Source organism: Desulfosporosinus sp. FKB (assembly GCF_002196705.1).
Lineage (GTDB): Bacteria > Bacillota > Desulfitobacteriia > Desulfitobacteriales > Desulfitobacteriaceae > Desulfosporosinus.
This window is the reverse complement of sequence record NZ_NADJ01000038.1, coordinates 346029-403699: the sequence shown is the minus strand read 5'-3', so window position 1 is coordinate 403699 and position 57671 is coordinate 346029. Positions and strand designations below refer to the sequence as shown.

59 protein-coding genes and 1 pseudogene (2 of these 60 cut by a window edge) are annotated in these 57671 nt (G+C 37.1%); 38 read left to right on the top strand and 22 right to left on the bottom strand.

Translation table 11 applies throughout. From position 1 onward, the window contains the following. Positions 1-315 carry the 3' end of a 5'/3'-nucleotidase SurE gene (gene surE, locus B5Y67_RS18480; RefSeq protein ID WP_088227876.1) on the top strand. Its footprint begins 441 nt before the window's first position, so the window shows 315 of its 756 coding nt (coding positions 442-756); its start codon lies off the left edge, out of view; it ends in the stop codon at positions 313-315. A gap of 43 nt (positions 316-358) precedes the next feature. On the opposite strand, the gene B5Y67_RS18475 is transcribed toward surE, so the two are convergent. Next, positions 359-580 (bottom strand): alpha/beta-type small acid-soluble spore protein, encoded by a 222-nt coding sequence (locus B5Y67_RS18475; protein WP_047808207.1) that lies wholly within the window; start codon positions 578-580, stop codon positions 359-361. A 117-nt stretch (positions 581-697) separates the two neighbouring features. On the opposite strand from B5Y67_RS18475, the gene B5Y67_RS18470 reads away from it, so the two are divergent. Then, entirely contained in the window at positions 698-955 is a 258-nt protein-coding gene (locus B5Y67_RS18470; RefSeq protein ID WP_088227875.1) for a hypothetical protein, read from the top strand. A gap of 10 nt (positions 956-965) precedes the next feature. On the opposite strand, the gene B5Y67_RS18465 is transcribed toward B5Y67_RS18470, so the two are convergent. Continuing rightward, entirely contained in the window at positions 966-2501 is a 1536-nt protein-coding gene (locus B5Y67_RS18465) for a polysaccharide biosynthesis protein (RefSeq protein ID WP_088227874.1), read from the bottom strand. Between the two features lie 188 nt (positions 2502-2689). Between B5Y67_RS18465 and iadA the strand changes: the two genes are divergently transcribed. Together iadA and fusA are read left to right on the top strand one after the other, a co-directional pair. After that, positions 2690-3853, top strand: a complete 1164-nt coding sequence (iadA, locus tag B5Y67_RS18460; protein WP_088227873.1) for a beta-aspartyl-peptidase — start codon at positions 2690-2692, stop codon at positions 3851-3853. Positions 3854-3994: 141 nt separating this feature from the next. Continuing rightward, the gene (gene fusA / locus B5Y67_RS18455) at positions 3995-6016 is read left to right on the top strand and encodes an elongation factor G (RefSeq protein WP_088227872.1); all 2022 of its coding nucleotides are present in this window, start codon (positions 3995-3997) and stop codon (positions 6014-6016) included. A gap of 82 nt (positions 6017-6098) precedes the next feature. On the opposite strand, the gene B5Y67_RS25445 is transcribed toward fusA, so the two are convergent. Further along, a complete protein-coding gene (locus B5Y67_RS25445) occupies positions 6099-6254 on the bottom strand; it encodes a hypothetical protein (protein WP_170932745.1) in 156 nt (51 codons plus the stop codon). 644 nt (positions 6255-6898) lie between these two features. Here B5Y67_RS25445 and B5Y67_RS18450 point away from each other — a divergent pair. Together B5Y67_RS18450 and B5Y67_RS18445 are read left to right on the top strand one after the other, a co-directional pair. Then, complete coding sequence (locus B5Y67_RS18450; RefSeq protein WP_088227871.1) at positions 6899-8092, top strand: hypothetical protein; 1194 nt, start codon at positions 6899-6901, stop codon at positions 8090-8092. Between the two features lie 553 nt (positions 8093-8645). Continuing rightward, positions 8646-8918 (top strand): hypothetical protein, encoded by a 273-nt coding sequence (locus B5Y67_RS18445; protein ID WP_088227870.1) that lies wholly within the window; start codon positions 8646-8648, stop codon positions 8916-8918. 864 nt (positions 8919-9782) lie between these two features. Here B5Y67_RS18445 and B5Y67_RS18435 read toward each other — a convergent pair. Then, a complete protein-coding gene (locus tag B5Y67_RS18435; protein WP_088227868.1) occupies positions 9783-10946 on the bottom strand; it encodes an MFS transporter in 1164 nt (387 codons plus the stop codon). A 1850-nt stretch (positions 10947-12796) separates the two neighbouring features. On the opposite strand from B5Y67_RS18435, the gene B5Y67_RS18425 reads away from it, so the two are divergent. From B5Y67_RS18425 to B5Y67_RS18405, 5 genes are all read left to right on the top strand, one after another. Continuing rightward, complete coding sequence (locus B5Y67_RS18425; RefSeq protein WP_088227866.1) at positions 12797-12979, top strand: type II toxin-antitoxin system HicB family antitoxin; 183 nt, start codon at positions 12797-12799, stop codon at positions 12977-12979. Then, positions 12976-13587, top strand: coding sequence for a Crp/Fnr family transcriptional regulator (locus tag B5Y67_RS18420; protein WP_088227865.1), 612 nt, complete (start codon positions 12976-12978; stop codon positions 13585-13587). The genes B5Y67_RS18425 and B5Y67_RS18420 overlap by 4 nt, the downstream gene beginning before the upstream one ends. Before the next feature lie 74 nt (positions 13588-13661). After that, the gene (locus B5Y67_RS18415; RefSeq protein WP_088227864.1) at positions 13662-14435 is read left to right on the top strand and encodes an SDR family oxidoreductase; all 774 of its coding nucleotides are present in this window, start codon (positions 13662-13664) and stop codon (positions 14433-14435) included. 112 nt (positions 14436-14547) lie between these two features. Next, positions 14548-14913 (top strand): VOC family protein, encoded by a 366-nt coding sequence (locus B5Y67_RS18410; protein WP_088227863.1) that lies wholly within the window; start codon positions 14548-14550, stop codon positions 14911-14913. 704 nt (positions 14914-15617) lie between these two features. Further along, positions 15618-16142, top strand: a complete 525-nt coding sequence (locus B5Y67_RS18405) for a GNAT family N-acetyltransferase (protein WP_088227862.1) — start codon at positions 15618-15620, stop codon at positions 16140-16142. Between the two features lie 309 nt (positions 16143-16451). On the opposite strand, the gene B5Y67_RS18400 is transcribed toward B5Y67_RS18405, so the two are convergent. Then, positions 16452-16724: a hypothetical protein gene (locus B5Y67_RS18400; protein WP_088227861.1), complete on the bottom strand. Its 273-nt coding sequence runs from the start codon at positions 16722-16724 to the stop codon at positions 16452-16454. 284 nt (positions 16725-17008) lie between these two features. Here B5Y67_RS18400 and B5Y67_RS18395 point away from each other — a divergent pair, with 284 nt between their 5' ends. The 3 genes from B5Y67_RS18395 to B5Y67_RS18380 all read left to right on the top strand — a co-directional run bounded on the left by B5Y67_RS18395 (position 17009) and on the right by B5Y67_RS18380 (position 18701). Then, entirely contained in the window at positions 17009-17185 is a 177-nt protein-coding gene (locus B5Y67_RS18395; protein ID WP_088227860.1) for an aspartyl-phosphate phosphatase Spo0E family protein, read from the top strand. 628 nt (positions 17186-17813) lie between these two features. Next, complete coding sequence (locus tag B5Y67_RS18385) at positions 17814-18032, top strand: helix-turn-helix domain-containing protein (protein WP_088227859.1); 219 nt, start codon at positions 17814-17816, stop codon at positions 18030-18032. 45 nt (positions 18033-18077) lie between these two features. Beyond that, positions 18078-18701, top strand: a complete 624-nt coding sequence (locus B5Y67_RS18380; RefSeq protein ID WP_088227858.1) for a BRO family protein — start codon at positions 18078-18080, stop codon at positions 18699-18701. A gap of 314 nt (positions 18702-19015) precedes the next feature. Here the strand turns inward: B5Y67_RS18380 and B5Y67_RS18370 are convergent, their stop codons facing one another. After that, positions 19016-19273 carry a hypothetical protein gene (locus tag B5Y67_RS18370; RefSeq protein ID WP_088227857.1) on the bottom strand — a complete coding sequence of 86 codons (258 nt, stop codon included), beginning with the start codon at positions 19271-19273 and terminating at the stop codon, positions 19016-19018. A 113-nt stretch (positions 19274-19386) separates the two neighbouring features. On the opposite strand from B5Y67_RS18370, the gene B5Y67_RS18365 reads away from it, so the two are divergent. Then, entirely contained in the window at positions 19387-19968 is a 582-nt protein-coding gene (locus B5Y67_RS18365; RefSeq protein ID WP_170932744.1) for a tyrosine-type recombinase/integrase, read from the top strand. A 620-nt stretch (positions 19969-20588) separates the two neighbouring features. Here B5Y67_RS18365 and B5Y67_RS18360 read toward each other — a convergent pair. Continuing rightward, positions 20589-21158, bottom strand: coding sequence for a site-specific integrase (locus B5Y67_RS18360; protein WP_282432796.1), 570 nt, complete (start codon positions 21156-21158; stop codon positions 20589-20591). 286 nt (positions 21159-21444) lie between these two features. Here B5Y67_RS18360 and B5Y67_RS18350 point away from each other — a divergent pair, with 286 nt between their 5' ends. Beyond that, the gene (locus B5Y67_RS18350; protein WP_088227853.1) at positions 21445-21672 is read left to right on the top strand and encodes a hypothetical protein; all 228 of its coding nucleotides are present in this window, start codon (positions 21445-21447) and stop codon (positions 21670-21672) included. Positions 21673-21711: 39 nt separating this feature from the next. Here the strand turns inward: B5Y67_RS18350 and B5Y67_RS25635 are convergent, their stop codons facing one another. From B5Y67_RS25635 to B5Y67_RS18335, 3 genes are all read right to left on the bottom strand, one after another. Further along, entirely contained in the window at positions 21712-22614 is a 903-nt protein-coding gene (locus B5Y67_RS25635; protein WP_088227852.1) for a hypothetical protein, read from the bottom strand. 27 nt (positions 22615-22641) lie between these two features. Continuing rightward, entirely contained in the window at positions 22642-23286 is a 645-nt protein-coding gene (locus B5Y67_RS18340) for a minor capsid protein (RefSeq protein ID WP_088227851.1), read from the bottom strand. Positions 23287-23556: 270 nt separating this feature from the next. Next, positions 23557-24024 (bottom strand): nitrate reductase, encoded by a 468-nt coding sequence (locus B5Y67_RS18335; protein WP_088227850.1) that lies wholly within the window; start codon positions 24022-24024, stop codon positions 23557-23559. A gap of 346 nt (positions 24025-24370) precedes the next feature. On the opposite strand from B5Y67_RS18335, the gene B5Y67_RS18330 reads away from it, so the two are divergent. The 4 genes from B5Y67_RS18330 to B5Y67_RS18315 all read left to right on the top strand — a co-directional run bounded on the left by B5Y67_RS18330 (position 24371) and on the right by B5Y67_RS18315 (position 27653). After that, the gene (locus B5Y67_RS18330; RefSeq protein ID WP_088227849.1) at positions 24371-24892 is read left to right on the top strand and encodes a hypothetical protein; all 522 of its coding nucleotides are present in this window, start codon (positions 24371-24373) and stop codon (positions 24890-24892) included. A gap of 15 nt (positions 24893-24907) precedes the next feature. Beyond that, positions 24908-25612, top strand: coding sequence for a hypothetical protein (locus B5Y67_RS18325; RefSeq protein ID WP_088227848.1), 705 nt, complete (start codon positions 24908-24910; stop codon positions 25610-25612). A 12-nt stretch (positions 25613-25624) separates the two neighbouring features. Further along, positions 25625-26620 carry a hypothetical protein gene (locus tag B5Y67_RS18320; protein ID WP_088227847.1) on the top strand — a complete coding sequence of 332 codons (996 nt, stop codon included), beginning with the start codon at positions 25625-25627 and terminating at the stop codon, positions 26618-26620. A 190-nt stretch (positions 26621-26810) separates the two neighbouring features. Next, positions 26811-27653, top strand: a complete 843-nt coding sequence (locus B5Y67_RS18315) for a DUF2971 domain-containing protein (RefSeq protein ID WP_088227846.1) — start codon at positions 26811-26813, stop codon at positions 27651-27653. A gap of 286 nt (positions 27654-27939) precedes the next feature. Here the strand turns inward: B5Y67_RS18315 and B5Y67_RS18310 are convergent, their stop codons facing one another. The 4 genes and pseudogenes from B5Y67_RS18310 to B5Y67_RS18295 form a co-directional block, all read right to left on the bottom strand. Continuing rightward, the gene (locus tag B5Y67_RS18310) at positions 27940-28188 is read right to left on the bottom strand and encodes a hypothetical protein (RefSeq protein ID WP_088227845.1); all 249 of its coding nucleotides are present in this window, start codon (positions 28186-28188) and stop codon (positions 27940-27942) included. 785 nt (positions 28189-28973) lie between these two features. Beyond that, complete coding sequence (locus B5Y67_RS18305) at positions 28974-29672, bottom strand: hypothetical protein (protein WP_088227844.1); 699 nt, start codon at positions 29670-29672, stop codon at positions 28974-28976. Between the two features lie 369 nt (positions 29673-30041). After that, positions 30042-30230 (bottom strand): helix-turn-helix transcriptional regulator, encoded by a 189-nt coding sequence (locus tag B5Y67_RS26005; protein ID WP_282432795.1) that lies wholly within the window; start codon positions 30228-30230, stop codon positions 30042-30044. A gap of 50 nt (positions 30231-30280) precedes the next feature. Beyond that, a pseudogene (locus tag B5Y67_RS18295) lies at positions 30281-31099 on the bottom strand (helix-turn-helix domain-containing protein); the annotation flags it as partial. Positions 31100-31654: 555 nt separating this feature from the next. Here B5Y67_RS18295 and B5Y67_RS26265 point away from each other — a divergent pair. The 8 genes from B5Y67_RS26265 (at position 31655) to B5Y67_RS18255 (ending at position 36282) form a co-directional block, all read left to right on the top strand. After that, positions 31655-31777: a hypothetical protein gene (locus B5Y67_RS26265; RefSeq protein WP_282432794.1), complete on the top strand. Its 123-nt coding sequence runs from the start codon at positions 31655-31657 to the stop codon at positions 31775-31777. 56 nt (positions 31778-31833) lie between these two features. Continuing rightward, positions 31834-32103: a hypothetical protein gene (locus B5Y67_RS18285; protein WP_088227841.1), complete on the top strand. Its 270-nt coding sequence runs from the start codon at positions 31834-31836 to the stop codon at positions 32101-32103. Between the two features lie 31 nt (positions 32104-32134). Next, positions 32135-32350 carry a hypothetical protein gene (locus tag B5Y67_RS18280; protein ID WP_088227840.1) on the top strand — a complete coding sequence of 72 codons (216 nt, stop codon included), beginning with the start codon at positions 32135-32137 and terminating at the stop codon, positions 32348-32350. A 4-nt stretch (positions 32351-32354) separates the two neighbouring features. Next, on the top strand, positions 32355-32681 hold the full coding sequence (locus B5Y67_RS18275) for a hypothetical protein (protein WP_088227839.1): 327 nt from the start codon (positions 32355-32357) through the stop codon (positions 32679-32681). An 11-nt stretch (positions 32682-32692) separates the two neighbouring features. Further along, complete coding sequence (locus tag B5Y67_RS18270) at positions 32693-33709, top strand: FtsK/SpoIIIE domain-containing protein (RefSeq protein WP_088227838.1); 1017 nt, start codon at positions 32693-32695, stop codon at positions 33707-33709. Between the two features lie 75 nt (positions 33710-33784). Then, on the top strand, positions 33785-34468 hold the full coding sequence (locus tag B5Y67_RS18265) for a hypothetical protein (protein WP_088227837.1): 684 nt from the start codon (positions 33785-33787) through the stop codon (positions 34466-34468). Continuing rightward, the gene (locus B5Y67_RS18260) at positions 34456-34761 is read left to right on the top strand and encodes a hypothetical protein (protein ID WP_088227836.1); all 306 of its coding nucleotides are present in this window, start codon (positions 34456-34458) and stop codon (positions 34759-34761) included. The genes B5Y67_RS18265 and B5Y67_RS18260 overlap by 13 nt, the downstream gene beginning before the upstream one ends. A gap of 126 nt (positions 34762-34887) precedes the next feature. Further along, the gene (locus B5Y67_RS18255) at positions 34888-36282 is read left to right on the top strand and encodes an Abi-alpha family protein (protein ID WP_170932742.1); all 1395 of its coding nucleotides are present in this window, start codon (positions 34888-34890) and stop codon (positions 36280-36282) included. 357 nt (positions 36283-36639) lie between these two features. Here B5Y67_RS18255 and B5Y67_RS18250 read toward each other — a convergent pair whose 3' ends face one another. The 4 genes from B5Y67_RS18250 to B5Y67_RS18235 form a co-directional block, all read right to left on the bottom strand. Then, positions 36640-37323, bottom strand: a complete 684-nt coding sequence (locus B5Y67_RS18250) for a hypothetical protein (protein ID WP_088227834.1) — start codon at positions 37321-37323, stop codon at positions 36640-36642. A 354-nt stretch (positions 37324-37677) separates the two neighbouring features. After that, positions 37678-39414 (bottom strand): hypothetical protein, encoded by a 1737-nt coding sequence (locus B5Y67_RS18245; protein ID WP_088227833.1) that lies wholly within the window; start codon positions 39412-39414, stop codon positions 37678-37680. A 166-nt stretch (positions 39415-39580) separates the two neighbouring features. Then, complete coding sequence (locus B5Y67_RS18240; protein WP_088227832.1) at positions 39581-40288, bottom strand: hypothetical protein; 708 nt, start codon at positions 40286-40288, stop codon at positions 39581-39583. Positions 40289-40622: 334 nt separating this feature from the next. Then, positions 40623-41396, bottom strand: a complete 774-nt coding sequence (locus B5Y67_RS18235; protein WP_088227831.1) for a BRO family protein — start codon at positions 41394-41396, stop codon at positions 40623-40625. Positions 41397-42396: 1000 nt separating this feature from the next. Between B5Y67_RS18235 and B5Y67_RS18230 the strand changes: the two genes are divergently transcribed. From B5Y67_RS18230 to thyX, 9 genes are all read left to right on the top strand, one after another. Further along, positions 42397-42624: a hypothetical protein gene (locus tag B5Y67_RS18230; protein WP_088227830.1), complete on the top strand. Its 228-nt coding sequence runs from the start codon at positions 42397-42399 to the stop codon at positions 42622-42624. Positions 42625-42649: 25 nt separating this feature from the next. Further along, positions 42650-43291, top strand: a complete 642-nt coding sequence (locus tag B5Y67_RS18225) for a hypothetical protein (RefSeq protein WP_088227829.1) — start codon at positions 42650-42652, stop codon at positions 43289-43291. A 77-nt stretch (positions 43292-43368) separates the two neighbouring features. After that, entirely contained in the window at positions 43369-43869 is a 501-nt protein-coding gene (locus B5Y67_RS18220) for a hypothetical protein (protein WP_088227828.1), read from the top strand. A 278-nt stretch (positions 43870-44147) separates the two neighbouring features. After that, positions 44148-44795 carry an SEC-C metal-binding domain-containing protein gene (locus B5Y67_RS25435; RefSeq protein WP_282432793.1) on the top strand — a complete coding sequence of 216 codons (648 nt, stop codon included), beginning with the start codon at positions 44148-44150 and terminating at the stop codon, positions 44793-44795. Between the two features lie 183 nt (positions 44796-44978). After that, entirely contained in the window at positions 44979-45830 is an 852-nt protein-coding gene (locus B5Y67_RS18210; protein ID WP_088227827.1) for a hypothetical protein, read from the top strand. A gap of 474 nt (positions 45831-46304) precedes the next feature. After that, complete coding sequence (locus B5Y67_RS18205) at positions 46305-47321, top strand: hypothetical protein (RefSeq protein WP_088227826.1); 1017 nt, start codon at positions 46305-46307, stop codon at positions 47319-47321. 2 nt (positions 47322-47323) lie between these two features. Next, a complete protein-coding gene (locus tag B5Y67_RS18200) occupies positions 47324-48304 on the top strand; it encodes a hypothetical protein (RefSeq protein WP_088227825.1) in 981 nt (326 codons plus the stop codon). A gap of 2 nt (positions 48305-48306) precedes the next feature. Continuing rightward, on the top strand, positions 48307-49968 hold the full coding sequence (locus B5Y67_RS18195; RefSeq protein WP_088227824.1) for a phosphoribosyltransferase: 1662 nt from the start codon (positions 48307-48309) through the stop codon (positions 49966-49968). Positions 49969-49980: 12 nt separating this feature from the next. Beyond that, positions 49981-50616, top strand: coding sequence for an FAD-dependent thymidylate synthase (gene thyX, locus B5Y67_RS18190; RefSeq protein WP_088227823.1), 636 nt, complete (start codon positions 49981-49983; stop codon positions 50614-50616). A 621-nt stretch (positions 50617-51237) separates the two neighbouring features. Here thyX and B5Y67_RS18185 read toward each other — a convergent pair. Further along, entirely contained in the window at positions 51238-51915 is a 678-nt protein-coding gene (locus B5Y67_RS18185; protein ID WP_088227822.1) for a recombinase family protein, read from the bottom strand. 330 nt (positions 51916-52245) lie between these two features. Between B5Y67_RS18185 and B5Y67_RS18180 the strand changes: the two genes are divergently transcribed. Then, the gene (locus tag B5Y67_RS18180) at positions 52246-54174 is read left to right on the top strand and encodes an AAA family ATPase (RefSeq protein ID WP_170932741.1); all 1929 of its coding nucleotides are present in this window, start codon (positions 52246-52248) and stop codon (positions 54172-54174) included. Positions 54175-54549: 375 nt separating this feature from the next. On the opposite strand, the gene B5Y67_RS18175 is transcribed toward B5Y67_RS18180, so the two are convergent. From B5Y67_RS18175 to B5Y67_RS18165, 3 genes are all read right to left on the bottom strand, one after another. Beyond that, positions 54550-55542, bottom strand: a complete 993-nt coding sequence (locus tag B5Y67_RS18175; protein WP_088227820.1) for a tyrosine-type recombinase/integrase — start codon at positions 55540-55542, stop codon at positions 54550-54552. A gap of 323 nt (positions 55543-55865) precedes the next feature. Further along, the gene (locus tag B5Y67_RS18170) at positions 55866-57215 is read right to left on the bottom strand and encodes a site-specific integrase (protein ID WP_170932740.1); all 1350 of its coding nucleotides are present in this window, start codon (positions 57213-57215) and stop codon (positions 55866-55868) included. A gap of 100 nt (positions 57216-57315) precedes the next feature. Further along, on the bottom strand, positions 57316-57671 hold the 3' portion of the coding sequence (locus B5Y67_RS18165; RefSeq protein WP_088227818.1) for an ImmA/IrrE family metallo-endopeptidase. 160 nt of this gene lie beyond the right edge of the window; only the last 356 of its 516 coding nucleotides appear in the window; its start codon lies off the right edge, out of view; the stop codon is at positions 57316-57318.

Genomic DNA, 57671 nt, shown 5'->3' with positions numbered 1-57671 from the left:
AATTTGAATCTTTTTCTCAAGTTGAATCATAAGGGATTGATTAATTTAAATCTTCCCGGAAAACCTCGCCATGAGTGGCAGGGGCTGAAAGTAACAAGATTAGGTAAAGCAGTTTATGAAAATATTTTTGAACAACGAACTGATCCCAGAGGAAGGCTTTATTATTGGCAAAGTGGGACTATGACTCCAGATAATGAAAGCGATACGGATTTACGGGCAATTCAGGAGGATTTTATTTCCATCACTCCGGTTCATAGTGATTTAACGGATTATGCGAGTTTGTCGTTTTGGACTGAAGTATTGGCTAAGAAATAAAGGAGTACAGAAATTTCTGTACTCCTTTATTGCAGAATACGGTTTAGACGGGAGTATTCAGAGATTCTTTTGCTCGTCGGATCATTGTCTTTACCATACTTCCGCCGATTCTGCCGCCAACATGCCCACATTCTCGGGAGGTCATGTTTTCCCAGCCTTGGGTTTGAATCTTAGAACTAAGACCTAATTCCTCAGCGACTTCCCATTTGAATTGTTCTAAAACCGGCTGCGGTAAAATACCGGCGTTTCTATTGCGACGACTCATATATAAATCTCCTCCCTCTTATCTTTATCCGTACAATGATAGTATTTACATTTTTTCAAGCTTTATAGTGCTAAAAAATTGGATATCTTATTTCTTTTTGTTAAGGAAGGAAGTTTCATGATATTTGGATCTTTTATAGTTTACGTTATTATTTTTGCTTTGCTTCTATCGTTCCCAAGTTTCAGAAATAAAGAACGTTCAAGCTCTGTAATTAAACTATTAGTTGTCCCTATTTTTTTAGGCGCATTGTTAGTGATATTAAAAGTAATAAAAGTGTATTTTATATATAAGTTTCTGATTGTTCTTTTTATTGGTATTTTGCTTTTGTTATCGTATTGGCAATGGGGAGAACAATTTAGTCGTTGGTGGAGATGATTTTTTAAGGCTATAAAAATTTCCCGAGCCAAGGCAGTCGTCTTAAATCTGAGAAGGTTATGCCGCCATTGAGAACCAGAACTATACCGTAAAGCAAAACTCCACAGGAAAATTCCAAACTATAGCCTACTAAGTTTCCGCCTAGGATAGGGTCTAAGAGGCTAAAAGCAAGAATCATGGTGATACCTCCGCTAAAGGGTTGGAGGAGAAAACGCTGAAGGTCAATAGGCATGCCGCTGCTTCGTGAGATAGCTAGAAGGTTCAAAACAGCCATAATAATAAAACCAATTACATAAGCCCAGGCGGTTCCGCGTAGACCCCATTGAGGAAGGCCGGTAAGGTAGATCAAAATGGGGATCCGCAGCATGGCTGCAATAATTGAATGAAGAACCGGAAGTTGAACTTTTCCGAGCCCTTGCAGAATCCCTGTCGTTGTTTGTTGAATGTAGGAAAAAATACCACCTAATGCTAAGATTCGCAAAATTGGGGAGATTTCAGGACTTTTAAAAAATGCCGTAAGTGGGCGGGAAAAATAAAAGAGAGTGATCAGACAGGGAATACCAATCAAGATTGTTAAACGAATTGCTTCAACGCTTCGAGCACGGACAATATGGAACTGATGTTGAGCTGCTGCTTCAGAAATAGATGGAACTAGTGACGTTGCTAAGGCAAAGGTAAAGACGCTGGGAAAGGTAAGCAAGGTAAAGGCAGAGCCCCCTAATTGTCCGAACAAAGTAGTTGCTTCCCGAGCACTGTAACCGGCAGCGTGCAAACGTTGGGGGATAAGCATCGCATCTAAAGCGGACAGTCCGGTAGAAAATAATCTTCCGATGGTGACTGGAGAAGCGAGATGCCATAATTGCCTTAAAATATAGCCCGTAGAAGGCTGGGAGGCCGGACTTTTTTCTAAGGGTATTCGAGACCTAAGGTAATGGATGATAATTACAAAAAGGCCTACGGCTTCTCCGGCCAGCATACCGAAGGCTAATCCCGCCGCGGCCCATTCAACACCGGCTTTGAGAAGGTAAATGGCTGTTGTATAGCCTACACCAACGCGGACAATTTGTTCACAAATTTGGCTTACTGCTGTAGGAACCATGTTTTGTAAGCCTTGAAAATAACCTCGAAAGACTGAGGAGATAGAAACTATGAAGATAGCGGGTGTACAAATCTGAAAAATCGTCAGGACTCTGGGATCAGGAAAAAGTCTGTGCGCGATGTAGGGTGTCAGGAAATAGAGGCCTGATGAAACTAATGCCCCCGAAACTGTAAGAAGCCAAAAGGCAAGGCGAAAGATAGAACGAGCTTGATAAGCTCTTCCTAAGGAAACCTCTTCGGCGACCATTTTGGCAATGGCAAGGGGAATTCCGGCTGTCGTAAAAACCAGAGCCAGCATATATAGTGGAAAGACCATATTAAAGAGTCCGTAGGCTTCTCCACCTATATGGGCCATGATTAAATATTGATAAGTAAAGCCTAATACGCGGTTCAATAAATTAGCGCCTAAGAGAATCGTCGCACCGTAGACAAAGGTCCTTCTTGGCATTTTTATCCTCCACAACTATGGCAATATCGTTACTTCTAACCATATGCGCAGGGAAATAAGGAAATGCTTAAGAAATATTTTACTGAGCTGTGAAAATCAAAAGGATTTTACTGTTGTATAGAGAAAAGTTTTCCATGGAGGAATATGGTTCTTAAAATGGGGCATTCTACCTCAAGGGAGGAATCATAATGTGGCAACTGCTCAAGAACGCAAAGATATATAGTCCGAAATATATTGAAGAAACAGATGTACTCATTGTTGGTTCGAGTATTGCAGTTATCGGGAGGGATCTGCATTTACCTGACTTTGTCGAGGGAGAAGAGATTGATCTTCATGGCTTGATCTTAACTCCTGGTTTTATAGATGCTCATGTCCATATCTGCGGCGGCGGAGGGGAAGCGGGTCCGGCTTCCAGAACTCCAGAAATTCAACTGTCTCAGCTCACTCTAAGCGGAACAACCACCGTTGTCGGCTGCTTAGGGACAGATTCGGTTTCTCGCTCAATTCCAGAGCTCCTCACGAAGGCCTATGCTCTGGAAGATGAGGGAATAAGCACCTTTATCTACAGCGGTGCCTATCAAGTACCAGTAAGAACACTTTTGCCAACGCTGCAGCAAGACTTGGCCCTGATTGAAAAAGTAATCGGTGCAGGAGAAATCGCAATTTCAGATCACCGTTCTGCTCAACCTCAAATTGCCGAGCTTGAACGTTTAGCTTCAGAAGCTCGAGTCGGTGGAATGCTCGGGGGAAAAGCCGGCGTCGTTCATCTCCATCTTGGGGAGGGGAAGCGTGGACTCGATTATATATGGAAGATTCTTGAACAAACTGAGATTCCTATTACTCAATTTATGCCAACTCATATTAATCGTACTCATTCCTTGATAGAACAGGGAATTCAGTTCTTGCAGGCAGGAGGACACATTGATTTAACGGCAGGGTGTGATGATTTTCCCGCTGAACTTCAGGTGCCGGCTGTCCTTTCAATGTTAGCACAACGCGATCTTCTCAATGAACGAATTACCGTAACTTCGGATGGAAATGGAAGTATGCCCGAATATAACGAAGAGGGTGTTTTAGTTGGCATGGGTGTTGGCTCTGTCGAAGTTTTATGGCGTGATGTTCGAGAAGCCGTACATCATCATGGAGTAGCCTTAGAAAAGGCTTTGAGTACCATAACATCTAACGTGGCCGGAGTCCTGTCTCTCAAAAATAAAGGCATGATACGAGTAGGTTATGATGCTGACCTGGTAGTTCTCGATGAGTCTTTACAGGTTCGAGATGTCTGGGCCAAAGGAAACTATATGGTAAGGAATAAAAAGCCCATCGTAAAGGGTACCTACGAAAAGAAATAATTTTATAATGAGAATACTTGACCTGCTCGGCTCAATAAACTAATCAAAACTATTATCTTCAGACTTTAATCAAAGCTCCCAATTACTGTTGCAAGTAAAAGGCTAAGACCTTTTCTTAATAACATACTAGGAGGGATCGTCTTGAAGAACTATGACACGAAAAATCTTCGTAATATCTGTCTGGTCGGCCATGGTGGAGTGGGAAAGACTTCTCTGTCGGAAGCTTTTCTCTTCAACTCGGGTGTGATCAACCGAATCGGCAAAATCACTGAAGGAAACACAGTCTCGGATTTTTTGCCAGAAGAAATTAAACACAAAGTGTCGATTAGTACGAGTCTTATTCCTATTGAATGGCAAGGAGTTAAGGTCAATGTTCTCGATACTCCAGGATATTCGGATTTCTTTGGGGAAGTCATAAGTGCCCTGAGAGTTGCAGAGTGCGGGGTTATTGTTCTCAATGGTGTATCAGGTCTGGAAGTACAGGCTGAAATTACTATGGAACTTATGGAAGAAAAGAAGCTGCCGAGAGTTATATTTATTAACAAACTGGATCGTGAGAATGCCAATTTTAATAAAATTATTGATCAACTGAAAGACGTATACCCAGATGCCCGCTTTGCTCCCTTACAAATTCCAGTTGGACTTGAAGCGGATTTTCATGGAGTAATCGATATTATCGAAAATAAGATGTACAATTTTGAGACAAACGGAAGCGGCAAGTATGTGGTGCAGGAAGTCCCTGAAAACTATCAAGATGAATTAAACCTCCTACAAGAACAGCTGACAGAAGCGGTTGCCGAAGCTGATGATGAAATCCTGACGAAATATCTCGATGGAGAATCGTTAACGTGTCAGGATTTGCAAACGGCTTTACGTTTAGCATTGAAGCAAAATCTCGTGATCCCTGTACTTTGCGGCTCAGCGTTTAAAAATATCGGCGTTAAAAATCTTCTCAATTTCTTTGTCAATTTAGTTCCTTCACCCGAGGTTTTACCACAAAAAGCTGCTTTAGTTTTTAAAACCCTTGCTGATCCCTATGTTGGAAAGATGTCTTTTTTTCGAGTATATGGAGGTGCTTTTTCCTCAGAATCCATGGTCTATAATGTTAATCGAGATGTTGAAGAAAAAATTGGTCAACCCTTATATTTGAGAGGCAAAACCCAGGAACCCATTGCATCTGTTCCAGCGGGAGATATAGCAGTTGCCGCCAAATTGCAAAGTGTAAAAACAGGGGATACCTTATGCACTAAAGAACATCCGCTCCAATTAGAGGATATAGATTTTCCAATTCCAACCTTATCGATGGCCATTGAGCCAAAGAGCAAGGGCGACGAAGATAAACTAGGTAATTCTTTAGCAAGATTAGCCGAAGAAGACCCTACCATCAAACTTAGCAAAAACATAGAAACAAAAGAATTATTGTTAATTGGTTTAGGTGAAATGCACCTTGATATTCTCCAGGAAAAATTAGCTCGCAAGTTTGGAGTTGCTGTAGCTATCAAAGTTCCGCGAGTTCCATATCGTGAAACGATTCGTAAAGCTGTGAAAGTTGAAGGGAAGCATAAAAAACAAACAGGCGGGCATGGACAATATGGTCATGTCTGGATTAATCTGGAACCTTTAGATGGTAAAGATTTTGAATTTTCGGAGGAGATATTCGGAGGGTCAGTCCCTAAACAGTACATCCCAGCAGTGGAAAAAGGAATTCGGGAAGCCATGACCGAAGGGGCTATGGTTGGATATCCTGTGACCGATATAAAGGTCACTCTCTGTGATGGGTCTTATCACTCCGTTGATTCGTCGGAAATGGCCTTTAAACTGGCCGCCATAATTGCCTTTCGTAAGGGAGTCGAATTGGCAAAACCAACGTTGCTTGAGCCGGTGGTGGAAGTTGAAGTTAAAGTACCTGAAATCTTCATGGGTGATGTCATCGGAGATTTTAATACGAAACGGGGAAAAGTATTAGGGATGGAGACCTGCGGAAAATATCAAGTCATCAAGGCTCACGTGCCTCAGGCTGAAATGATGCGTTATGCAATTGATTTAAGGGCTCTTACTCAAGGAAGAGGGTCATTTACACTTAAATTTCTACAGTATGAAGAGGTTCCGGATAGAATTAGCGAAACCATCGTAAATCAGCTTAAGGTGGCCCATAACCATTAGTACCTCTAAAAGATGGAACGGGAAAGAAGGACTGATACCTCTCTGAATATCAGTCCTTCTCATGGTGCTTAAAGGAAATACCTCAATTACCCTCAGTACGTTGCTTTTGTTCCTTTTTTGTTTCTCCTAATCTCTCGATTTGAGGCTCATACATTTCTTGCTTGATATTTTGAAAATGTTGTTCCGCTTCGGGATATTTTGCGGCTAATTCTTCTCTTCTGGCTTTATCTTTACTCATTATGAACCCTCCTTGTAGTTTGCTGATTCCCTATACAGTATTTCCTGAGTTGGCATAATAAATGTTGATGTGATTACTTCCTGAAAAAATTAATGTATTCTCCAGGACTAAAGTATCTTAAACATAATGCCATTAATTTATTCGGAAAAAGATATTCAAACTCCGTGACTTCTGTTTTAGGGGTGATTCATCAAGAAATAGAATGCCTGCAAAAATTTAATATATTATTAATATAATGTTCATGGAATCATAAGAATTCTAGTTTAATCTTATAAGCAAGGGTGACTTACCTATATCAACTAATTGAAAGAGATGCTGATTATGAAATTAATTATTACCTTGCTTACATGTGGCTTCTTATTTACAATCTTGAGAAGTTTTTCGGTTACGGAGTGAACTCGTTCAGCTAAAGCTGAACATCAGGTCTTCGGTGACGAAAGTGTCCTGTGGACACTTTCGCCGAAAGCAGGGGATGCTAGAGCAATGAACGTTCGCAAAGCAATAGCCTCTGCTTATTTTTACCTAAAAAAGCAAAATAATTTAAACCTGAAAATTAATCTCTAATTTACCGATATACAATGTAGGATGAAGTATATTATAATATAATATAGTTCCTATTAAGATAGTAGAGAGGGAGGAAATGAATGAAGAGGAGAAAAATAGTAATCTGGTTTGCTTTAGCTGCGATGTTGCTTCTGGTCTTAACAGGTTGCAGCAGTAATGAACAGGAAATTTTTAACGCTGCCTTGAACATGCAAACGATTAATTCATCACATATTCAAACAACGATGAATTTTCACGTCAGTGGCCAGGGGTTTGATCCTCAGGATCAACAACAAATCGATTCTGTTGCTACGTTGTTAAATAATGCTTCGCTCAATTTTGATGTAGAATCTACATATAATGATCAGAAAACAGTCGGTAAGAGCAAAGTTATGATGGACGTAGTTACTCCGGGAATGAAAATTAATGTCCCCGTTTGGGTAGACTCGGATTTGACGGGGGATACCCCATCAATTAAGGAAATTATACAACTTCCTTTAGTTGCCAAAAGCTCTTTGCCTCAACAGTTTGCGAGTAAAGATTACTTAGTCATTAACCCTTTGGATTCGAAAGATTCTGGTTTGGATAATGATAGCCTAAAGCAACTTTTAGAATTCAGTAAAACATTTCAAGAAAAGGAAATTAACTTTTTAAAAAGTTATGCAAGTCGATTTAACCCGGAATTGAACACCGTCACTAATTCAACTGAATTAATATCAACTGATGAGGGCAATAAGTTAGTCCGATGCTATGAAATTAGACTTAATGATAAGCAATTTAAAGATTTAATCCGTTATACCGTTAATAATTTTACAAAAGATAAAGAAGCTATGGATTTTGTGAAAGATTTGGTTAATTCCACGTTGCAAATGAGTCAAGCACCGGACAAGGAAAAAAGCATCAGTGCCTTTAATCAGGCTTTTGAACAATTCAATGCAAATAAAACTGAATTCTTGACAATGTTTAATACTCAAATGGATCAATTGAAGAATGTCACTCTTTTAGGGGATAAAGGGATTGATCTAAAATATTATATTGATAATGGTTATTTAATAAAAGAGAGTGGAACCATTAATCTTAAAATTAATTTAAATCAATTGAATCAAATTATGAGTACCGTTGACAAAAAATCATCGGCTTCAAATACCCCAAAAGGTAGTTTGGAAATGACCCTTAATTATAATTCTAATATTTCCGGAATAAACTCTCCGATAGAAATTCAAATCCCGGAAGTTAATGCGACTAACTCCTTTAATACGACGGATTTGCTAAAAACGGAACCAAAAAGTAATTAGTGAGTTTCTATGCAAACATTCAATGTAATAAATTACCAAGATACTTTTTAACACAAATATGTAAATATATAGTATAATATGTCGTAAGAAAAATATTTATGCCTCATGTTCCTTAGTTTCACGATTTTTTTAGAATGAAGAAGATTTCTTAAACCGTGTCCCTCAGAATCTTTTAGCGGGATATACAATGGGGCATTGCGCTTTAACCTCCGGACGCGGAGGTTTGTTTTTTGTTTGGGTTCCTTTTGATATTCCTTATGTCATAATAAACTCAGGATAGGGTGGCATTTGGCAAACATTTGAAGGTATTTGCCCAAGCCCTTGGGCATAATGTTTACTGGCGTTTGATTTACCCTCCGTCAACTCTCGTCATTAAATGATGAGAGTCTTTTTGTAAATAAAATTCATATTGTAGTTAAATCAAGGTGAATTATCGGAAGCTAATTTCAGAGTTTAGAAGGTTTATGTGTTTTTATGTTGAATATATTGTTAATATGTATTTTTTGTGAAAATCCTTACTTGCAATATAATCAACAAGGAGGAGGTTTGAAAAATGTCTGATTCGAGGGAAAATGGAATTCTTGCCAAAATATTTGCCAATAGAATTAAAATTGAATCTTGGTTTGAAACGCTACAACATCCCAATACCTTTTGGATGATCCCCTTAGCCAGCCGAGGAATACTGCGTACGTTATTAAAGTGCCAGAATGAAATAAGCTTCAATGAACTAGCGGAACTGAGTACTGATAATAGAGAAGTTACAAGTATGTATATGCTTGAATTAGAATCTGTTCTCGAAGAACATAAACTATTTATTTTACAATAATTAACTTCTTCTAGTCTTAAATCGAGTCTGAACTACCTTTTGAATGAAGGGGAGCAATTTCTTCCCGAAAACAGATAATTTCCTTCAAATAAGTGAAATATAGTGCGAATTGCGAGGGGGTTTCTTAATTGACGGAGTTGTCGACATTTTCTTATAATTATCTATAATAATATTCGATTATGGAGGAAAGGACGTTGTCTTGTGTCTATTGCTGTTGGCAAGTCTGAAGTTGAAAATTCCAGGAAACAATATTCTGGAGAACCAGATCAAATCGAGAATAACATATCGGAGAATAGAGCTCCATTTGTTCCTTTTATAAAAGAGTGTAAAATGTGTCACTCAATCTGGGATTATTTCAGTGAGATGACGGAATGCCCCAAGTGCAGAACTAAGTTTCAGGCTGTTCGATGAGAGACGCCAAAGGTTGAAAATTGTCTTTTCAACAAGTCTTTTATTTCAGACGGCCTTATTCGGCAAAATTCTTACATGCTCTAAGTTAAAATCTTTGTGTGGATTCTAAAAAGGGTGATTCCTGAATTCAAAAGGGCGCTTATCATGAAAATGAGAAGCGCCCTTTTGCAAAGATTATTCTAGGAGATTGACAAAACTATAAGTTTGTTTGTTGTCAAAACAATGGTATCTTAATAAATATAATTTATCATTAACATATATAATTTCTATCGACAAGACACTTGAAAGATGATAGCCTTTTATTAGTTAAGGTGTATTGGCATTCACTTTAACCTCACTAGACTCCCATCCTAACCAATGGGAGTTCTTTTTATAGTATTATTAAGTATTAACTTTTGGATGTTTATTTTTCACTATCATGAGTGAAGGCAGGGGATAGGTGGGAACCCTCCGTTAAGCTTCTTTAAATAGAGGACTAAGCTTATACATCGCCAACACGAAAACTGAACAGGCTAAGGCAATTATAGCCATGACAGAAAATGAGAAGACTTTGGATGAATGATCGATCAAAATGCCCATGACTATTGGTCCAAATGTGATACCGAGTGAATATATCGATTGATAAAAACCCATGGCTGTGGATTTCTTATCTGCATCAAAGCCTCTTACAGCTATGGCCATAAGAATCGCCGTAAGGATGCCCGCGCCAAACCCGCCGATCATTTGGAGCGGGAAGAACCAGATAGGCTCAGGGGCGACGGCTATTCCGGCACAATATGCAGCAAGTAAAACAAAGCCTAACGTTATATTGTTTTTTTCGCCAAGCTTACTCGAAGCCTTTGTACTGACGAAGTAGGCGCCTATAATATTCATAATGCTAAATAAAACATAAATAGCACCAAGTTGGAGGCCTGTTGCACCGAGCTCTTTTGCAGTACTCGTTGTAAAGGAGTACACAGTTCCAAACATTAAAAACCAAACAAAACCGCCCAAAAGAGAGACTATTAAGAGTTTCTTATTCTTCATTACTTTGATAAGACTGGCGGCAGTGACATTTGTTCGGCCTGCAGTCTCAGATTTGATAAAGAATGAGAGAATGAAGCCGGTCATTCCGAATACAAAACTTAAGATAAACAGTGAGCGTATGCCCAATTGTTCAAAAACTCCACCGAGTAAAAACGCGGCTAAAATACCGACGTTCATAAGGGAAGTGATAAGGCCAATTGCTTTCGTACTTTCGGATTTGTCATAGTATGAAGAATAAAGCAAGGTAAAAGAAATCCATGTTGACGAAGCAACTCCCGATAGGGCATTAGCCACAAACAGCATAATAGGTGAACCAAAAAGTATTATCATGATAGAAGAAGTACCGGCTAAGAAAGCACCTATAATGATAAAAATTTTGTGATTCCCGATAATATCAGTAATAATTCCTAATGGAATCCTTAAAAGCAGTTGGGTGACTCCGTATGCCCCGACAATAACTCCCACAATGGTTGCCGATATCGAAAGAGATAGCAGGTAGGGTGTAAGGAATGGTATGTAGACATATTGAGCAAACCAAAATAGGACAGTAATCGCAGCTAATAGACTTCTTTTAAACGTTATGCCAGACACGTTTATTACCTCCTAAGTGAAATTAGTTATTTGTTAGTATAACACAATTAAGGTTGACTATTGGCAAAAACCATAAAAAATTCCAAGCGCCAGCACGATAAAATAAACAGCGTTGCCGGACGCTGCGCATGAAGAAAGCCCACTTCCTTGATCGGAGTGAGCTTTCTAGTATAAGTATTTCTTATACTAAACTTTAAAAGATGTGATTTGTCTTTTCAATCAGTAAGTATTATTATTACAAATGTCAATACGGCCATATACCCATTTACCATTTACCATTTACCCATACACCCATACACCCATACACCCATACACCCATACACCCATACACCCATACACCCATACACCCATACACCCATATACCCATATACCCATATACCTCTATATACCCCTCCTAAAGAGGGGCCTTTTTTTTATCTACCTCCGCCGCCAAAGCATCCTCCCCCAAAGCCGCCTAAGTCGCAAGATCCTGAATCTACATGGGAATAAGAATGAGAAAGATCAGAACTTGGATTATGGTCAAAATGCCCAGTGCCATAAAGGAGCCTCCGCGTCCGGAGGCTTCGCAAAGTCTAAAGAGTATCTATATAGTTCTACGTTTTAAATATGGATTTTTATGGTGGCTGTTGATAAACTTTCTCAAAGAAGAAAGAAAAAGCCCACTTCTTAATAAGAGGTGGGCTTTTTTGCGTTACTTTAAGGTAAAGAAACTATTCTCCTTAAGGCTTTTACTATTGTTCTGGATTGCCGTTTTATTTGTTTCATCGTTCTTATATTTAGTTTCATACAAGATCATCTCCTCTTTGGGTTAGTATAATCACGGAGATAAAATGATATACATAAATTTCAATAAAGAATAGATTTATTACGTATGAAATACTCCAGACGTCTATCAATGTTCAATATACTTCGAGTGACAAGCCCAAGATGATAGACCCTCCAAGACTTTAGAAGAAATGAATCGAGCTAATAGGCAGAGAATTCCGAATTTAAGATTTACGTTTTTGAGTTTTTGGGTTATATCAAGAAAGCGTACTTAATCATTATCAGAGGTATACGAGGTGGAGGAACCGAAGGAAGGCGAGAAAGTATGTACGATTTGTAATACAGAAGACCTTATTAACTGCGGTAATCGTAACAACAGCCATTTTGTTTATGTTGTAAAATATACAAGCCCCAGGGTGAATTTATCCGCTACTCATTCGCCTATTCCCCTTAGTAACTTGAACTTATACGCAAGTACCATTGCTGTACTCATTACAACAAAAATTATAACCATCCCTATAAAACTCTGCGTCAATGGTGTCGTGTGTTGGATCGTCTGTAAAAGCTGTGTCATCTTTTCCACCTCCTTAATTTAATTCTTATCTTCAATATCATTTTATTAATTCATTTCATTTTGTAGTACATTCTCCACCCCCCCGACTATACAAGAAATCACCTGAACATAGACAAACCCATAGCCACAGAGATAAGGATTGACGGTACTGTGCCTTTACGAACTGATGGTAACAAACCACAACGTTTACACAAAAGAATGGTACACCATAGCTGCTCCGCCAGACATTCCGATTGGCACTCAAATATTAGGGAGGTTTATATCAAGTATCAGTGTGGCGAATCATGCAAAAAGAGCTTATTGTAGATAAATGTGCTGAGATGCATAAATGAGATGAATTGAAAACATCTTAATCACGGGTTAGGGAGGAATTTGCAATGCCTTCGTTTTTGAAAATCATCGCGAGCGTATTTCTGCTAGTGCGAGGACAAGGTATTCTTTAGCCGAGGCTTGAGGGTTAAACTATTGACGTACGTATTATACGTATAATTTAATGAAAGGAGGGATGAACTTGCGAAAAGTAACTTACTTTGCGGTGCTTGAGTCATCAACCGATGGAACATTTGGTATATTTTTTCCTGATTTGCCTGGGTGTATTTCTTCGGGAGTTAATTTTCAACATGCTCAGAGTATGGTGGCAGAAGCTTTGGGGTTGCATTTATGGGGCATGGAGAGAATGGGGGGAATAATTTGATAGAATATGAAAAAAAAGCTTTGGGAGAATTATTAAAAGAAAAAATTTTCTATAGTAATATCAGTATTGATGAAAAGGATTTAATCGAACTTTCGGGGTTATTTGTTAAAAGGGAATATAGTCACAACGAAATGCTCGTCAAAGCCGGGGAGAAATGGGATAAAGTTTTCTTTATCCATAAAGGTATTATTAGACTTTTTTATACGAATTTAGAAGGGCAGGATTATAATAAGGGTTTCTTCTGGGAGAACCAATTGTTATGGCCGATTGCTCCTTCAGCCCGTAAAAATAATAGTCTCTTCAACATATCTGCTTTAGAAACTGTTACAGTCTCAGTTTGCGATTTTTCATCTTTTTATTCCTGGTTAACTCGTAATGGCTATTGGGAAAAGTTTGCTTTACCTTACGTTGAATTATTTGTTGAGGATAAGTTCCGCAGAGAATATGAATTTCTTATAAATTCGGCGACAGAGAGGTTTAGACATTTCTGCACTGAATATTCCGACCTTGTCGGAAGAATACCTGATTACCATCTGGCTTCGTATCTTGGCGTTACCAATGTTACCCTATCAAGAATAAAAAAATCTATTGATTTTAACCTATGTTAATGAGAGTTTTTTATCCATATTTTATACTACCTACTGAAGAAGAAAATTTTTGTTAAATTCAGGAGGTAGATAGTATGAATTTGTTAATCAACAAAACAGCTATTATAACAGGAGGAAGTGATGGAATTGGTTTTGCAACTGCTACAGCTTTTGCCGAGCAAGGAGCAAATCTGATTCTTATTGGAAGAGATAAAGAAAAATTGGGTCATAAGGAAAATTTATTAAAACAATATGATGTAACTGTTCACACTCTTGCAGCGGATATTAGTAACAAAGACTCTATCTCTGAGATAGTCGAACAGGTTCGTACAAAAAACATAAAAATAAACATTATTGTAAACAATGCTGGCATCGCACGGTTTATCCCTTTTTCGAATACGGATATCCAGGAATTGGATTATCACCTAAATTTGAATGTGAAAGCTCCTTATTTACTGACGCAAGCTTTCCTAGATGATCTAATTGATTCTCAGGGAAATGTGATTAATATTTCATCTTATTTTTCCAAAAGGATGCTGCCGGATAGACCATCGACAGCATATTCCATGACAAAAGGGGCTATAGAATCTCTCACCAAAGCCCTTGCATTTGAATTAGGCCCGCAGGGCGTTCGGGTTAATGCGATTGCACCCGGTACTGTTGCTACGCCTCAAGTTGAGAGTAATACGGAACGGCTCGATAATGAAGCAAAAGACCGTTTCAACGCAATGATTACCTCCATTTATCCGTTGCAAACAATCGGGGAGCCGAAAGACATAGCAGATATGGCAGTTTTTCTTGCATCAGAACAGGCAAAATGGATTACGGGAGGGATTTTTCCAGTTGACGGAGGTCTTACAACAAACTAAAAACTGTTTCCGTCATTGTTAGCCTAGAGTTTGGTTTTTTAAGAATTGTTATAGCACTGGAAATGGAATATAGTGGTTAAATTAAATGAGATAAGCTGTAAGGAGTGGAATTATGAAATTTTGCTGGTGCACAATTGCGGTTCAGAATATGGAGGAATCGTTAAAGTTTTATCAAGAAATTGTAGAGCTTTCGATTAGCAGACGATTTACTGTAAAGCCAGGAGTCGAGATTTCCTTTTTAGGTGACGGAGAAACAAAAGTTGAACTTATTTGCGGTCCAAGCTATAAAGTAAAGAATGATAATATTGAGGGTATTTCTTTAGGTTTTGAAGTTAATTCAGTTGATGAAATGATTAAATTTATAAAAGAAAAAGGACTGGAAGTAGATAGTGGACCTTTTCAACCTAATCCTCATATAAAATTTTTCTATGTTAAAGACCCCAATGGCGTCAGTATACAATTTGTAGAAAACATGTAACTTTAGCTATTGTACAAAACACTTTCATTGAGGGTGTTTTTTATGGGAAACATGGCATAGTTGTATATAACAATGACGGATAATATCGGCTTCTGCTGATACTATCCGTCAAATTCCTTACATAATCTGAATTATCGGATTTAATATTAGACAAGCTAAGTAACTTTGGTTCGCTAAAGACCTAAAATGCGAAAAGTTCAACGATTTCGGTAGTTGGACTTGAACCAATAATTTAATATACCTACCGCTGTGGTAGATGCGATTACTATTCCCTTATCTATAACGACAAAAATGATAATCATAGTGATAAGTAAAATCGATATCACAAATCTTTTATTGTCCTCCATCATATACCATCCTCTCTTTATATCTTAATAACATTACTTGCAGTTTCTTCAACTGCTTTGCCTGTTGCGTCAACCATTGGACAGCCTATTTTCTTCATAATCACACAAAAAAAGAAGCCCCCGCGTCAACGGAAGCCTGAAAAAAACGTATATGTATAGGTAAATTATATCATGAAAATTGAAGAAATAAACTATTTTTATGCCCTGGAATTTGTTCTGGTAAGATTGTATCATAAATGACTTTCGCTAAGGACCTATTATGAGACTTAATCCTTTGGTTACTATTTAAACTGATTCATGGTAATGTTAAGTTATCGTTCCTGTAATAAAGTTTTTTTACTAACAAAGGAGATAGAAATGTCTTTTGTACTAAAAACTGAAAGGTTAGTTTTACGACCATTAGATATTGAAGATCTAGACACTGTTCATGAATATGCATCAGATGTTGAAAACACTAAATATATGATACATTTGCCAAATGATACAATAGAAGAAACATCGCATTTTTTAACGCGTGTCACAAATGAGTGGCAGAAAGACAAGTTGAAATTTTATGAATTTGCCATAACTCTTAAAGAAAAACAAATTGGTGCTGTTTCTGTTTATTTGAATGAACAGCGAACTTATGCCGAATTAGGCTGGATAATTAATAAAAAATATTGGGGTAATGGTTATGCAACTGAGGCGGCTATGGCAGTAAAGGACTTTGCAGTAAATGAACTAAAAGTTTTTAATTTAGTGGCACATTGCGATTTTAGGAACGCTGCCTCATGTAAAGTTATGGATAAAATTGGATTAACCTTAGTGAAGGACGATGGGGTAAGACAATATCCAAAAACATCAGAAATTGCAAGAGAGTTAATGTATTCATTTATTATATAATGGCGAAAAACTTTGATAGGGGTTTGAGCATAACTTTATTACACTTACTTCTGATCATATTTATGGAAAGACCTGTACTTGGTATAAAAACCAAGCAGGTCTTTTCCTACGCAGTAGAGTCATTATGCGCAATAAGAAGGGATTAGCTTTCAAAATGTCGATGAATCCTATACAACACAAACATGTTGTGGTGAGTGGGATTGGGCGCTCAAAGCGCTTATTCGATGCATGATCCTGGATTATGACCAGCAATTGGATGCTGTGGAAGATGTAAAGGCCCTCGAGTCTATCACTCGAGGGCCAATTTGTTTAATAGCTCACAAAAGTAACATTTATTATGGGGATTCGAACTACAGGTTGTATGCCATCAATTGGGTTTCCTATATTTGAGAATAAACGAGCATTAGTCAAGAATACAACACCATCAATTACTCCACCAAAGTTTCCAACCCATTGACTTGAGTCAGTTCCAAGGACAACACGGGCTCCAATTGGAAGAGTGTCAAAAAGTATTCTAGTAATAGGTGGGCGTCCAAAAGGCGGCACTCCAAATGGTACACCGGGAAAACCAAGTCCAGCCATAAATAATCTCTCCTCTTAAGATATTTGGCCATTAAGGCCTATAAGAATTAATAAAGAGAGATATCGATAATGTTGTTTTCTAATCTATACTATGAAGGTTGGCCCTAAAGTGTGATTTTAAGGAGCTTTGGCGAAAGATGTAACATATCTAGAGAATACTGCATTAGAATATCTTAGTTAATTCTTATGCTATATCCACACATGAATTCCTCATCCGCGGCGAGGGGAATTTTTCTATTTTTGTACATACTATTCCCATATAAATATAAATGGGAGGTCAAAGTATGCGCGAACTTGAAGAAATTATGAAACAGATCGAAGAACTGCGGCGTAGCATGGTAAAACTTAAAGAAGGGAAAGGCCTCACGGATCAGGAAGTTGTTACGGCAAGCCAGATGCTTGATGTGGTTTTGAATGAATACTACAAAGTATTGAAATCAAGGGTTGAAGGGCAAAAGTAAAGAGAGCCTTAATCGCTCTCCTTTTTGGTAGCCTTATATTCAATGTTCCCTAATAAACCAGTAAATGATCGCCATCGGGAAGAAAATAAATCTAGAAGGAGAACTAAAACCACGAAAATTGCTTCTTACCAATACCTGCTTGGTTAGAATCCCTTCTGTCCAATTACTCTCCGAAACATACGATATTCCGGTACCAGGAACAGAAAGGGTAGTTTGAATCCACGAGGCCTATTCCAACTCGGGCACCTTTAACGCCGGCACTGACTCCAACGCCTCTTTTACTGAAGTTAAGCCGGAAAGGTCCCATTTTGACACTTTTACGAAACGAAAACCCATTTACCAACCTCCAATTGAGAAGGGGTTCTATAATTAAATAATATTCCCTGCATTTTTAGCAAGAAATCCATTGCTTTTAATTCAAACAAATAAAAAGAGATGGCATAACAACTAAGGATCTTGCGGGCATCATTGATGTTAGCGAAAGGACAATGAGAAGCTATCTCGCCGGAACCTCCAAGATCTCGTGGGAAGATGCTCGGAAAATAAAGCGTATGATATCCCCGCAATTTGATATTGAATATCTTTTTTATAAAGAAGATATTGCTGTTTAAAAAGCGAGGGAATAGAAATGCGATATTATACGCTTTCTGAAGTTGCAAAAATACGTAACATTGGAAAGTCAACAATTTACCACAATGGACCTAAAAATTATGGAGGCATTAAAATCGGTAAGTCTTGGCGATTTCCCGAAGATAAAATTGGGACCGGTCCGGAGGATAAACCCAAGCAAATTAATGTCGGGTATGTAAGGAGGTTTTCTAAAAACGCAGGGAAAAGGGTTAGCTAAATTATATTAGCTAAATATTGTAAAAAAGTTAGTTAGGGGGTCTACATGTTACCGACTCAATTTTCTTACGAGAGAAAACGACTCAGAATGTTTATTAAAAATGGCGAACCATATTATTGCGCAGCTGATTTTTGCAGCATACTTGAAATTTCAAATCCTACTGATGCCGTAAAACGACTCAAAAAGGATGAGCTAGATTTAATCGAGGTCACCGATTCACTTGGGAGACAACAAATTACTAACGGAGTCAACGAAACTGGCATCTATTCGCTCATCCTCGGCAGCCGCAAACCAGAAGCCAAAGCATTCAAACGCTGGATCACTCACGATGTGATCCCGGCCATTCGCAAAACCGGCTCCTACTCAGCCCAACTCACTCCGGCCGAAGCACTCCTGAGAAGTGTCGAACTCCTGGCCAAACAAGAGCGCGAACTCAATGCCGTAAAGGAGGCCCAGACCAAAAGCCAAGAAGTTTTAGTGAAGCATGAATTCGCGCTTACAACTCTTGATCAAAAGGTCCGTGTTGAGATCACACTACTGCCAGGGAGCAAGCACAGCTTCAGGGGGCGGTCAAAGCAAGGATTAGAAAGTTTGGGGATCGATCATTATTTTCCAAAATCTATTCAGCTCTCAAGCGTCAGTTTGGCGTACCGAGCTACCGGGATCTGAAAAGGTCCGATCTTTCGAAGGCATTTCGGTTTATTGAGAGCTGGACTCCATGATACTTTGTGAAAACGTTGGTATTGAGAGGAGGCGAGAGAGATGGAAAAATGGCATGAAACAATTCGAGATATGGATGAAAAATTCACTTCGAAGGATACCCCTTAAAACCGTATGAGGATTCTGCAGGATACAAACAAGATAAAAGAAGAGATCACTTCAAATTTTGTAAGCGGTCTCTGCCAAGAACAACTTACCGTCAACGAAGCAATCTCGATATTGAAAAGTGCTGAACTTATTATCATGCAGTCTAGATTTACGGCTTAATCTGGTTTCTCAGGTTTCGGTTTCTTGGGTTTGTAAGTAGCGTTTGGGTTAGAGTCATTCAATACTCTTATCCGCATCTTTTCCCCTAATGAGCACCTAGTATTCGCGTTAGCCCCTACTAAACATGCAAAGCTGATTTCCCCATAGGATTTGCAGATATTGATATTATGACAATCCTGTTTATAAACATGTTTTCCTTTTTCATCTTGCTCAATTGGATCGGACAGATTGCCGCCTATCAAAGGATTACTCATTGATTTCATCTCCTTCCTGTATTGATTGGTATGTCTAACAACTACCAACTTCGACGCAAAAAAGGAATATTCCTGTAAATATTTAGCGAAAGTGAGGCGAAAAACACATGAGCGTGACAGCGAAAGATCAAATTAACAATAAAGACCAGGCGAGCGAGGCGATTATTAAAATCATGCAATCGCCACGGTTTGGTTGGATAACAAAAGGTAGCCGCGCGAAGTCTAACGAAAAATTGAGATACCAGAGTATTGCCTCAGTTGGGAGACAAGAAACTAGAAAAAATTCAGCTATTGGACCTTGTAGAATTCTACATTATAGGTTATATCGGCTATTTTTGAAAAGGCTATTAAAGAGCGTATTTAAGGGTGATAACCCAGCACATCATGTAGATGCTCCGAAGGTCGAGGGGAAGAAGGCTAAGTGTTATGACCTTGATCAGGTAGCAGCCATGCTCAAAGCCCTTGAAAAAGAAGACTTAAGGCACCAGGCAGCAATTATGATTGCTTTGACTACTGGGGCATGTTTAGGTGAGATTATGGGTCTAGAATGGCAGGATATAGATTTCAAGAATAAGACAATTGAAATAAGGCAAGCAAGTCAATTTATACCCGAAAAGGGCATATTTTTAAAGCCGCCAAAGATTGAATCAAGCAAACGTAAAAACAAAGTAAAGACAGGCAAGCGGCTGATTTGATGGAAGATAAATTCTCCTTAGATCGGGTGCCCAGCAAGAAAACTATATAAGCCCTATAAACTAATCTAAAGGAAAAACGCCCTAACTCCCACGATTACAAGACGTCGATTACGAGCTCTCACCGAATAGGGAGGGTTCTTTTAGTTAATACATTTCAACTTATGCATCAATTCAAAATCATTATTTTTTAAATTAGACTTCATTTTATTAAAATAGAAAAGGTCAAGTTAACTCTTCAGTTGACTTGACCTTTTTTCATAATATATCGCGAAAATGTAAATCTGTCCAAGCCTCAAAAATGGCAAAAATAAAAAGGGCTAAAACCCTTGATACATGCTGGCAGGGGATGAAGGAGTCGAACCCTCACTGACGGTTTTGGAGTCTGGTATTTCTCGTTTTGTATATTGTCGTAAGTTAATGAAACAATTGATACGTCTAGGTTTTTTCATTTCTGTTTATCATAACTTTTTGCTTTTTTGGGGGACTTTTAATATCTTTAGTCCCCAAATAGTCCCCAAATAGTCCCCAAATAGTCCCCAAGAAGTCCCTGAATTTATCGGTAAAAAAGCGCCTGAAATTAAAGTTCAGACGCTTTTTTTAAAGTCGGTTTATGTTTCTATTTATTTTGCTGAATCGGCTTTCTTTTTCTTGTCACTGCCAAATAGGTTTTGCAGTTTATCCGCCGCCTCTGTGTCAGGTTTCCTTAAAAAGTGACTATATACGCTCGTTGTTGTGGTCGCTTTTGTGTGACCAAGTCTCTTAGCGACTGTTTGTACATCTACACCATGACCGATCAATAGAGAGGCGTTTGTGTGCCTCAGACCGTGAAATTTAACGTCTGGTAGGTTATGTTTTCGACGGAAATCTTTAAACCATATCGTTGGCGTAGAAGGGAAAATAGGCTTGCCATTCCATTGGGTAAAGAGGCGGTCATGATCCTCCCATTGATCCCCGCATTTTAAACGTTCTTCATTTTGCCATGCCTTGTATTCTTTTAGTAAATCCATAACTAACGGTGGCATAGCAATAATTCTTTGGCTGCTATCATTTTTAGGGGATTTAGTAAAAGTACCTTTACCAGGCAAATATTGTGATGCTCTACATATTCGCAAAAGATTATTATCGAAATCAACGTCAGACCATTCTAAACCCACAACTTCACCTAAGCGGCTCCCGGAGTATGCTGCCAGATAAATAACAGTCTAAAATTTGTGCGGTTCGTCATCAAGAAGGGAGAGCATGTATTCTAGTGTGCCTTCCTCAAAATAGGATATTTCCTTTTTCTCAACTTTTACCTTAATGCGAGAGGCGGGATTATTTAGGATGCACTGTTCTCGCACGGCATAAGACAATATAGCACTTATCGCCCTATGATGATGTTTAATACTTTGGCTAGAGAGCTGGCCTACTTCTTTTTTAAACAATGGCAAGGAAACCTATTTTCCAATTACCATGACTAAAACAGAAGAGGGTGAAATGTTTAGTCGGTATGACTTGGTTTTCTCAGTGCCGGTGGAGAACAGAGATTTTAAGCTTATCTTCATTACTGGCATTGATGGCATTGAGAAAATCAGATTTAGGGTGGATGTAAATTCTTTAGAGAATAAAGCTAAAGATGGGATACCCGGTGGCTGCATGTTCTTTATGGATGTTCCAGTGACGCTCATTATATCCGAGCAGTCCGATACAATTCCTAGTGAGTAAAAGAAACGGCCTCAGCGTAATTGCTGGGGCCTTGTTTAGTTAATTAAGTGGATGTAAGTGATTAGGATCAAGGATATTATCATAAACTTTTCCGTCATTTTTCTGCACAGCATACCATCCGGCAGTTGCAGTATGCGCTGCTCCGCCTCCATCATTAACTACTTCATAGACATGAATAACATAACAGTCTATTCCATTCACATTTTCTTCGTGGTCATTCTGATAGAGCATATCTTTTTTAACTATCTGCTTAACTATTTGTATTGCCTGTACTCCTGTTATAGGAGTGTTCTGATCCGGTTCATTATTCTTGTTTTGGCTATCATAAAGCAAACTTTTGTTATTATTTTCTGGTATTGGCTCACTAGAAACCGTTATTACTTTGCATTTTTCTAGATTAATATTGCTGTCTATACCGTCACATATACCCTGAACAGTTACTTCGTGATTCTTATTAACCTTTGCTAAAGATGATGCATCCTCTTGGGAAAAACTGCACCATACTGTAGTGAAGCCGTTACCATTTGCTGAAAGATTTATATATGGATTATTGCTAAAATCTCTGTCAATAGCTATAGGTACGCCCGTTACTTCAAGCAGTTTACCTTTATACTTTCCATCTGCGGCAAACTGATTATCATCGTATTCTTGTTCTAATTGTTTGGCTGTAACCTGGATTGGTTTTTCGGATACCTCTGTTGTGGCGGTTGAAGTCACTGGATTAACTTTGGCAGCTGGGGTAACTTGAGCTGATGTTGGTTTATTAGTTTCTGCAACACCCGTTCGACCAATAGCGCCGATCGCACACACTATAATAAAAAGGGTTATTATTTTATATCTCAGAAAGAAATTTCTTTGATCTGTTCCACAATGAATACATTTTTTAACGTTTTCACCGATTTCTTTACCGCAGGTCTTACAGTTTACTAAATTTTTATTCAAACGGAATCATCCTTTCTCGGTCCTAAGCTACTTGAGAAACAACTCCTTAAACTGAGCTTTAGATATCCTCGTGATTTTGCCATTATAGTAAACTTTAAGCGACGATTTTTTTATGTATTTTATATCTACCAATGGCTCAGCATAGCATCTACACCCAACACATTCGCCCGCATGATAATAGCCAATAGATTTCTCGCCCACTAATTCTTCGGGAGATGGCGGATCGGTCCAAAAAACTATCACGCCGTCCATGTGTTTGTGACTGCTTCTTACCCTACTATCCTCTGAACTTCTCCATGTATAGGCCTTGATTCCCAAATTCTCTGCCCTTAGCCTTGTTATTTGGGCTGACTGTATACTCGAAACAGTACTTACTAAAACTTTAGCATTTGCCACCGTAATATTCTCGAAAAATTTCGAAATGTCATTCGCTATATCATTAGATCGCCTACCCTTAAGGGACTCGTTAGCAATGCTAACAATTAAGTCATCCGAAAAATCGAAGGGCCACTTAAGACTTCTAATTCTCTCTACGATATAAGCTAAATGTTTATTCTTTGAGTCTAACTCTTTTCTTATTCCGTTATAAATCGCAGCTGAATCTGACTTAACTTTTGTAATTTGAGAAGACGCTTTTCCTTTTGAAATAAACCGAAACAAGTTTCCCAACATTTAACTCCTCATTCCTCCTTATCATCCTAAGTACGATTATACTTCTAAGGATGCTGGATATTATGGAAAAAGATGTCGATTGAAAACAAAAATCTATGCAACCATTAGACCTTGCCAGATCCACAAGCACAAACTCAACAATCTGCACAATAAAATAGACAGCGTTGCCGGACGCTGCGCATGACGAAATCCCACTTTCTTAATTGGAGGTGGGATTTTTTGCGTTTCTATGTATCTACCAAAAACTCTTTTATATAGTCAATTAATTCATTATCTATTTTTAAAAACATCATTTACTCCTAATCCTGATTTATGCCCCGTATCACGGTGGCAATTATTACACGACGTATCACTTTTTAGTATTTTAATGTGGTCATTAGGCATTAGAGGGGCTTCTTTATAGTCTCTTATTTTATCAATATGACAAGTAATACAGTTGTTTATAAAAAGGGCTTCGTATCCTGGCTTAATAGAACCAAACTCGCCAGTTAATTGGAGCCCGATGCCCCTAAAGCCACGAGTTAACACATTTTCTATCTTACCGAATGGACCTCTTTTTTCATGGCAGTACATACAAGGAACATTTTTGTGGGGCGACTCTTTCCAAGCTTCGTAGTAGGGTTCAGCTTCATGACAAATTGTACATGACGCAGGTAAGGTGGCAACCCAGTAAGCGCCACGAAATACAGCATATGCTGTAATGAGAAATACAAGTGTAAGTATTAAGGGTTTCTTCACAATGTCCTCCAATTATAGGTAATAAGATTATAATGTACCCAGATTATTAATAGTATTCAATTAAATAAATACTAAGGGTTAGCGCCTTTAATTTTCTACATGCTTAAATGGCGAATCCCTCCCTCGCTTAGTTCGGGGGAGGGATTGTTTGCGTTTTTTATGCTATTTTTTAAGGTAATGAAGCTATTCTTTTTAGCGCTCTTCAGAAAATGGTTTGGAGGCTTTTTACGGTTTAATTATCTGTTAATTAACACCTAGCATTATTACACGCCTTTTTAGACATAATATCGTTGTTTTGTCAATACTTTGTTCTATGTTAAAGCATTACGAGAGGAGGTGGATAACTGTGCTACAGGTTAAGTTATATCAATTTGACAACTTAAAAATGTCTAAGCAAAGTTTTGAAACCGAATTTCTTAATGATACCTTATATTATTTTGAGAATCTTAATAATGTAGTAGGTATTGGCTTTGACTTTAACCAAAACGAACTCAAATACGTGACTGAAAAAGCTTATAAAGTTGGGTTAAATCCTATTATTCTTACTGTGCCTAAATTCCTAAAATTACTAGAAAACGCATTGGTTTCTAGTCGAAAGATAACAAAAATTGAATTTACAATGGAAATTGATGTGGATGATAAAAATGAATTGGAAGGCTTAATGATAAGCGGGCAACAATCTCTCCTTATTACTGTTAAAGATATTATTCAGAATAACTACACGTTTATTAAAAACGTTTCTTGGTATGAAACTGCTGGTGAGAATCCGGTAGAGTTATCTTTATGGGATAGTGGTATTCTTTATGTAAATAATGGTGTTGAAACATTACAAAAATCCGACGACTTGCTTAGTTACGCGGTTGGGTAATGTTTTGAGGTGTATATGAGAAAATCAAAGATCTATAACTTTCTTCAACCTTTAATTCCGGTATTTGCATGGGTAATAATTCTGTGGGGTAAACCGGAATTTTCTATTGCTAATTATGTGGCTAAAGTGTACAAGCTTTCTGCCAATGAGGTCAGGCCTTTGGATATAGTGCTTTTCACAGCGGCGTCTACATATTTTTTGCGATTTATCGATTGGTTGATTGCTAAGATATACGCAAGTATACAAGCAATTAAAAGCTTATCGTTAGGCGTTATTTTTACAAATCTTCAAAACACGAAAGAGACATTTACGACAATAGATATCCCCCAAGGATCACCGAAGAGGGTTAAAGTTACAGTGAATGTGCAATTTTATAATCAGTTTCTTTTTAGTACACTTATCTCCAGATATTTTAGTTCAATAATTCTTCAAATAGACTGGCTATCTACTTGGCTTCAGGTAGAAATTGATGGGATTAATAATATTCAGAATTATGTTGCTTTTGAACAAGGAATTATGAATATAGATCTTTTAAAACTTGCCCATTGGCCAAAGGGAAGTATAGAAATAGTGCTTGCTATTGTTTCAATACATACTAATACTACTTCTGGATTTTTAAACATAAGCATCAAGGTAGAAGGATCAAAGTTCAAAAAGTGGTTACTTAAAAGAACTTTAAAATTCACTCAAACCAATCATGAACTTGTTTTGCAATCCTAGAGGAGGAAAGCTATGATCACTGCAAATGTAAAGAAAATTACTGGCGTATCTACGATACAAGAGGTTGTAAATGTAATACAAAATCAAGGCGTATTAAATGAAACTGTAGATGATCCGGAATGGCCAATCGAGGACCTCTTACTACGTTCTATAAATATCTTGAATATACCAGATCGCATCAATACGGCTCAGTTATCAAAAGAAGGTCAAAAAGTAAGTTTTCTCTTTACACACGCTGAAAGTGAAAGGCTTCGTCGTAGAACCTCGTGGTTCGAAAATGAAGGAGAAAATGGTAAAGTACTTAAATCAAAAGAAGAACGAGTTAATATAGCTAAGGCTGATATATTATTTTTTGAGTTTCAAGGATGTGTATATGCTGCATTTTTTACAAAGAAGGAAGATACTATTGCAAGATTAAAGGATGAATTATTGTTACCAGATTATTGGGGCGAGATATCGGACGCCGTGGAGTTTAAAGTAGAAGATGATTTACTGTATTGGCTTTTATATAGATTTGCACAGTTTAGCGGAAAAATGAATAGGAATTTTGATATTATTGGAATTTATGGATATATGGGTTATGCAGTTAGTAATACGCACACAATTACTGGAGAAGGCCAAAGAATATCGGAGTTGTTAGGGACTTTAGCATATATTTTTGGAAATGATCCTCTTGATTCGCTTAATGTTTCAATTCGCAAACAGACTGAACACGTATCTTTTAGGATTAGTCGTTCCGGTAATATCCAGGTATCTGACACAGAGTATATGGGCAATTTCTGGGGTAATCATACTGACAAAAGTAGATTTGCGAGGATTTGTATACTAATTTATACAATAATTATTCCAGGAATTATTGACACCTATAATGATCATAGAAAAACGGGTCAGTGGAATATGCAACACAGACTAGATTTTATAAAGGGTACTGGCATTAAGATTCTCCGAAAAGTAATGCCACCTCTCCAGTTACCTTTAGACATGACCGTTAAGGATATACTTGCATAAGTTTTTGATGATTGCTTCTCTTGGCTCGATAGAATTTATTAGAATGCATTGAGGCCCCCTTATATTTATGATGAGGGCCTTTTCCTTTTTGTAAGAACAAGTTTCCCCTATATTACAGATACGAGATAATTAAGGCCAATGGCATAATAATCTTCAGAAAAGAAGTTCAGATTTTAATAAGGAGGATACCATGGAAGATGCTTGGGTCAAATTAAGTTTGAAATTTGATAAATGGAGAATGAAATATATTAACCTTGAAAATTATATGAAGGGCAACGTATTTCATTATACTAGTGCTATAGCACTAGAGAACATTATTAGAAATAAGACATTATGGGTTACTAAAAGTGATTTTTTAAATGATAAAACTGAATACATGTATGGCATCAACCTTATTAAACAAGTATTTGAAAAATATGAATACGAATATTTAAACAAAAAACTATTAATCGTAATAAATAGAAAATTTAAGTTGTATCTAGCGAGAAGTTATATATTTAGTACTTCTGAAAATAGCGATTCAATTAATTTATGGGGAAATTATTCAAGACATGAAGGGTATAACATTGGCTTTAGCCTTAATAAGATATTTAGTAGAACGTGGGATATGAAAGTCTACGTAACTGGTAATAAAATAAGTGAAGATGGTTTGATAGAAAAATACTATATTCCAAGAAAAGGCGAACATGAATCAATCGAAATGTATCCAGGGAAAGTTATATATGATAACAAAATGCAAAAAAATACAATTATAGATATATTCAACTTTCTCGAGCATATTTCTAATATGTTTTATTCATTTCGTAATTCTGAAAAAATAGATAAACAATGTTTGAATAATCTTATCTGTCATTACAATAATGCATTTGGTTCCGCAATACATATCTTATTAAATCAGATTAAGTTATTTAAGAATCCAGTATTTTCTCAAGATGAGGAATATAGAATTATTTTTGATAAACCGCAAACTAAATGTCAGAAAGCACAGACAATTCAAAGGCGTGTTTATTCCATATATCGAAGTGGTCTTTGAGGAAAGCAATGATATCAAAGGACTACCTATTGATTCAATAACTATTGGGCCTAAGAATAGTCTGGATATCGCAGCGAAGGGACTAGGCCAATTTTTGAAAAGTCAAGGGTATAAGTTTCATTAAACCCTGAATGTAAAGATAATAATAAACTGTTAATAAAAAAATCAGATGTTCCATTACGATACTAAAAAGTAAAAAATCATTAGCTTTCATGCAATTGGATTATACCTTATTTAATATCTTGAACTCCTATCGTAAGACGGGAATGATCTTTGATGTTTGGCTTCAAACCTTCCACAAAAACCATCTACACGTATTCAATTCATATTTAAGCTCAAAACGCTTCACTTGTCCGTGGTACTCGCTTTGGCACTCATAAATTTTCATGCGGTTTCCGGCAAGTTTTTCCTCAGATATTCTATTAATCATCTCAACCTTTACTACATTTCCATCATGTCGAAAGCGAATAGGGCGTGGCGTCCCTGGGATATCGAACCAAGCAATCATCTCTATGGGGGCCATAACTACCTTCATTTAGATTCCTCTCCTATCTAGAATGTATGTTCTGATTTTATCAAAACCTTTGTTCTTAGCAAAGAGAGATGTCTTGCCAAATAATTGCAATTAGCGAGGTGTGTAACGATTTAGGGGCTTTGAGCTAAAATACGAACTGAATATATGCAAGTGGATGCTTTGGAAAATGTAGCATAATTCTCCTAACCATGGATATAATAATCTCACGAAGATTTATCGTCCTGCTTAGATCCCATCGGTAACGGTGGGATTTTTTACGGTTCTTTTGATATAATAAAGATATATCGATAACATACAATTATTCTATGGAAATAATATTAAGGCAGTGATACTCTTGTTGATAACACCTTTTCCTCTCTATGGCATCCGTTAAACCTCTTTTTACTCTCATCTTCACCGGTGATGAGAGTTCTTTTTTGTTAATTAATTGAAAAGGGCAACATAAGGTTACATAATAGACTTTACCCATGGACATAATAATTTTATTATCTCCCCGCTTATTACCGCTCTCATCAGCAACGGTGAGAGCCTTCTTATCCCCACATGAAAAAGAGAGCTTAATCGCTCTCCTTTTTAGTTCTACGCATGTTAAGTTCTATGAGTGATTTTTCAATTTGCCGGACTAAATCGCCTATTCCCCATGTAGCCTCTTGAACTTTATTCTTAATGGTGACTTTAAGAATAAAGTAGAGAAGGATAATGCTCGGGTTAGGGAGTATGATTATAGAGAGAAAGGAGTAAGTGGGGAAGATGTTATCATTTATGGGATCATCCTTTTGCAGGAGTTAAATTTCATAAGGCCCAGTAATTTTCGTAGGTATTGCTCCGACCATTTCGTTAAGTTTTTTTGCAAATCCATTTAGGAATATACTGTTTTTACCTAAAAATACCAACTGGCTATCATAGCCATTCTTATCAGTGTATACAATAGATAAAAATAACAATGTTTTTTCTATCTTTTTATATCCAATTCCGCTCATGCCCCCAACGACTGCACCTAGTGAACCATCTAATAACTCGCCTAAAGCTGCTCTGCCAATTACATCTTTTTCCTTATATTCAACTTCTGCTTGCGTGAATACGACAGCTTTTTTAATCCTACCGAGTGGAATTATTTGTTTATCGCTTAGAGTAATTTTATCCTTATAAAGATGAATGGTTACGTATTGCCCTTCTCTAAGATCAGGAATCCCTTTAACAAATCTCATGCTAAATAAGGATTTGAGTACTCCTCTTGCTTTTCGTTTTCTGGCCCCTTTTATTACGAAGCCAAGTAATGAGAAGGAGATGATCAACATAATTAAAGCAACTATTATAGGATCCATTTGGTCGCTCTCCGTTACAGGCGTTGTTGTAGGATAGGAACTATTTATTATCATGCCATACACGGTTAAACCCACGATTAAACCAATGAATAGGTACACGATTGTTGCAATAACCTTCTTCCACGTCTTACCGGATCTAAAACCAGGGATCTTACTCATTCGAATCACTCCTTTATTGATTCTAAGTTTTCTATGGATATATTCGTTATCCTGCTTTTCGACATTTATAATGGTTATTCGACTTATCGTTAATTTATTAATAACCTCTAGCATTTATAATAAAGGGCCTAGTTATATCGAAATTCACATATTACAAAATTTGTAAAATAAATATAAAGAAAAACTAAGCCAATAGAAAGGCTCAGTTAAATAGAAAATTATTCGCCTTAATAAAGGCTTGTACTTTGTCCTAAAAACGAATGAACGCTGTACAGACAGTAAATCATACGTTAAGTCGTTCGTTGACTAGTACGCTAAAACGAACAATTGAAGGTAATTGGACACCAAGAAATCAGCGAGATCCAGAAATCAAAGTAGGGCACTAAAAGAAGTAGCGTATTCTAGAAGATCACCAGGTTGGCAATCTAAAGCAAAGCACAACTTATCAATGATTTCTAATGACACATAAGCATTAGTATTTAATTTTGCCATGGTTGCGTTTGAAATCCCAGCGTCAACCATAACTTGTTGTTTCTTTAATCCCTTATCTAGGAGCATTTTTTGAAACGGTTTATAGCTACTTAATTGAAAGGCGAGATGCCATTTTGTAAGCTGGTATCTACAAAGTGGATCGTTAGCAGACATTTGCCGCCTTTTGTGCCTATGACAGAGTCCATCTGCACAATAGCTGTATCCGGATTCTTTTCTAGGAAAGCTTGGAACGCTTCATAGTTTCGACCAATCCGACATCCTTTGTCCACTTTGAATTCTGGTTTTTTATAGCGTTCACGGAACTTCACTTTCCTCGGCAAATCGATGTTACGTACATCAAGAAGACAGGCGTCAATGTAGTTATAGATGGTTTTCTCACTGCACATAAGCTTATCTTGATGGGTTACATAAATCTGATGGATGGATTGTCCTTGCTTTACCAGTGGACTGATGATGGCATTCAGCCTGGCAATCTCCTCTTCGCAAACACACAGGCCACTCCTTGATTCCGATATGGTTCTATGAGCTTTGAGATGAGCATGCTCCGCATCATATATACTTTTCAGCAAGGTACATTTGCCAATCTGTTCGCAGCCATTGCAGACATAGGGTACACGAAATCTAGCAGTACAGATTTCCTCGATAAAATCTTCACAGTTGGCATTACACTTTGGGCATAGCTTACAATAGACGGTTGAGGACCTTGTGCATTCCTTACCGCAGATCCCTTTCCTTCTGCAGTTGAACCGATTCTTGCATGCATTGTAAGGAAATCCTGGATAACCGGTGGCAACTTCAGAGAGATGTTTGCGGACTTCTCTGGAAATAGTTGTTGAATTCTTGTACAACCTACGGCCGATTTCTTTAAATGAATGACTTTCTTTCAGGTACTTCTGCAGATTCAGTCTCTCTTCATAAGTAAAAAATCCAGACATTGTTATTCTCCATTCCGCCGCGCCGCCAACGTATTTAAGGATATATTTAATTGAAAGAGCGTGTAAATGATTTATTCCCGGTCGGCTTATCTTTCTTAAGGGTTAAGGGTTGTGGATAGTGCCGTTCCGTGGATAAGCAATTATGGGTATTCCTTAAAAGAGCTTATCCACACTCACCACAACCCCGACGGCGAAATGTTCTTGTTGATCTATATAAAAACAAAAAGATTGGTTCACTACCAATCTTTTGTAAGCCAGGGTGCAACCCCCTGGAATCTACAAATTTAAATTTTTATAAAGGATTATTTAGAATCGAAAGGGTTGCAATTCGATTTGCAATTAAGGCTTTGAAGTGAGGTAAAGGATTTTTCTGCATCTAATAATTCACTGGTGGATACCGACAGCAATCTCGAAGAACTTATTAGCAATCGACATGAAAAATTTATATGTACTAAAGAGTATCAAGAGGCTAGGGAATGGGTTAGGAACGCTTTAAAGGAAATCATAGAGTTATCCCCTAAAACTTTAGGCCTAATTGAGGATGCTTTTTTCACCATGGAAGATATCTGCTTTAGCGCAGGTTATAGAGATGGAATAAGCGATTTGATGGCAGCTATGACGTTTAATGAGTTGGGCCTTACCAAGGTTGAAACATTTGATTTTAGAAGAGGTGCCTAAAAATCGTCGGTGATTTGGAATAACAAAAAATAAATTTAAGGAGATGAGGGAAACCAATGGATTTAATCGGAATTTTGTACCATACCAGAATGGAAGAAGCTTCAGCACCAGATATTTACCCTGATGAGTTCGGTGTCAAAAGGGGTGAGTATTGCAAACTTATCGATGAAATTGCAAAGTTGTTACCAGAAGATGTAGTTCAACTTCTCCTTGACTTGGATAGAGTAGGATCAGAATTATTGGGTATTTGCGAGGAAACAGGCTATAAGATGGGATTTAGTGATGCTTTTGAATTTTCAGAAGAAGTAATGCCAAAAACAGCTTAACAATTAATATGGAAGAAAAAGGGATTATCAGATGAAAAAACCTAACGATGGCTCTGAAAGCAAAAACGTTTCGGTTCGTGAGGCCGCTGAGTTTTTGGGAAAGTGCCAACAATTTATAAGGGTTGGTTTGCAAACCGGGATTTTGCCTTTTGGATCAGCAGTAAAGATGAGTTCCAAGTGGACTTACTACATTTCAAGAGCAAAGTTGTATGAATATGCAGGCGTTAAACTGTTAACGGAGGAATAGCACAATGTCATTTAGCAATGATTCATTAAGCCTTACAGAATGTATCGCAATCCTATTCGATGAACGTCCAAGGTTATGCGATTATTACACATCCGGTAACTACGAAAGGCATTTTGAAAAGCAAAATACCTTAGACCGCAAGATAAAACAGCGTCTTGGTAAAAAACGGTGGAAAGAGTTATTTTGGTATTTCGCTAGCACTGATGCTATCCACGGAGAACAACTTGCTGAACTTCAAAAATCATGCTACAAACTGGGATTTAATGACGCCTTAGCTTTAATGGGTGAGATTGAACGAGCTAAGAACGGATTATCTAATATTTTTAACTAAGGAGTGATGATATGCCTGGTGTCGTTAATCCCGACATCATAGGTATTGCAGCTTCTTTGATTAGCTGGGGAATTAGGCAATTCAAGAAAAATAACATTATGGACGTTATCACTGCAACGCACTTGCAGAATAAGGAAGAGCAAAGACCAATTCTCATAAAGGAACATAAAACAGATTCCGGCATAGATTATGTATTTGCTCTTCCTGCTGGCGTGGATCGGACTGACTTCGAGGCTAATCGGCATTACTTCGAAAGTTATCTTAATTCTATTGTGGAGATAGAGGTCAAGGGCAGGAGATTAATTCTCAAAACCTTTAAGGGAGAATTTCCTAAAGAAATCAAATTCAATTTCGATCCTGCCCTTTATCCCGATATGATCGCTCCTTTCCCGGTTGGTGTTACTCCGGACGGCAAGACACTCGTTGAGGACCTTTATTCATTACCTCATATGATGGTGGGCGGACAAACTGGTTTTGGGAAAACTTCTTTTCTTCTGGTTCTGATGGTTGCCTTCCTTCTTAAAGGTATTAAGGTATCGGTAGTGGAGCGCAAAGGTGTTGACTTTCCGCGCTTTAGTCCGTGGGTAAACCTTGCCCTTAATGACTCTGAGGCCGAAGAATTACTTCGATTTCACGTCGAAGAAATGCACCGGCGACAGGGTATTCTTCGAGAAGCCGGAGCGCAGAACTTCGCGGAGTATTGCGAGAACCACGATGACTTGCCTTATCTCGTCCTTATTGCTGATGAGTTAACGCAGATTAGGAGTAAAGTAGCATTTCAGGCCATTGGTGACTTGTCGGTGCTTTCAAGGGTATCCGGTATAAGTATGATTCTTGCCACTCAAAAGCCAGGGGCGAAAATATGGGACGGTTTTACAGACGTTCGCAGTCAATTGTCAGGGGCAATGTGCTTTCACGTAAGGGATCAAGCAGACAGTCAGATTGTACTTGGATCGGGAAATACAAGAGGCGCAGAGCTGCCTAAAATTAAGGGCAGGGGCGTTTGGAATAATGACCTAGACCAGTAGCCCAGGCCATGTTCTTAAACGCACGAGAAGCCCAGAAACTGCTTTCCGAGCGGGTCCCGAAAGGGGTGTATGAGTTTGCCAGTAATGACGAACATACAGAAAGGATTAATACGTGACCAAGCTATTTTAGACACCATTACCTTTTGTAAGGTCATGGATACAAATCAAATTGCAGAATTGTTCTTCAGGTTTCCTTCTGGTTTAAGAAAGTGTCAGGCCAGAATGAAAATCCTTGTAGATAAGAGACTGGTCAAGAAGACTAGATTATCCTTGGACACTGCCACCATTTATTATAGAAAGAAACTTCCCGATCATGTGCCGCATGCATTAGGGGTAACATGGTGCTATGTATGGATGAAACGACAATACGGAGAAAATCTCCTTACCTTCGAACTTGAGCAGTTAAAAGAGTTTGGCGATATTCTTCAAGCTGACGCTCTATGTTCAGTAAAAATCTCAATTACAGGTGAAATTCGTTGGTTCTGTATTGAGTTTGAAACAGGATTAAACCGAAATAGGTTCGATAAGGTTGAAAAGTATGTATCACTATATAATCGCGAAGGTATTCCGGGATCACCTTTACTAAAGAGACTAAATAACCCTCAGCGGTTCCCTAAAATCATTGTGGTAACAGATAGTGTTAGGCGTGCTCAACAGATCAAGGAGTTTATAGCCAATGCCAATACAAAGGTTAAGTTTGAAGTTCATCTTTTATCTGCCATTAAAGAAGAGAGGAGCGATAACTTATGCCGGTTGTAAATCCACTGATTAAGGTTATGATGGTTATTCTAGCTGGTTCCCTTGTTCTTTCCCCAGTAGCAACATCTTCCCGACAAGCTGGGAAAATCACGAACACGATTACTAAAAAGATCATTGATGATGCGAAAGAAAAGAGAAAGCATCTGGAAAACCCAAACTATAAGCCTAAAAAGAAAATGCCCATCATTGCCGGATTTAAAAAAGGGCGCGATCCCCTGCCAAAAGGAACGAACCCAAAGCAAACTTATAAAAATATATGGCTTACCTTAAAAAATGATTTAGGATTAAAATGAGGGAGGGCGTACGTGCCTCTCTTCTTTTGCGTGCATTATTTCGACATAATTTCCCTTACTTTGCGAGACCGATACGCGATAATTAGGATGTACTGGCAAGTATACTGGGATTGGGGGATATTAAGAATGACTGACGATTTAAAAACGGTGGAAGAAGTTGCGAAAACAACAGGTAAAGCAATAGATATAGCCCAAAATTTTGGTCATTTCATTTCAAAATATATATCAGGTTCATTAGAACAGGGAATGGGAATTTTCGAAGATAAGTTGAAGTACACAAGATGGGAAAGACAAATGCGATTGATGAAAAGAGCCGAAGAATTTATGAAAAGTACTGGAATGGATAAACCTGATAAGCCATTAGAACTAAAATTTGCTGTTCCGCTTTTACAAGCAGCTACTCTTGAAGAGAATGACTATTTACAAGATTTATGGGCTAAGCTTCTTGTGAATTCGGTTAGTAATGAAAACAAAATTGAATTAACGAGAAGCTACATTGATATTTTGGAAAGGTTAACACCTTTTGAAGCAAAAATCCTTGAAAAAATATATAGTCTCCCTTTTGAAGAAATTCAGCATGGGGGTGTTAATACAACATGTTTGCCAGAAAAAGCAACTGTTGTAAATGATTTTAGTGAAAGACAAACAGAACTTAAAAATGAGGAAGTTTTATTGGCTCTGGCAAATCTATCTAGATTGGGATGCGTTACACCAACGCTTTCAATTGGAGGCGGACAAAAGTTTTCTGTTGTTACCCCTACAATACTTGGAAAGTATTTTATTGAAGCTTGTACATTGAAAAATACATTAGTAGAAGAGCATGTAAAAATGGTTGAAAGTAGTTCAGTACATTCTAGAAGTGATATATTATTAAGTGAAGATCTCAATAATAAGTTATCACAATTAAATGTTAAAACAATTGAATTAGAAATTGATACCATTTATAATCAGGCATTTGAAATAGAGCAAAAAGATAGATTTGGAATTTATGATCTTAGATCTAATTACGAAAAGATAATTAGCTTATTGGAAAAGAATCCTTCGATTAAATCGGCAGAATTCAGATTTGACATGTACATTAAATTAGCTACTATATATTTTCAATTTGCATCTGATATAGACCTGCCTTTTTATGATAAAATCAAAAGTTATCTTGACATAGCTTTGAATATTGGTAAAACAAATGAATTTGAAGAAAATAAGTTGGTGCCAGCTTATAAACTTTATGTAGGCTTAGAACGTAAATATTTTAAAGATGGAGGAAATAGAATTTATTTTTTAAATAAAATATTTGAAGAAAACATATACGATTACCTTGCAGGCATAGAACTAGCAATCGCACTAGATAGAAGAAATGAGGAAAAAGATATTAAAAAAGAAATGGAGGTAATACGACAAATTATAGAAATTGATTTTGCTGATATTAAGCAAAGTTTGATTGCCCATAAGGATTTAGGGGGATTTAATAACTTATTAAATTCTAAATACCGAAAAGAATTCTTGGACATTCTAAAATCTTAGTAATTCTAGTCTACTTAAAAAGACTGGTTTTGATGTTCTTAGGCGTAAGGTATGGTAACTTAGCGTATCTTTAGTCCCCAAATAGTCCCCAAACTCCAAATTATACAGTCAATGCATAAAACAAAAAACACCGCAAATCCTTGCGGTGTCTCACTTTTCATTTGGCAGGGGATGAAGGAGTCGAACCCTCACTGACGGTTTTGGAGACCCATCAGAAATTGTAAATTCCTGTAATCCTTGCCACATAAGGGTTTGAGACTGTTTTTGAGCCGTCGATAGGACGGTTTGCTCCTATTTGTTATTTTATTCGATTAACACGTTATTAGCAAGAACATTCAAGGTTTTTCTACGTAACCCTTACAGTAAATCTGTGTTAATTTTCTTTCGGATTCGGGCTAATGTTCTGCTAATTTTATCTTTGCTGCAATTTATCCGTGTTCCGAGTTCTCTCAACGAGCCTTCAGGATCCCACCTGATAATCTCTAGTAGTTGTTTTTCCTCAGATGTTAATCCTTGAACGGACAATATTTCCTCGATCGTGAGTCTGTTGATAACTTCGGCTTCAACATCAATTCTCGTGTCGGGATGATACTCTTCGAAACTATCGTGAAGAGGTAGGGCACGGGCATTATTTTCTCGTTTCTTTCTAGTTGCAAATCTTATTACGTCTATAGCAGCCCTGTCCCAAGAAATGCATAACGTCTCGTACAACAGGAATTTTCCGTTAGCACCTGTCCATTTACGATTCTCAATTACTTTCCACGTTTCTTCCCAAAAAGCTGACTCAAAATCGTGTTGGGAAATTCTGTAGTTTTCCCACCTATTCTCGTAGCTTTTAGCCTTTTTCTTTAAGGGGAGTCGTAATATTTCGTATAGCTGCCAGTCATCACCACCCATAAGAACTTTTTCGAGAGATTCTGTAACAGACCTTTTTCCACTGTTATAATGACTTAGCCTGACTTCACGGTCATATTCAATTTCTTTCCAAGTATTTGATTCATGTGCTTCAATCCACAGTCGTTCCGATTGAACTATAGTCAATTAATATTCCTCCCTTTTAAAAAAGTAAAACCCGTCCTTAAGAACGAGTTTGTAAAGGAGATAATAAGATATACGGGATAGAACTAAGTCAGGTCACAGGTCATTTTAACGACAGAAGAGGCTAAAATAAAAGTAGAAGACACCCTCTAAATTAGAGTAGTGATCTTCTTCACTTCGTTTCGAAGATGCTCTTCACTTCGTTCGAGCAAGTTAAACAGTAAAGTTGGTAAAGATATTTACTACCTAAAGGTAAAGTGGAGGGTAGCTATTTATTACGTTACATAACTATCCCTATGTCTTTGAAGTCGACAAAACTCTATTAACAGTATATATAGAGAAATGACGACTTTGGCATTAAGCTGCTTTATCATACACTTCTACCTTACGGGTCAGTATTTTTATCAGACCAATTGCTTCCAGTTCCTTTATTTTTGGATCGGTAAAGTATCTTCCAAGCTTATTGTGAGGGGGCCACCCTAGACGATCATATAAATACTTTTTAGTGTAGGTTCCGGGATCCAAATCTCTAAGAAGGTTTGCTAGTTGAATGGGCCGGGGAATCTTGTTAGACTTTTTTCCTTCTTTGTACTCGACATCGTCCAAATTAATAGGCTCTCCAATCTTTATTCCGGGGAATTGCCGTATTACTCCTTCGACGACTCTTTCGTCACTTTGGACAAGAAAAGACCGAGATGGCTTACTATTATCTCGGTTAATACGTTTTATTGCTTGATATATTTCTGACACTAGACATCCCACTTTGGTATCCTCGAATATTGGGTCTCGAAAGCTATACTTACCGAGGGTCCCAAACATCTCAAGGTTTTGGTCGGTGATATGAATCCTAGCCAAGTAACTCCAATGAAGTGGGTATAAAGGCATTGGCATTAATGGGGTAACAATCACCCATACTTGGTCGAAATCTCTCCAATGATTTTTACCAAGGATGTCTCCAAAGTGAGCAACGGCTATGTCTTCACTTTGGTAGTCATCATCTTGCCCAATCTCCTGAAATCCGACCAACCTAAGATGATCTACAAGCAAATCCTGATGCTTTTTATCCACAATCACTAGGGTCTTGTTCAATGACGATTTCCACTTACGAATAGCCTTAGCAATCTCATGGAAGTAGTTTTCGGTCTTATTAATGTTATTTCTAGTTGAATTGAAATTAGCTACGTGGATGGTCGACCCTGAGTAATTCATAATTTGGGGCTGTGACTCAATATTCATATCTGGATCAATTTTGTACCGAAAATCTATTTCGGCATTAGCATCTAGGATAATGTTATTTTGCAGTTTCCATCGTACTATCCTATAGTCCACGGTATGCAGTTTACCATTGTTGTACAGGGCAGGGAAGAGAGAAAACACTTCTAACGATTTCATGAATTCAGAGACTTCGTTCTTTCTGTCTATATAAGTCCAATTATTTTGCAAGTCACTCCTAAAAGTTTTGACGGCTACATGATCGACTAAGGTTCCAGTTAATATCATCCTATTGCTAATTCCCCGACAGGTAACAATTTGACTTATAAGCCCTCTACACAGTTCTATAAACTCATTATGAAGGGTCCAGGGAAGGTAACCAATGATTTTCTCGTAATCCTTCTCTGAAAGGCTCACAGTGGGAACGTCCAATTGCTCATCTATAACAAGGGTATGTCGGTTTTTCTCAAAATACCTCCTTAATCTAGGATTAGTGCACAAATCCTGATAACGTTTGTGAGTAATTACTAAAACACGGTAGTTCCACAATACCTCTGGGTTGTTTCTGAGTTCTCTCCAATTGTCACATGTTATTGGCAAAGCCATTTGATGACCACACATTTTGTTAATTGTGTAGGCATATTCCATGACCTCAATATTTTGCTTTATCACCAAGATGTAGTTACGTTGTCCTCCATTTAAGATGTGAGAGGCAATAATTCGGATCGTCTCTTGAGTTTTCCCACCTCCTGCCACTAGGCCGAACACGGTAAATTTTTCACTTCCCGACTCGTACTCGGTCAACAGATGTTCGAGTCTTTCAATGGCCGTGGTTTTCAATTCCAGGTTTATAGCTGTTTGACTTGGTATATTTGACACCACATTTGCTACCTCCATAAGATTAAAAAGGATACATACAAGTGTACTTGAAAAGTAAATTGAATACTTTTCTGAATGAAGTGCAGTCGGTTTAAGGTCGATAAACTTGATCGAGCCTTGCTGATATAGAGGGGAGTCCGTTTGAACATCCCCTCAATCTCATTTGGTATTAGAACAAATCAGAGCCCCCCATAACATTTGATTTAGATTCAGAGTCCGTGTCCGTTCCGTTTATCATCATATTGATTTCTTTCAAAAAATCTGTATCAGTTGCAACCCTTCTCTTAATATAATCAGGGTCTAACGTAAATTCTGTTTCAGGATTGTTCTGAATTTTAGATTTCCACAAAGCATAACTAAGAGGATTACTTTTGAACGGACGATATTGATTATCAATCATCCAGTTTAAAAAGAGATGTTCCATGATATATTTCCATTCTTCATACGTTGTGTCTTTATCAAAGGAATCACAAGCTTGAGTTTTCCACATTGTCTCAACGACACCAGCATTAATTAATTGAGCAAATTCCTTTCGATCTGCAACCCCTCCATAAGCTAACAACAATGGTTCAAGTTCGTAACCTAAGTTGGCTATCACCCAGTGTGCTTGACGGCTAGTTACTTCGATTGTATTTAGAAATTGTAGTTCTTTTGGGTCACCTTTAAGATAATTAATAACATACTGACGATCCTTTTCTGCATTCTCTAGGCAATTAATTTGCTGCTCCACCATCCACTTAATGGTAACAATTTTCTGACCTAACAATTTTTTATATTCTTCAGTTGAAAGACTAGAGTCTGCTAAGGAAAGGGTTAATCTTGAATTTACATCAATTAACTTGAGAGTAATTCGAGCATTTTTACGATTAAATAACATGGTGATACCTCCTATTATTTTTGTTTGCTAGACAAAGTTGATTGATTATTTTTGTTGAAATCGAATTGAAGCCTAAGCCTAGTACGGGAGTTTCTAGACCAAACAAAAGAGGTGACGGCAGAAGCACCAATCACCTCGAAACAAAAAAAATCACGTCCCGATGGTTTAGGTTTGTAATCGTATATAGAGAGCAGCTATTATACTAATGAATCAAGAATACTCCATAATTATTCAGATCTAAGAATTCCATTTTGAAATGATATATGGCATATTTTTCTGGTATTTTTTGTTTTTTGTATTTCTTAATTATCCAAATGTTATCTAACCTTGATGTTTATTTTGTTTTTGTGGAGCCAGTGTCAGTGTTAGTTAACTTTTCGAAGAATACCTTCTTACCTATAGGTGTTATCAATGTTTGGACTCCTTGCCAATCATCCATACTTGGTTCCTTTATCTCAAACAGTTTTGGCACATGCTGTTTGTAGGGCTTTAGTTTTCCACGACCATCACGATAAACATATCCGTTGTCGATCAACCAATTGATAAATTCTTTCTGCCCGATCTTCAACTCTTTGGCAGTATCACGGAAGTTTGTGAGCAATCCCCGATCAACAAGGGCATCGTAGAAAATAGCTTTGGGTTGCATCATAGCAATTTCATTGTTCTGCTTTCGGATTGTTTCCAGTGTGTCACGGAACAATGATTTAGTTTGATCATCGGCAAATGGAAAGTAAGTCTCTATAAATAGATCGTCATTAGCAACGTACCCACCAGTTTTACGAATGCTAGGTAACACTTCATGGTTTACCCAATGTTGAAATGCTTTTGCCTCTGGTTTATCACTTCTGCTTATTAAAGAGTACAGTCCCGGCTCATTGACAACGTTCTTTTTTGGATTGCCTTTCTTATTTCCCTCAATCAGATTGAGGGTATTCTTCTCGTTAGGGTTAAGTCTACGGAGTGCCATAGTAGGGTTTCCAATCTCCAAAATGTCACAAACGTCCTTTGCCACGAACCACGGTTCACCATCGATCATGACTACTCTGATTGAAGTCCCCATAAAGTTGAAGATTTGTTCCACGTTGTTGGTGTTTTTTAAGTTATTCATTACTTTCATTCTCCTTTTATGATTTTTGAGGTTTTAAGATTCGGATTTTGGATTGGTCTGGAAAGAGGACAACAAAAAATCCGTCTGGTCCAAATCCACACGGTTTGCTGTTAATTAGGCTGTTCGAATATTCATTGCCTAACAATATGAAGTTTTGATTTAAATTTCTATTAAGGATTGGGGGTTGCCTTAGCTAAAAACTATTTGTCCAAATTCCGGGAAGCATCTACCCTTTATATAAGTTACAATAAACTATGGAGTCATTGTTTTGAAAAAGGATAAGCACATGCCTGTTAAATCATCCTTGGCTCCTTTCGTGTAATTTGATAAACCCTCTCGTAAGTTAATTAAACAATATTAGGCCAAAATTCACTTGGAATACATAACACTTTTGGGGACGTTTTAGTTGTAGGGGAAGCACGTTCTTTCTTTGTCATATGGAATTCTCCTTTTATCATTGTTTAATTACCCCTTCATAAGTTAATTGGTGGGAAACGGTTCGAAATTCACTCATTTCCTCTTGGTAATTAATGGTGAAACACAATCAACAAGGTCAATTAATCCTTTCATTGGTTAATTGGTGTAATACGACCCGAAATTCACTCTTTTTTGATTGGTAGTTTTAGGCAGATTAATTAGTGCTTCGTTAAAGTATGAAGGTGAGCAAGAAATAATCTATCCAGAACCTGCACAGCAATTCCTACGAATACTAGGCATTATTTTGAGATTGCCCAATGTTGAAATATTTCTCTTTTCCGTCATCGTTAGTTCCCCCTTCACAATCTAATTACACAAAAACGAGCTGAAATCCACTTATTCCCAATTGGTAATTTGATGCAACTTGAGAAGGGTTTTCAAACTTATTGCCGAAATTGAATAGGCCGTCTCGATTCAACAGTAGGTGAAAATTCTTATGGGACTCAAGTTAAGAAGAAGTGTCTTGTAACTTTGTGATCATATAGGGTTGTATGCCTGTAAGAGCATAATGGGAGGAAACCTAATGGATAACGGGGAATTTCAAAGATTAGTTTTGTCAAAGTTGGGAGAATTAGATGGCATCAAGGCTGATATAGTCGAGGTAAATCAGAAGTTGGGTAGTTTAGACCAGAAAGTTGAGGGCTTAGATCAGAAAGTGGACAAGCTGACAATACTGATTGAGCATGTATCCAAGGACGTTAAGGTCGTTGCAGAAGAATTGACGGCTCATGCAGAACAGAACGACCGTTAATTTGCTATTATTGGGAGGTTATTAGATGACATCTGAGGATGAACTTCGGGACAAACTTAACATTATTGCCAATTCGATGTCTACACGACAGCTTTATAAGGTTATTGAGTTTGCTTCGTCCCTAATTGACCAGATGAATAAGGAAAATATTGCTTTAGCCGGTGATAAAGAGTTGATCGGTGCTAAAGTGGAAAAGACTGCAAAAATATATACTCTAAGCAATGTCGTGAAAGTATCCGATTCAGAACCTACTCAGAAAAATGAGAAAAGGCTTAGAAATGTAGAGATCACTAGGTTCTATAAGTTTAAAGCCTTCGAACCTGGGCAACTTCAAAAACTTTATAAGCAATTTGTTCATTTCTATAAGGAAGATCTTCTTAGACCAGGGACTTTCGGTGAGAGATTTAGAATTTACTTAGTGGAAAATGGTATTAGATACACCAAAGAACTTGACTATGAAGAAATTTCAAATATATATGATATTGACACGTCTGTATCAATGGGGTTTGGTTATAACTATATGTCTATCAGCAAAGTTAAGGAGTTCTTCTCCATTTATTGGCTAATTGATGCTGAAGACGTTGAGGAAGTAAATAGATTAACTGAATTGGTAGAGACAATATTGGAGGTAGAGCAAGTGCCCGAAAATGAAGTCTTCCATTCATGATCAATTGCAAAGGGGCTTGTGATATATAAGCAAGCCTATTTACAAAAAAGAAGTAATATAAAGTGAGGTTCTGAACGGTGAAAGAGGATTTGAGAATACGTTGTAGGGAAACAAAAAAGATTAAGATCAGCCCTGACGAATTACAAGAGATTAAAACAATAATTCAAAACGATTCAGGGAAAGTACCCGTAATAACAGAGACTCCATATGGTAAAGATGTTTTTTTTCAGGGGGATATTGGGTCGGAAATATATCTCAAAAGGGACTCTCGATATCTCATTATTTCCACCATTTCTCTTAGGAACCAAAGGGTGGGCCAGGGAACTTTGATTCTGAATATCCTTAAAGATTACGGAGCTAAAAAAGGATTTGAAGGTATCATGGTTGAGTGTGCTAACACGTATGAGTCCTGGTCATTCTGCAATAAACATAATTTTAAACCGGATTATTTTAGTGATCTTATGAGTAAACAGAGAACCAGCCACTTCCAGGGTAACCATGTACTAAGATTTGACGGTATCTATGATGAGTTATGCTTTGATCCAACAATAGAACTGCCTTGGCCAAGTTCTAATTGACTAGGTAACCTCGTAGTTCTAACGAGTCAAGTAGAAGTAGCTAAAAGGTTTTTACGTCATTATAAGTGACAATAGTATTGATAGAGTGTCTTGTTAGGACGGAAAATCAAAGTAGAAGTATTTATTTGCTAGATGTCCGATCACGGGCATCTTTTTTACGTCATATTAACATCCTAAATCCCTGATTATTTGCAGGTTTATGTAGGCTTATGTTGAATATGTAAGTTTAGTGAAAAGAATGTCTTACATATTAAATTGTGATTGAAGGTGAGAATTGAATGAGCAACGTTGGAAGAAATGAATCTTGCCCGTGTGGAAGTGGCAAAAAATACAAACATTGTTGTCTGAACAAGCCAGAGTCAGACAAGTTTGCAACATGGAAGGTTAATGCCTTAGAGATTTTGGCTAATGAACCACAAAGGGATTCCATTCTAGCAGTTTTTTTCACCACACTGGAATATATTGAAAGGAAAAATTGGGCAGGGGCTTGTCATGCAGTGTCATCAGTATTATATGTGCTGCTAAGTGAGATAGGACTTAGTCCCACTCTTTGTGTAGGTGAAGTTAGGGGTGATCGAGGCTTTTTTGATCATTCTTGGGTTGAGGTTGAGGATAAAATATTTGATGTATCTGTTTATAAAAACCTTGATTATGGAATGATGTTTGCCCCAGTTATTAAAGGGTATGATATTGACACGAAAGAACAAACAAAAGGGATTTATGGAATAAAATTTGAAGGGTTAGACCCCACTGCTCAAATGCTAACTAATATTCCATTTAACAGTTATATGAGTGGATTCCCCGACAATAAAAATGGTTTATGGGGAGTCATAAAGGATTTGGGAAATGAGATGTCATTGGACTTTGATCTTGAGCAGTTAAAAGAAAAGTATTCACAAACGAAATGGGTTTATAAGGTAAACTAGATATGAAATATTTTAGGTTGCAATCATTTTAATCGTGACATCGGACCCATATAAAGATAAAACTAAAGAGCCAGGGTGGATCATACGTGATCGTACCGGCTCTTTTTATTATAAGAAGGAATTATTGGAAACATGTGGAATGTTTAAGAATAAACATGAACATTCGATGAGGGGGGGCTGCAATTGGATGGAATGGATAAAAGATTTAAAAATATGATCTTTATTTTTTTGGGGGTAATAATTATTTTACCCTTTATATTAAATTTTCTAGTATTGATTACTAACTTCATACCATCGGCTGGTGATAATCCATCAATGTTTCAATCATTAACTGGCTATTTTGGAGGAGCAATTGGTGGATTAGCAACGTTAATAACTATATACTTCACAATTATTAGAGTTAAAGAAGATCATAGACCACTTCTTTATTTTAATGACTTTTCGACTTACTATTATTTGAATTTATTTGGTATTTGTAATTATTTCCTTGATAAGGATTGTAAAACTGATGACGATGTTAATGAAGCTGAAAAGAGTTTTTCATTAGAATTGAACAATGTTGGGTTATACCCTGCATTAAATTTAAAAGTATCAATAACTAATTTAGAAGATTTCTTGAATAGTGTAAAATTGCTAAAAGTAAGTGAAGAAGATTACAATAACATATACAATTCATATTCTAAAGATAATAAGGATTACTTTAAAAAGAGTCTTATAAAACAGGGAGATAATGTAATATTACCACCACCAGAACCTTGGTTGGAAGGATTCTTATGCAATCTTTTGTATTGCTACAAGAAGAATATTGAAATGAAAAACCCCATTAATAATAATTATGCTGTAAATGGTAGATTTAAACTCTTTGATATAAAAATAGAATATAAAGATGTGGATAATTATTCTTATGAAGATATTAATTCACTTTATATTAAAATTAACAGTACTATACAGCTCACATCTAAACTAACTCATTTTGAACCGTGGAACATTGTTTTTGAATTTGAGAGAGTGTCAAGACGATTGTCAGAAATATAATGCATCAGGAACTTTTCTTCTGCTGAGTTTCAAGAAGTTCTTGATATGTCATAAAATACTTCAAGTCACCCTCAAGCTAACAGTGCTAGGAGGTGACTAGTTTTTCTGCTGGGGAGCAAATGAAATGTAGGACTGCCGTGGGATTTGGCAGATTCTAAGCCAAAGTATTTTTAGAAATTACAGAACCCCACCTTTCAACGTTCGAAATAACCTCAAAGGGGTGGCTCTATATACGTTCATAGTACAAGTGAAGCCTGCACTTCCAACAAGATCGAGAAGAGTCGTATCTAAACATTAGTGAACGTGGGTTCCCTGCATCAAGTATAGGCAATATGGCATAGGGAGTGTTTCTTAGGAAGGGGTGCCTATGTCACATTTTATTGTTTTCCTGGAATGTTCTTCTTTAACTGGCAGGATTTTTTCAATTAAAAGAAGAATAGCCATAATAAGTGTATTTTTGAAAAGGGTGTTTTAATGGAAGAATATTATCTTGTTGATTTTGATGAAAACGTTACTTCTTATAGTTTCTATAGTAAAATTCTACCACAACTACACATTTATTTTGAAAGGAAATTATCAAAAAGTCTCCTTCTGGATTTTTCCAACGTAAATTTCATTAATCCATTGGTGATCCCTAATATTATTGCAGTAGGATTCATACTGAAAGAATATTTTGTAAAGCCTGTGGAGCTATACATTCCTTGGAAGCCAGAACTACTATCTTACTTAGATGATATAGGCTTCTTTGCAATAGTACGAAAATATAAGATTTTTAATTTAGATGAAAGATTAATTGGTGGTTATGAGTCAGGAAAGATTAATCATGCTTGCAAGACATTTATTTTCGAACCGGGGGCAACTAAAGGGGATATTAGATATACTCTTAATAAATCTATTAAACTACTTATCGAAGAAAAGTATTCCGAGAACACTCTAGATGATTTACTAAATACTCTTACAGAAATTTGCTGCAATGCCTGTATTCATAGTGGAAGTAGATGCATATCAACCTTCCAGTCTAATATAGGCAGTAATATAAAGCATAAGAAAGCATACATTTCCATTAGTGATTATGGTATAGGGTATTATAATTCAATTCTAAAACAGCTTTCTAAAATTAATGAGTTGAATTTCATCTCTAAATCACAATATACTTTGTTAGATATTGACAAACATAAAAATTTATTTGGTATTTTAGAAGCCATTTTTTATAGAAAGAAAAATGATGAATATGGTATTTTTCAAGTGTTTAAATACGTCTTTGAACAAGATGGAGTTATTAGAGTCCATTCCGAGGATACTCAATTAATATTTACAAAGAATACATTTTTAAGATATATTAATAATCCAAATGAATTGGATGAATATCTCGATTATATTAAATTAGCAAATAAAAAATCAGATATGCAATTTTCTCCTTTTAGGAAAAATGAGAGTCGTTTAAAGGGCTGCCATTTAGAAATAGAAATACCTTTAAGAATGGATGAGTGAAAATGTTATTATCTTACGGTTTTTCTAATAATTGCATTTACATACCTTTGCATTTAAATACAATTTTCTTTCAGGGTGAAATAAACTTTGAAAAAGATTATGTCAACCTTTCACTTGTAGAAAGTATCTTTGAAGAAGTCAGCAAAACTAAAGCAAAGTATTACTTTTTGGATTTTTGTAGAATCAAAATGACTGAATCGAGGGTCTTTGAAATATTTGCAGATATTTTAAGCAGTACTGAAAAGACTATTATTTTTGTTAATCTTAACAATAGAATATCGAACTTCATTCATAATGCTGATTGTTATGGGCTAGTAATTTATGATAAAACGAAAACTGCTCTTTCAAATCACATAGGAATTGAATTTATTGATTCAATTGGTAACTATCAAGAATATATAATAGATTATAAAAAAAAGATAATTGGGCTTTATGTTAAAGAAATTGTTATTATGGAAGAACAATTTTTAGAATCTTCAAGTGTTTATAGCAACATGTATGTAGATATAAAAAAGATATTTAACAATCGAAAGATGTACAGTCTAATAATCTATGAATTATGTAACCTTGTAGTAACTCACTTTAATAAACGATTTGATGCTTTGGTTAGTTCAAGTAATAACGGATCTGCTTTATCGACAATTATTGGAAAGATATTAAATAAAGATGTTCTGTATTTAATGAATCTGGGACCTCATCTGACTATTAGGGATAAAGAATTATTGAATAGTATTATACCCAAAAAAAGATACCTTTTTATATATGATTTTATTTGCTTAGGCACGGAGTTTAAAATAACTAAAACTGTCGTAAATACTAAAGATGCAGATCTCGTCGGGGCTGTTGGAGTGGCTAAATATAGATTTGAAGATCGTGAAAATAAGCATAAAGTTTTTTCTTTAATAGATATTAATACAGATTGTAATCTTAGCTATGAGGTTTACTTTGAAAAAAGAGAACATATTGAAGCTGGTGAGGGGTAACAATGCAAGAACCTATTGAAGTGAGTTATAAATGTATTTCTAAACTTAAGGAGACAGGAGATTATTTTCACAGGTGGAAAATAGTCCGAGATGTTTATGCCCCCAAATTAGATAAAGGGCCGTTAATACAAGAAGAAGGAGTAACAATGACTCCACATGATTATTCAGGACATTGTGTAAACATCTATAATATTTTAAGCTGGTTAATCCCTGATTCTTCTTATCGTTCAATTAATACTGAACACTTATTTATCTTAGATGTAGCAGTAATTTTGCACGACATAATGATGACCTACAATCCATTGAAACGTCCTGAACACAGCCAGGCTGGAATGAAATATGTTATTGATACCGTTAAGGAATTTAATTCTGCTTTGTCTATGGTTTTAACCCCTGATGAGGCAGATAGTATTGGTTTTGTTATTTTTGGCCATAGTGACATAAAAAATCAGAACGGACAGAAGACAATGGATATGTTACCCACAAAAGAACAATTTGTTCCAGGAAAGATGCATGAACCTATAAACGTAAGAGTTTTATCTGGGCTTCTAAGATTAGCTGATGAGTTAGATATTAATTCGAACAGAGTCCTAATTGAACATAAAGGTTACATGAAGGAGGAAAAATCTGAACCTCACTGGAGAAAGTGTGATATCCTTCATATGCCTAAAATAGATCCAAATGATCCTCATGTAATATTATTGTTACCCCGTGAATCAACAATTACGAGTGAAGGGAACTTTGAAACAGATGTGGACTTATTAATTGAAGTCCGAGATAAGATTATGAATGAGTTAGATGATTTTAATAAGAAAATAGTCTACTACTTTCCAGACTTTCTATTAGGATGGAATTTCAATACAATAAAAATTCAAGCAACTGGTGAATTGCTAGAGAAGATTCAAAGTAAGGATAGACCATTAAATCCATTAATTGAACATAATAATATGAATAAGACAGCTAGTGAAGAAGAACGGGGGGGTTCCGAAGTAGTAGATGGTGTCTCAGACTCTTTTACTAATTCAGATGAAGTTAGACTATTAGATGACGAATTTCAAAAAACTATAACACAATGGGTTATAACTGATAGATTGATTCAAAGTGGGCATTGGGAAATAGATGGTAATAACTGTGCAAGAGATTGGATTGATGTTCCAAAATTGTTAACGAATCCATTATATTTTGATTCGATTACCAGTAAATTTATTAATAGGATTCAAGGTAATAATTGCTATTTACTGGGTATAGACATTAATGGGTTACGGATGGCTTCATATATTGGATTTATGACAGGTAACCCTTTTTCTTACATAATACCAGAGAGATATAAGGCCTATCATAGTAAACATGAAACAAATTTGGAAATACCTAAGGATATGAGTATTATATTAATTACTGATGTAATAGTAACTGGGAATACTTTAAATAATACAATCGAAGATCTTAAAAAGGTCTACTCGGTAAAGGATGAGGATATTACCGAGATATTCTCTATTTTTTATAGGGAGAAAATATTTTGTTCAACTTCATGCCTAGATTCAAATTTAAAGAAGAAATTAGTTGTATTAAATAAAGAAATAGACGTTGAAATTTGTAATAAAGGTGACAATTGCATTTTCAAAAAACATGGAATAAACCTTTATATGAACAAGCCGATTTCTTAAGGAGGAATATTTGTGAAAATAATCGAGCCATCCAGTACGTTAGAGGAACAAATAAATGGAATGGAATTAATTAAAAAAGTGGAACGAGCAGGGAGGACCTGCTATAAAAGTGAGGACCAAATTTCGGAAGTGACAGCAATGAATTTCGTCAAGAAAATTATAACGAGTGGACATGAATCTGTTCTAGAACATGAGAAAATAACAGTAAGAGTTGTCTGTGACCGTGGAGTCAGTCATGAGATCGTTAGGCACAGGATTGCAAGTTACAGTCAAGAGAGCACAAGATATTGTAATTATAGTAAAGATAGATTTAACAATGAACTTACCTTTATCAAACCTTATTTCTGGGAGGATGATAGCAAACAGAGCAAAGAAAAATACTTAATATGGAAGTCCACAATGGAAACTATTGAGAAGAATTATTTCGAACTGATTAAACTCGGGGCAGAACCACAGCAGGCTCGAAGTATATTGCCTAATAGTCTTAAGACCGAAATTGTTATGACTATGAACCTTAGGGAATGGAGACATTTTTTCAGATTAAGAACAACACTAAGTGCCCACCCTCAAATAAGACAAATTGCAAGACCACTGCTGGATAAATTTAAAGAAGTAATTCCCGTTGTGTTTGACGACATTGAATATTAAGATGTTCTAAAACGGGTGGCATGTGATATAACGATGGATACCAACGAGGTTGTACATTTAGAATCGACATAGGTTTTTTCTTTTATTGGGAAATAGTGTGGGGGGCATTTCTATACTGACGGTGGCATCCCTTTAATTGAAAAAGACATTCCCCATCAGGGGAGAATGCCTTATCGATAGCTGCTTAGTTAACCATAGACCCATTTGTCCAAAAAGCCACCCCAAGAAAATTGTGCATGTTTGCCCGGAAGTGACTTTATAGGTGAGTGAGTCGTGGAAGAACTGTTCTATCAGCCAGGGGGGCCGGAGTTTTTAAACAAAAAAATATGAAAAATCTTACATATCCACTTTTAACAACTAGGATTGTACAGATAGGGTAGCCTTGTTGGTGGTAAGGGCAGTAATTATAATGGATAGGACCGTCTGATTGAGAATATTAGATATGTGGTGTATTTAGTCGTTACACTAGGCACAGGCAATTTGACGTACCCCCATGATTTTACCCACGGTGGCTTCACTTTCGTAAACGTCCATTGTTTTTGTGAAGTGGTAAATTGAACGTTGGATTTCTCGATATGGGCAGTGGACTAAAAAGTCTTTATGTATTAGAGAAAGCAGGTACTACCCCTGCTTTTTTGCTTGCTGAGCTTCATACTCTTTTACTTTTCTGTAGAACGTTGCCTTACTTAGTCCACATAGTTCCATTGCTTTTACTGCTGTAATCTCTTCTGCCTTCCATTGATTGTAAACCTCTGTAAACCTGTTCGAGAGTTCAATAATCACAGGTCTGCCAATGCCCTTGCCATTGTTCCTTGCCCTTAAGGCTGCTATGCCTTCTGCTTGCCTAGATCTAATCTTGTCTCGTTCCTTCTGTGCCATATACGACAAAAGCTCAAACACGATATTGCTAATCAAAGTCTTTTCAAGAGTGTCCTTGCCGTTAGTGTTCAGCATGGGGGTATCTATAACGATAATATCAACCCCCATTTTGATCAAGGTGTTCCATTCTTCTTTTATCATGCACATATCTCTGCCCAGCCGATCAAGCTCCTTAATAACGAGTGTATCTCCTGGCCTAAGTAGTGTTTCTCTAAGTATCATATAACCTGAACGGTTAAAGTTTTTACCACTGGCCTTGTCTGTAATGATGTCCCTTTCGTTGGCTACATATTTCATCAACTCTGCAATCTGCCTGTCCAAATTCTGCTCTTTAGTCGATACTCTGGCATATCCATAGATTTTGTTTGCACCGTTCATTGTCAAGACCTCCAATACACTTATCTGATCCAATAGTATCATTGATGTATCAAAAGGTCAATAAAGATAATGATACGTACCATAATTTACTTTAGAACCTTTTGCTACGTAATTGACGTTTCCGAAATGCTGATATGACTAGATTCTTGAAAGATTGATTTCCGTATCAAAAGGTACACCTTACGGTACGATATTGTTAATCCTTACCCGTTCTTACGAGAATTTTGCATTCATAAAACATCTCTTACATTACGTCAAGTGAATTTCATCGTTTAAATCAATTACTACGAATATATTTAAAAATTTATAGAGGTATTTAATGTAAAATAGAGAATTATGCCATTATATTGACCGGATTAAGGGGGGATTTTGGTGATTCTTAAAACATTACGTATTGAAAACTACAAGTGCATTGAGGATTCTGGAGAATTTACAATTGAACCCGTCACTTGTCTTGTGGGGAAGAACGAATCTGGAAAAAGTAGTCTATTAGAAGCCTTGTATAAACTAAATCCTGTAGATTTAAGTCAGGACAAATTTGATATTGAAGAGTATCCGAGAAGGTTCCTGTCGGAGTTTGAAGAAGGATTACTTGTAGATCGTTCAAACGTGCTTAATACACAATGGGAATTGACGGACAAAGAGGTTGAACAAATCGAACAGGTATTGGGTAGAGGTTCACTGTTGAGCCCTACAATAGTAATATTAAAAGGTTATGACAATGAATATATCCTTAAGATAGAAATAAATCAGCAGTCTGTAATAAACTACTATTTAGAACAATGTGGCATTGAAGAGATGCCTGTTGATGGCAATTTTGAAGATGTAAAAGCCTTAATTAACCATTTGGAACAGATACAAGGAAGAAACGACGAACAGGACAAGTTATTCCAAATGCTGATTAAGATATTTCCTGATCGGTCCGTTAGTGAAGTTGCAAATAAGTTACTTATAGAGTACATTCCTAAAATTCTATATTTTTCCCAATATCAAACTCTTCCTGGACAAGTCCAATATGAACAATTTATTCAGAAACGTAGTCAAAACCAATTGAACACCCAAGAAAAGACCTTTGTTGCTCTCTTATATCTTGCAGGGGTTACACCAGAAACATTTTCTTCAGCAACTAAAGCTGAACGATTGATTGCAAAGCTTGAGTCTACTTCAAATCGTATATCTAAACAAATCTTCGAGTATTGGAGTCAAAACAAGGATCTGTCTGTTCAAATTAGATTCGATGTTGGAAGACCAAATGATCCACCACCATTTAATACAGGTAATATTTTAAGGACTCGTATTTACAATAAACGTCATGAAGTATCTGTCAATTTCGATGAACGAAGTTCAGGATTCATTTGGTTCTTTTCATTTTTGGCATGGTTTTCACACATTCAAAATGTTTACGGAGATAACCTTTTATTGCTATTAGATGAACCTGGTCTAAATTTACATGCCAAAGCACAGAGTGATTTACTTCGATTTATTAAGGAAAAGCTCCTACCAAAGTATCAGGTTATTTATACAACTCATTCTCCATTTATGATAGATGCAGAAAACATACTAAGTGTTAGAACAGTCGAGGATCTTTCTTCGATTGAGGGGGAAGTTCTTGGAACTAAAGTTGGGGATCATGTACTTGCAACCGATTCTGATACTATATTCCCATTACAGGCTGCCTTAGGTTATGATATAACCCAAACATTATTTGTTGGAAAAAATACATTATTAGTTGAGGGACCTTCAGACCTCCTTTACATAAGATGGTTTACTACTCAATTGAAGAAAAGAAATAGAGAAGGACTTGACCCTAGGTGGACAGTTGCTCCAGCTGGTGGTGTGGATAAAATTTCTAGTTTCGTGGCTCTTTTTGGTGGGAATAAATTACATGTAGCAGTTCTAACTGATTATGCAGAAGGGGATAAAAAGAAGATTAGGAGTTTAAGAGAGTCAGAATTATTAAGGCAGGGACATGTCTTTTCTGCCGAAATGTATGCAGGACAATCAGAGGCTGACGTAGAGGATTTAATAGGTATAAATTTTTATAGTAGCCTTATCAACCATTGTTATAAATTGGAAGGCGGGTGTGAATTTAATGCAGCAAAAAGTGAATGCAAGTCGATGAGGATTGTTAAGAAGGTGGAAGAATACTTTGGGACGTTGCCCCCAGAAGTTCCAGAGTTTGATCATTTTCAACCATCTGTTTACCTAGTGGAACACCCGGAAATTGAATGGCCGGATCTAGAAATTACATTAGAACGATTTGAAAAATTTTTTAAAGACGTTAATAAACTATTGGAGTAAATTTACTCAAATTGCCAATGTCATAAAAATCTTAGCTAAAAGGGGGACAAATTGTTAATTAATACTGTTCAGTTTTAATTTTAAACCGAGATCATTAGAGCAGCCGACATGGGAAGATTGTACCCAGTTATCGACTGCTTTCTTGATTTCCTAAAGTAAAGTAACTGTATGGTGTAGACGAGTTAATTAATGTCTGGAATTAGCCACCACTTGAATATGACACCTTACGTAGGTAGATTGGAGGATCTTGGTTGGTTTTACCTCTACCTCTTGGATGTTGTTTTGGTTGGGTAGGGTCGGTGGGGTTTATTTCCGTAACGATTACACAGTTTAATTCGACAAAAGTAAGGTGAGTGTCTCACTTCTTATAGCTCATTATTGAATATATTTATCTAATGGATTAGCTTGGTGATGTTTCCGAACTAAGTCTGAGTTATCTAGTTGAATATATTTACGGCACATTACAAGGGTGGAGTGTCCTAGTATTTTTTGTAGTGTAAAGATATCCCCACCTGACCTGACGAAGTTTGTTGCAAAAGTATGTCTAAAAATGTGAGGGGTACACCGAACCTTGACCCCGGCTTTCTTGCCATACTTTTCAAAATAAGCAATAATGTTATCCTTGCTCACCATCCCACCAAAAGTGGATTGAAAAACGTACTCTGAGTCATTATCTTGGGCAATCTTGATTAACTCGATCAAGAGTTTACAAGTCTTTTGGCTTATGGGCAATTGCCGATAAACTCGTGTTTTGGCATTTTCAGGACGTACATTAATTAAACCAAGCCTTGTATCAACATCGTTGACCGTTAATTTTACGGCCTCACCGATTCTGATTCCACAGTCTAACATTAGAACCATTAGGCAAAAGTCTCTCAAGCCTGAATACGTACTTCTGTCTGGGGCTTTTAACATTTTACGGGTGTCCGAATCGGAAAGAGGCTTAATAGTGTCTTCGGGGGTTTTAACTAGTTTTAATTTTAGGGAGTAGTTAAAATCGATATAATCTTCATCGAACAACCATTTCAAAAAACATTTTAGGGTCCGTAATCTAATGTTAATTGTGCATGGTTTTAGACTCTTATCGGAAATCATATGGCTTAAATACCCTCGAAACACGTCCACGTCAATATAACGGTCTAGACTAAACCGTTGGTCTTCAAAGAGAAATTTTTTGAAGTACCCCATATGGGTAAGATGGTCCTTTAGAGTCCGTGGAGCCAGACCTTCTAAGGCTTTGTGCTGGATGAACTTGCCGTGTAATTCTAGGAAATCTTGTGTTGATAGGACGGTCTGCTCACGTCGGTCACGAATAACAGACGGTTTAAAACCGTTGTTGTCCTTGACCGTTAATCGTTGTCTAACCATTGGTATTCCTCACTTTCTAATATTTAGATGAGGAGCAAACCACACCAACGGTCTCGAATAATCAGACAAATCAAAAAGAGTCTCGTAACATTCACGAAAAATGTACGAAACCCTTATGTACTCTACGTTTTAAACGTCATTGGCAGGGGATGAAGGAGTCGAACCCTCACTGACGGTTTTGGAGACCATTCCTTTTCGTTTTGTATGTTTAGGTTAAGTGCTGAAACCATTGGTATATCCATGTTTTGAAATTTTAGTTTCAGGTATCGTAATGTTGATTTGGGCTTGTTTTTGAATCGAAAGTTCCACTTTTGTTCCACCTTTTAACTTAGTTGCGGAGAAGGTTCTTTTTGTTTCTTCTTCATGATTGACTCCATGATATCTGCACCGGCAAAATGTTCTTTTTCTACGGCGTGCCCGTAAACCCTCCAGAGCATTTCTGCGTTAGAGTGTCCTGCCATACGGGCTACCTCGAGTGGGTTTGCTCCAGCATCAAGAAGAAGACTAAGACACGTATGGCGCAGGCAATATAAAGTTTTAACTGGCAGATCTGTTGTAAGTATCCACTTCCTCCACCAGTCACCGGCCCAAGTGGCAGATAGTTGTTTCCCTTGCCAATTTACAAATAAAGCACCGCTATTGACCCATTTGCTACCTGCTTTCTTTGCTTCGACTTCCTGCTCATTTTTTAGTTGCTTCAGAAGAAATGTGGTGCTCGCCGATACCTTAATTTTACGGCGACTAGATTTGTTTTTTAAATGCGGCTTTTCAAAAGATCCTTTTTTGGGGATATATTGCCACGTTTTATTAAAGTCTATAAGCCGGTTTTTGAAATCAATATCTACCCACTTGAGGGCATGTATTTCTTCTGGGCGTGGTCCAATCTCTAGGGCGATCTGTACAAAAACTCTATTCTTTAGAGGTTCCTTCTCCATTAATTCGCGTATTTTGGCTGCCTCGTCAGCCGTGTAAGAGTCTGGCCTTTTTTCGTCTAGATCATCAGGTATTTCTTGTGGTCTGACATGGCGACAAGGGTTAGAGGCTAACTTTTCACGAGCGACAGCATACTCTAAGATGTAATAGAGACAGCGGTGATAATGCCACTGCGTCCGTTCCGAGAGAAAACCTTCGGGATCTTTCTTTTGATTTTTCCCCCTTTTTTTGGGTTGCCTTGCTAACCAAGCATAGAACTCCTCAACCCTATCAATGTTTATGTCTTCAACAAAATCGCTCTGAAAAAAATCATCGATACGCTGAAGTAGTTGCTCATATCTCCAGACGGTCTTAGGCTGACGCTTTCCCTTGCGTGCAGTGCCAGCTTTATATTTCAGCCAACGAGCAGAATGATTCACAAAGTGTTCTTTGTTTACAACCGGTTCAACATAGTTCGGTTTATTAATTTCATCTTCTCTTTTCTTTGCTTCAGTCTCAGCTGATTCAGTAGCTTTTTTCTCGAATCGCTCTAATAGGAGGTTTTCAGTTTTAGTTGCAATGCCTTTTTGCCTATTCTTTGCAGCATTAGCAATAGCGCCGGCTTTCTCGGGTAGGGGGTCGATGGAATAGGATTCCTTCTTCTGGTTTCGTCTGCCATCGGCTTTTTTGGGGCCGTCGAAATAGAGGCGAAATTTAGCCTGCCCTTTGGTTCCTATCCCCTTGAATTCTGCATGGGCCATCTGAGTTATCTCCTTTCGAATGTAGGTTCCCATTATTAGAAACATACGTTCCCAAAATGGTAAAAAAATATATATAAGGGGACATTATCTTAAAGTAATACTAGTTGTAAGTCTCAAGTACCCCTAACGGATCAAAATATATTATGAAGCTTTCCCATTCCGAATAAAGTCCATATTTCTCTCTGTAATGCTTTATTGCCTCGTCCAGGAAGTCCTCTGTAACATCTAAAAATTCTGCGAGTTCATATCTGTTGCAAACTCCCTCTTTGGAAGCTTCCACAATGCTCTGGAGAGGTATTAGTTTTTCGTATGCCCAATTTCGTGCACGTTTTTCCTGTTTTCGATTTCGAATATCTGATAAGTCTAGGATGTTGCCATCAGTTGTTTCATAATGTCCAAGTTCTTCGCATAAAACGCAACGTCTTTCTGCGCTATTCTTGATATTTGCCGGATTAA

Bases quoted from the DNA above. Each gene is read 5' to 3' on its own strand.
- iadA (WP_088227873.1), top strand. From the start codon at position 2,690: ATGTGGCAACTGCTCAAGAACGCAAAGATATATAGTCCGAAATATATT.
- B5Y67_RS26265 (WP_282432794.1), top strand. From the start codon at position 31,655: ATGGAAGATATCTGCTTTAGCGCAGGTTATAGAGATGGAATAAGCGAT.
- B5Y67_RS18205 (WP_088227826.1), top strand. From the start codon at position 46,305: ATGGAAGAATATTATCTTGTTGATTTTGATGAAAACGTTACTTCTTAT.
- B5Y67_RS18475 (WP_047808207.1), bottom strand. From the start codon at position 580: ATGAGTCGTCGCAATAGAAACGCCGGTATTTTACCGCAGCCGGTTTTA.
- B5Y67_RS18275 (WP_088227839.1), top strand. From the start codon at position 32,355: ATGTCATTTAGCAATGATTCATTAAGCCTTACAGAATGTATCGCAATC.
- B5Y67_RS18395 (WP_088227860.1), top strand. From the start codon at position 17,009: ATGCGCGAACTTGAAGAAATTATGAAACAGATCGAAGAACTGCGGCGT.
- B5Y67_RS18380 (WP_088227858.1), top strand. From the start codon at position 18,078: ATGTTACCGACTCAATTTTCTTACGAGAGAAAACGACTCAGAATGTTT.
- B5Y67_RS18200 (WP_088227825.1), top strand. From the start codon at position 47,324: ATGTTATTATCTTACGGTTTTTCTAATAATTGCATTTACATACCTTTG.
- B5Y67_RS18235 (WP_088227831.1), bottom strand. From the start codon at position 41,396: ATGAATAACTTAAAAAACACCAACAACGTGGAACAAATCTTCAACTTT.
- B5Y67_RS18465 (WP_088227874.1), bottom strand. From the start codon at position 2,501: ATGCCAAGAAGGACCTTTGTCTACGGTGCGACGATTCTCTTAGGCGCT.
- B5Y67_RS18240 (WP_088227832.1), bottom strand. From the start codon at position 40,288: ATGTTATTTAATCGTAAAAATGCTCGAATTACTCTCAAGTTAATTGAT.
- B5Y67_RS18280 (WP_088227840.1), top strand. From the start codon at position 32,135: ATGAAAAAACCTAACGATGGCTCTGAAAGCAAAAACGTTTCGGTTCGT.
- B5Y67_RS18270 (WP_088227838.1), top strand. From the start codon at position 32,693: ATGCCTGGTGTCGTTAATCCCGACATCATAGGTATTGCAGCTTCTTTG.
- B5Y67_RS25445 (WP_170932745.1), bottom strand. From the start codon at position 6,254: ATGAGTAAAGATAAAGCCAGAAGAGAAGAATTAGCCGCAAAATATCCC.
- B5Y67_RS18170 (WP_170932740.1), bottom strand. From the start codon at position 57,215: ATGGCCCATGCAGAATTCAAGGGGATAGGAACCAAAGGGCAGGCTAAA.
- B5Y67_RS18255 (WP_170932742.1), top strand. From the start codon at position 34,888: ATGACTGACGATTTAAAAACGGTGGAAGAAGTTGCGAAAACAACAGGT.
- B5Y67_RS18310 (WP_088227845.1), bottom strand. From the start codon at position 28,188: ATGAAGGTAGTTATGGCCCCCATAGAGATGATTGCTTGGTTCGATATC.
- B5Y67_RS26005 (WP_282432795.1), bottom strand. From the start codon at position 30,230: ATGCTCCTAGATAAGGGATTAAAGAAACAACAAGTTATGGTTGACGCT.
- B5Y67_RS25435 (WP_282432793.1), top strand. From the start codon at position 44,148: ATGAGCAACGTTGGAAGAAATGAATCTTGCCCGTGTGGAAGTGGCAAA.
- B5Y67_RS18415 (WP_088227864.1), top strand. From the start codon at position 13,662: ATGAATTTGTTAATCAACAAAACAGCTATTATAACAGGAGGAAGTGAT.
- B5Y67_RS18305 (WP_088227844.1), bottom strand. From the start codon at position 29,672: ATGAGTAAGATCCCTGGTTTTAGATCCGGTAAGACGTGGAAGAAGGTT.
- B5Y67_RS18370 (WP_088227857.1), bottom strand. From the start codon at position 19,273: ATGAGTAATCCTTTGATAGGCGGCAATCTGTCCGATCCAATTGAGCAA.
- B5Y67_RS18410 (WP_088227863.1), top strand. From the start codon at position 14,548: ATGAAATTTTGCTGGTGCACAATTGCGGTTCAGAATATGGAGGAATCG.
- B5Y67_RS18195 (WP_088227824.1), top strand. From the start codon at position 48,307: ATGCAAGAACCTATTGAAGTGAGTTATAAATGTATTTCTAAACTTAAG.
- B5Y67_RS18340 (WP_088227851.1), bottom strand. From the start codon at position 23,286: ATGTTGGGAAACTTGTTTCGGTTTATTTCAAAAGGAAAAGCGTCTTCT.
- B5Y67_RS18385 (WP_088227859.1), top strand. From the start codon at position 17,814: ATGCGATATTATACGCTTTCTGAAGTTGCAAAAATACGTAACATTGGA.
- B5Y67_RS18405 (WP_088227862.1), top strand. From the start codon at position 15,618: ATGTCTTTTGTACTAAAAACTGAAAGGTTAGTTTTACGACCATTAGAT.
- B5Y67_RS18325 (WP_088227848.1), top strand. From the start codon at position 24,908: ATGAGAAAATCAAAGATCTATAACTTTCTTCAACCTTTAATTCCGGTA.
- B5Y67_RS18230 (WP_088227830.1), top strand. From the start codon at position 42,397: ATGGATAACGGGGAATTTCAAAGATTAGTTTTGTCAAAGTTGGGAGAA.
- B5Y67_RS18285 (WP_088227841.1), top strand. From the start codon at position 31,834: ATGGATTTAATCGGAATTTTGTACCATACCAGAATGGAAGAAGCTTCA.
- B5Y67_RS18400 (WP_088227861.1), bottom strand. From the start codon at position 16,724: ATGGCTGGACTTGGTTTTCCCGGTGTACCATTTGGAGTGCCGCCTTTT.
- B5Y67_RS18225 (WP_088227829.1), top strand. From the start codon at position 42,650: ATGACATCTGAGGATGAACTTCGGGACAAACTTAACATTATTGCCAAT.
- B5Y67_RS18320 (WP_088227847.1), top strand. From the start codon at position 25,625: ATGATCACTGCAAATGTAAAGAAAATTACTGGCGTATCTACGATACAA.
- B5Y67_RS18260 (WP_088227836.1), top strand. From the start codon at position 34,456: ATGCCGGTTGTAAATCCACTGATTAAGGTTATGATGGTTATTCTAGCT.
- B5Y67_RS18350 (WP_088227853.1), top strand. From the start codon at position 21,445: ATGTTTAGTCGGTATGACTTGGTTTTCTCAGTGCCGGTGGAGAACAGA.
- B5Y67_RS18175 (WP_088227820.1), bottom strand. From the start codon at position 55,542: ATGGTTAGACAACGATTAACGGTCAAGGACAACAACGGTTTTAAACCG.
- B5Y67_RS18185 (WP_088227822.1), bottom strand. From the start codon at position 51,915: ATGATACTATTGGATCAGATAAGTGTATTGGAGGTCTTGACAATGAAC.
- B5Y67_RS18315 (WP_088227846.1), top strand. From the start codon at position 26,811: ATGGAAGATGCTTGGGTCAAATTAAGTTTGAAATTTGATAAATGGAGA.
- B5Y67_RS18450 (WP_088227871.1), top strand. From the start codon at position 6,899: ATGAAGAGGAGAAAAATAGTAATCTGGTTTGCTTTAGCTGCGATGTTG.
- B5Y67_RS18445 (WP_088227870.1), top strand. From the start codon at position 8,646: ATGTCTGATTCGAGGGAAAATGGAATTCTTGCCAAAATATTTGCCAAT.
- B5Y67_RS18470 (WP_088227875.1), top strand. From the start codon at position 698: ATGATATTTGGATCTTTTATAGTTTACGTTATTATTTTTGCTTTGCTT.